Annotated in this window: 59 protein-coding genes (1 of these 59 cut by a window edge); 31 read left to right on the forward strand and 28 right to left on the reverse strand. The window is 57.1% G+C overall.

Annotation, left to right across the window (positions count from 1 at the left end):
* The 7 genes from ACESQ2_RS13925 to ACESQ2_RS13955 form a co-directional block, all read left to right on the forward strand.
* A partial coding sequence (locus ACESQ2_RS13925; protein ID WP_373170747.1) for a hypothetical protein occupies positions 1-426 on the forward strand: 426 nt, incomplete at its 5' end.
* Entirely contained in the window at positions 317-631 is a 315-nt protein-coding gene (locus ACESQ2_RS13930) for a BON domain-containing protein (RefSeq protein ID WP_004853477.1), read from the forward strand. The genes ACESQ2_RS13925 and ACESQ2_RS13930, both read left to right, overlap by 110 nt.
* A gap of 127 nt (positions 632-758) precedes the next feature.
* Entirely contained in the window at positions 759-1,325 is a 567-nt protein-coding gene (yqaB, locus tag ACESQ2_RS13935; protein ID WP_014226508.1) for a fructose-1-phosphate/6-phosphogluconate phosphatase, read from the forward strand.
* Positions 1,322-1,750 (forward strand): YqaA family protein, encoded by a 429-nt coding sequence (locus tag ACESQ2_RS13940; RefSeq protein ID WP_025107289.1) that lies wholly within the window; start codon positions 1,322-1,324, stop codon positions 1,748-1,750. The genes yqaB and ACESQ2_RS13940 overlap by 4 nt, the downstream gene beginning before the upstream one ends.
* 66 nt (positions 1,751-1,816) lie before the next feature.
* Complete coding sequence (gene gshA / locus ACESQ2_RS13945; RefSeq protein ID WP_046877641.1) at positions 1,817-3,373, forward strand: glutamate--cysteine ligase; 1,557 nt, start codon at positions 1,817-1,819, stop codon at positions 3,371-3,373.
* 165 nt (positions 3,374-3,538) lie between these two features.
* Entirely contained in the window at positions 3,539-4,054 is a 516-nt protein-coding gene (gene luxS / locus ACESQ2_RS13950) for an S-ribosylhomocysteine lyase (protein ID WP_004104795.1), read from the forward strand.
* Positions 4,055-4,108: 54 nt separating this feature from the next.
* Positions 4,109-4,876, forward strand: a complete 768-nt coding sequence (locus ACESQ2_RS13955) for a helix-turn-helix domain-containing protein (protein ID WP_014839297.1) — start codon at positions 4,109-4,111, stop codon at positions 4,874-4,876.
* Here the strand turns inward: ACESQ2_RS13955 and leuA are convergent.
* The 14 genes from leuA to ACESQ2_RS14025 form a co-directional block, all read right to left on the reverse strand.
* The gene (leuA, locus tag ACESQ2_RS13960) at positions 4,855-6,531 is read right to left on the reverse strand and encodes a 2-isopropylmalate synthase (RefSeq protein WP_025107291.1); all 1,677 of its coding nucleotides are present in this window, start codon (positions 6,529-6,531) and stop codon (positions 4,855-4,857) included. The two genes, ACESQ2_RS13955 and leuA, sit on opposite strands and share 22 nt — an antisense overlap.
* A gap of 144 nt (positions 6,532-6,675) precedes the next feature.
* Positions 6,676-8,214 carry a multidrug efflux MFS transporter permease subunit EmrB gene (emrB, locus tag ACESQ2_RS13965; protein WP_004123984.1) on the reverse strand — a complete coding sequence of 513 codons (1,539 nt, stop codon included), beginning with the start codon at positions 8,212-8,214 and terminating at the stop codon, positions 6,676-6,678.
* 18 nt (positions 8,215-8,232) lie between these two features.
* The gene (emrA, locus tag ACESQ2_RS13970) at positions 8,233-9,402 is read right to left on the reverse strand and encodes a multidrug efflux MFS transporter periplasmic adaptor subunit EmrA (RefSeq protein WP_373170709.1); all 1,170 of its coding nucleotides are present in this window, start codon (positions 9,400-9,402) and stop codon (positions 8,233-8,235) included.
* A 132-nt stretch (positions 9,403-9,534) separates the two neighbouring features.
* A complete protein-coding gene (mprA, locus tag ACESQ2_RS13975; protein WP_004104785.1) occupies positions 9,535-10,065 on the reverse strand; it encodes a transcriptional repressor MprA in 531 nt (176 codons plus the stop codon).
* Between the two features lie 91 nt (positions 10,066-10,156).
* Entirely contained in the window at positions 10,157-10,492 is a 336-nt protein-coding gene (gene ygaH / locus ACESQ2_RS13980; RefSeq protein WP_014226502.1) for an L-valine transporter subunit YgaH, read from the reverse strand.
* Positions 10,482-11,228, reverse strand: coding sequence for an AzlC family ABC transporter permease (locus tag ACESQ2_RS13985; protein WP_014226501.1), 747 nt, complete (start codon positions 11,226-11,228; stop codon positions 10,482-10,484). The genes ygaH and ACESQ2_RS13985 overlap by 11 nt, the downstream gene beginning before the upstream one ends.
* A 278-nt stretch (positions 11,229-11,506) precedes the next feature.
* A complete protein-coding gene (gene proX, locus ACESQ2_RS13990; protein WP_014226500.1) occupies positions 11,507-12,502 on the reverse strand; it encodes a glycine betaine/L-proline ABC transporter substrate-binding protein ProX in 996 nt (331 codons plus the stop codon).
* Positions 12,503-12,564: 62 nt separating this feature from the next.
* Positions 12,565-13,629: a glycine betaine/L-proline ABC transporter permease ProW gene (gene proW, locus ACESQ2_RS13995; RefSeq protein ID WP_004853456.1), complete on the reverse strand. Its 1,065-nt coding sequence runs from the start codon at positions 13,627-13,629 to the stop codon at positions 12,565-12,567.
* Positions 13,622-14,824 carry a glycine betaine/L-proline ABC transporter ATP-binding protein ProV gene (gene proV / locus ACESQ2_RS14000; RefSeq protein WP_373170712.1) on the reverse strand — a complete coding sequence of 401 codons (1,203 nt, stop codon included), beginning with the start codon at positions 14,822-14,824 and terminating at the stop codon, positions 13,622-13,624. The genes proW and proV overlap by 8 nt, the downstream gene beginning before the upstream one ends.
* A gap of 345 nt (positions 14,825-15,169) precedes the next feature.
* Positions 15,170-16,132, reverse strand: a complete 963-nt coding sequence (gene nrdF, locus ACESQ2_RS14005) for a class 1b ribonucleoside-diphosphate reductase subunit beta (RefSeq protein WP_014226498.1) — start codon at positions 16,130-16,132, stop codon at positions 15,170-15,172.
* A 10-nt stretch (positions 16,133-16,142) separates the two neighbouring features.
* Complete coding sequence (nrdE, locus tag ACESQ2_RS14010) at positions 16,143-18,287, reverse strand: class 1b ribonucleoside-diphosphate reductase subunit alpha (protein WP_373170713.1); 2,145 nt, start codon at positions 18,285-18,287, stop codon at positions 16,143-16,145.
* Positions 18,260-18,670, reverse strand: a complete 411-nt coding sequence (gene nrdI / locus ACESQ2_RS14015) for a class Ib ribonucleoside-diphosphate reductase assembly flavoprotein NrdI (RefSeq protein ID WP_004104769.1) — start codon at positions 18,668-18,670, stop codon at positions 18,260-18,262. The genes nrdE and nrdI overlap by 28 nt, the downstream gene beginning before the upstream one ends.
* A complete protein-coding gene (gene nrdH, locus ACESQ2_RS14020) occupies positions 18,667-18,912 on the reverse strand; it encodes a glutaredoxin-like protein NrdH (RefSeq protein WP_004853449.1) in 246 nt (81 codons plus the stop codon). Before nrdH ends, nrdI begins: the two co-directional genes overlap by 4 nt.
* Positions 18,913-19,095: 183 nt before the next feature.
* On the reverse strand, positions 19,096-19,527 hold the full coding sequence (locus ACESQ2_RS14025; protein ID WP_373170714.1) for a carboxymuconolactone decarboxylase family protein: 432 nt from the start codon (positions 19,525-19,527) through the stop codon (positions 19,096-19,098).
* A gap of 87 nt (positions 19,528-19,614) precedes the next feature.
* Between ACESQ2_RS14025 and ACESQ2_RS14030 the strand changes: the two genes are divergently transcribed.
* A complete protein-coding gene (locus ACESQ2_RS14030) occupies positions 19,615-20,973 on the forward strand; it encodes a PLP-dependent aminotransferase family protein (protein ID WP_373170745.1) in 1,359 nt (452 codons plus the stop codon).
* Positions 20,974-21,036: 63 nt separating this feature from the next.
* Here the strand turns inward: ACESQ2_RS14030 and ACESQ2_RS14035 are convergent, their stop codons facing one another.
* Positions 21,037-21,363, reverse strand: a complete 327-nt coding sequence (locus ACESQ2_RS14035) for a DUF883 family protein (protein ID WP_004123945.1) — start codon at positions 21,361-21,363, stop codon at positions 21,037-21,039.
* A 149-nt stretch (positions 21,364-21,512) separates the two neighbouring features.
* Here ACESQ2_RS14035 and ACESQ2_RS14040 point away from each other — a divergent pair, with 149 nt between their 5' ends.
* Positions 21,513-21,863 (forward strand): DUF2002 family protein, encoded by a 351-nt coding sequence (locus ACESQ2_RS14040; protein ID WP_004123942.1) that lies wholly within the window; start codon positions 21,513-21,515, stop codon positions 21,861-21,863.
* 41 nt (positions 21,864-21,904) lie between these two features.
* Here the strand turns inward: ACESQ2_RS14040 and alaE are convergent, their stop codons facing one another.
* Positions 21,905-22,354: an L-alanine exporter AlaE gene (alaE, locus tag ACESQ2_RS14045; protein ID WP_004853442.1), complete on the reverse strand. Its 450-nt coding sequence runs from the start codon at positions 22,352-22,354 to the stop codon at positions 21,905-21,907.
* 705 nt (positions 22,355-23,059) lie between these two features.
* On the opposite strand from alaE, the gene stpA reads away from it, so the two are divergent.
* Complete coding sequence (gene stpA, locus ACESQ2_RS14050) at positions 23,060-23,461, forward strand: DNA-binding protein StpA (protein WP_032750945.1); 402 nt, start codon at positions 23,060-23,062, stop codon at positions 23,459-23,461.
* Positions 23,462-23,507: 46 nt separating this feature from the next.
* Here the strand turns inward: stpA and ACESQ2_RS14055 are convergent, their stop codons facing one another.
* The 3 genes from ACESQ2_RS14055 to ACESQ2_RS14065 all read right to left on the reverse strand — a co-directional run bounded on the left by ACESQ2_RS14055 (position 23,508) and on the right by ACESQ2_RS14065 (position 24,609).
* Positions 23,508-23,687: a hypothetical protein gene (locus tag ACESQ2_RS14055; protein WP_014226493.1), complete on the reverse strand. Its 180-nt coding sequence runs from the start codon at positions 23,685-23,687 to the stop codon at positions 23,508-23,510.
* A gap of 91 nt (positions 23,688-23,778) precedes the next feature.
* Positions 23,779-24,300: a rhodanese family protein gene (locus tag ACESQ2_RS14060; RefSeq protein WP_046877648.1), complete on the reverse strand. Its 522-nt coding sequence runs from the start codon at positions 24,298-24,300 to the stop codon at positions 23,779-23,781.
* 9 nt (positions 24,301-24,309) lie between these two features.
* Entirely contained in the window at positions 24,310-24,609 is a 300-nt protein-coding gene (locus tag ACESQ2_RS14065) for a helix-turn-helix transcriptional regulator (RefSeq protein WP_014226491.1), read from the reverse strand.
* Positions 24,610-24,791: 182 nt separating this feature from the next.
* On the opposite strand from ACESQ2_RS14065, the gene ACESQ2_RS14070 reads away from it, so the two are divergent.
* On the forward strand, positions 24,792-25,388 hold the full coding sequence (locus tag ACESQ2_RS14070; protein WP_042927329.1) for a phosphatase PAP2 family protein: 597 nt from the start codon (positions 24,792-24,794) through the stop codon (positions 25,386-25,388).
* A gap of 13 nt (positions 25,389-25,401) precedes the next feature.
* Here the strand turns inward: ACESQ2_RS14070 and ACESQ2_RS14075 are convergent, their stop codons facing one another.
* On the reverse strand, positions 25,402-27,189 hold the full coding sequence (locus ACESQ2_RS14075; protein WP_025107296.1) for a sigma-54-dependent Fis family transcriptional regulator: 1,788 nt from the start codon (positions 27,187-27,189) through the stop codon (positions 25,402-25,404).
* Between the two features lie 249 nt (positions 27,190-27,438).
* Between ACESQ2_RS14075 and ACESQ2_RS14080 the strand changes: the two genes are divergently transcribed.
* The 7 genes from ACESQ2_RS14080 to ACESQ2_RS14110 all read left to right on the forward strand — a co-directional run bounded on the left by ACESQ2_RS14080 (position 27,439) and on the right by ACESQ2_RS14110 (position 36,455).
* Entirely contained in the window at positions 27,439-28,959 is a 1,521-nt protein-coding gene (locus tag ACESQ2_RS14080) for an aldehyde dehydrogenase family protein (protein WP_373170720.1), read from the forward strand.
* Positions 28,960-29,623: 664 nt separating this feature from the next.
* Positions 29,624-30,220, forward strand: coding sequence for a fimbrial protein (locus ACESQ2_RS14085; protein ID WP_373170722.1), 597 nt, complete (start codon positions 29,624-29,626; stop codon positions 30,218-30,220).
* A gap of 160 nt (positions 30,221-30,380) precedes the next feature.
* A complete protein-coding gene (locus tag ACESQ2_RS14090) occupies positions 30,381-31,040 on the forward strand; it encodes a molecular chaperone (RefSeq protein ID WP_103813796.1) in 660 nt (219 codons plus the stop codon).
* A gap of 28 nt (positions 31,041-31,068) precedes the next feature.
* Entirely contained in the window at positions 31,069-33,603 is a 2,535-nt protein-coding gene (locus tag ACESQ2_RS14095) for a fimbria/pilus outer membrane usher protein (RefSeq protein WP_046877649.1), read from the forward strand.
* Between the two features lie 48 nt (positions 33,604-33,651).
* Positions 33,652-34,716 carry a fimbrial protein gene (locus ACESQ2_RS14100; protein WP_049069001.1) on the forward strand — a complete coding sequence of 355 codons (1,065 nt, stop codon included), beginning with the start codon at positions 33,652-33,654 and terminating at the stop codon, positions 34,714-34,716.
* A 135-nt stretch (positions 34,717-34,851) separates the two neighbouring features.
* A complete protein-coding gene (locus tag ACESQ2_RS14105) occupies positions 34,852-35,646 on the forward strand; it encodes a CatB-related O-acetyltransferase (RefSeq protein ID WP_014226484.1) in 795 nt (264 codons plus the stop codon).
* A 35-nt stretch (positions 35,647-35,681) separates the two neighbouring features.
* Positions 35,682-36,455 (forward strand): transporter substrate-binding domain-containing protein, encoded by a 774-nt coding sequence (locus tag ACESQ2_RS14110; protein WP_046877651.1) that lies wholly within the window; start codon positions 35,682-35,684, stop codon positions 36,453-36,455.
* Positions 36,456-36,494: 39 nt separating this feature from the next.
* Here ACESQ2_RS14110 and ACESQ2_RS14115 read toward each other — a convergent pair whose 3' ends face one another.
* Positions 36,495-37,415, reverse strand: coding sequence for a LysR substrate-binding domain-containing protein (locus ACESQ2_RS14115; protein WP_224260702.1), 921 nt, complete (start codon positions 37,413-37,415; stop codon positions 36,495-36,497).
* Positions 37,416-37,560: 145 nt separating this feature from the next.
* Between ACESQ2_RS14115 and ACESQ2_RS14120 the strand changes: the two genes are divergently transcribed.
* The 11 genes from ACESQ2_RS14120 (at position 37,561) to ACESQ2_RS14170 (ending at position 47,753) form a co-directional block, all read left to right on the forward strand.
* A complete protein-coding gene (locus tag ACESQ2_RS14120) occupies positions 37,561-38,337 on the forward strand; it encodes an SDR family NAD(P)-dependent oxidoreductase (protein ID WP_025107304.1) in 777 nt (258 codons plus the stop codon).
* 63 nt (positions 38,338-38,400) lie between these two features.
* Complete coding sequence (locus tag ACESQ2_RS14125; protein ID WP_014226481.1) at positions 38,401-39,594, forward strand: MFS transporter; 1,194 nt, start codon at positions 38,401-38,403, stop codon at positions 39,592-39,594.
* A 405-nt stretch (positions 39,595-39,999) separates the two neighbouring features.
* Positions 40,000-41,394, forward strand: coding sequence for a cytochrome c peroxidase (locus tag ACESQ2_RS14130; RefSeq protein WP_014226480.1), 1,395 nt, complete (start codon positions 40,000-40,002; stop codon positions 41,392-41,394).
* Positions 41,395-41,401: 7 nt separating this feature from the next.
* Positions 41,402-42,043, forward strand: a complete 642-nt coding sequence (gene ccmA, locus ACESQ2_RS14135; protein ID WP_049083635.1) for a cytochrome c biogenesis heme-transporting ATPase CcmA — start codon at positions 41,402-41,404, stop codon at positions 42,041-42,043.
* Entirely contained in the window at positions 42,043-42,699 is a 657-nt protein-coding gene (ccmB, locus tag ACESQ2_RS14140) for a heme exporter protein CcmB (RefSeq protein ID WP_014226478.1), read from the forward strand. The genes ccmA and ccmB overlap by 1 nt, the downstream gene beginning before the upstream one ends.
* Positions 42,700-42,796: 97 nt before the next feature.
* On the forward strand, positions 42,797-43,534 hold the full coding sequence (locus tag ACESQ2_RS14145) for a heme ABC transporter permease (RefSeq protein ID WP_014226477.1): 738 nt from the start codon (positions 42,797-42,799) through the stop codon (positions 43,532-43,534).
* Complete coding sequence (gene ccmD, locus ACESQ2_RS14150; RefSeq protein WP_014226476.1) at positions 43,531-43,734, forward strand: heme exporter protein CcmD; 204 nt, start codon at positions 43,531-43,533, stop codon at positions 43,732-43,734. The genes ACESQ2_RS14145 and ccmD overlap by 4 nt, the downstream gene beginning before the upstream one ends.
* Positions 43,731-44,210, forward strand: coding sequence for a cytochrome c maturation protein CcmE (gene ccmE, locus ACESQ2_RS14155; protein WP_046877655.1), 480 nt, complete (start codon positions 43,731-43,733; stop codon positions 44,208-44,210). The genes ccmD and ccmE overlap by 4 nt, the downstream gene beginning before the upstream one ends.
* Positions 44,207-46,144 carry a heme lyase CcmF/NrfE family subunit gene (locus ACESQ2_RS14160; RefSeq protein ID WP_345911924.1) on the forward strand — a complete coding sequence of 646 codons (1,938 nt, stop codon included), beginning with the start codon at positions 44,207-44,209 and terminating at the stop codon, positions 46,142-46,144. Before ccmE ends, ACESQ2_RS14160 begins: the two co-directional genes overlap by 4 nt.
* Positions 46,141-46,698: a thiol:disulfide interchange protein DsbE gene (gene dsbE, locus ACESQ2_RS14165; protein ID WP_014226473.1), complete on the forward strand. Its 558-nt coding sequence runs from the start codon at positions 46,141-46,143 to the stop codon at positions 46,696-46,698. Before ACESQ2_RS14160 ends, dsbE begins: the two co-directional genes overlap by 4 nt.
* Positions 46,695-47,753, forward strand: a complete 1,059-nt coding sequence (locus ACESQ2_RS14170; protein WP_046877657.1) for a cytochrome c-type biogenesis protein CcmH — start codon at positions 46,695-46,697, stop codon at positions 47,751-47,753. The genes dsbE and ACESQ2_RS14170 overlap by 4 nt, the downstream gene beginning before the upstream one ends.
* Here the strand turns inward: ACESQ2_RS14170 and ACESQ2_RS14175 are convergent.
* Genes ACESQ2_RS14175 through speB form a run of 7 tightly spaced genes read right to left on the reverse strand, consistent with a single transcriptional unit; the run spans position 47,750 to position 54,673 of the window.
* Complete coding sequence (locus ACESQ2_RS14175; RefSeq protein ID WP_046877662.1) at positions 47,750-48,682, reverse strand: glyoxylate/hydroxypyruvate reductase A; 933 nt, start codon at positions 48,680-48,682, stop codon at positions 47,750-47,752. The genes ACESQ2_RS14170 and ACESQ2_RS14175 overlap by 4 nt on opposite strands.
* Before the next feature lie 5 nt (positions 48,683-48,687).
* Complete coding sequence (locus tag ACESQ2_RS14180; protein WP_004123879.1) at positions 48,688-49,416, reverse strand: class II aldolase/adducin family protein; 729 nt, start codon at positions 49,414-49,416, stop codon at positions 48,688-48,690.
* Positions 49,417-50,937 (reverse strand): amino acid ABC transporter permease/ATP-binding protein, encoded by a 1,521-nt coding sequence (locus ACESQ2_RS14185; protein WP_032750929.1) that lies wholly within the window; start codon positions 50,935-50,937, stop codon positions 49,417-49,419.
* A 24-nt stretch (positions 50,938-50,961) separates the two neighbouring features.
* Positions 50,962-51,765, reverse strand: a complete 804-nt coding sequence (locus ACESQ2_RS14190) for an ABC transporter substrate-binding protein (RefSeq protein WP_009652546.1) — start codon at positions 51,763-51,765, stop codon at positions 50,962-50,964.
* A 9-nt stretch (positions 51,766-51,774) separates the two neighbouring features.
* On the reverse strand, positions 51,775-52,851 hold the full coding sequence (locus tag ACESQ2_RS14195) for an isopenicillin N synthase family oxygenase (RefSeq protein WP_014226468.1): 1,077 nt from the start codon (positions 52,849-52,851) through the stop codon (positions 51,775-51,777).
* 12 nt (positions 52,852-52,863) lie between these two features.
* Complete coding sequence (locus tag ACESQ2_RS14200) at positions 52,864-53,712, reverse strand: sugar phosphate isomerase/epimerase (protein ID WP_046877658.1); 849 nt, start codon at positions 53,710-53,712, stop codon at positions 52,864-52,866.
* A 10-nt stretch (positions 53,713-53,722) separates the two neighbouring features.
* The gene (speB, locus tag ACESQ2_RS14205; RefSeq protein ID WP_046877659.1) at positions 53,723-54,673 is read right to left on the reverse strand and encodes an agmatinase; all 951 of its coding nucleotides are present in this window, start codon (positions 54,671-54,673) and stop codon (positions 53,723-53,725) included.
* A gap of 116 nt (positions 54,674-54,789) precedes the next feature.
* On the opposite strand from speB, the gene ACESQ2_RS14210 reads away from it, so the two are divergent.
* Together ACESQ2_RS14210 and ACESQ2_RS14215 are read left to right on the forward strand one after the other, a co-directional pair.
* Entirely contained in the window at positions 54,790-55,701 is a 912-nt protein-coding gene (locus tag ACESQ2_RS14210) for a LysR family transcriptional regulator (protein WP_004135102.1), read from the forward strand.
* A gap of 295 nt (positions 55,702-55,996) precedes the next feature.
* Positions 55,997-56,014, forward strand: partial view of a hypothetical protein gene (locus tag ACESQ2_RS14215; protein WP_014226465.1) — the 5' portion only. 387 nt of this gene lie beyond the right edge of the window; 18 of the gene's 405 nt are visible here — the first part of the coding sequence; the start codon lies at positions 55,997-55,999; its stop codon lies off the right edge, out of view.

Here is a 56,014-nt window from a genome sequence, read left to right on the forward strand (position 1 = left end):
ATTCTCCATACCTTCAGCAACGAAGGTGTGAATGAGGTGGCGGTATTAGCCGCAAGCACCAGGGAGGATAACGTTGCTTCAGCAACGGCCCGAAGGGCGAACCGAGTGAGTCATCCTCCCGGATGCACCATCTTCTCCGAGATAGCAGCCACGCTGTTGTTTCCGCCAGCCACTCTCCTTGCCTCAAAACCCCTTAAGCGCAATCATTCACCTTATTCTTCAGCACTTTTTTCATTGGCAACTCCCTCTTTCCACTATAATTTATTCCTGTATATCGATCTGATTTTGGGTGAGATAAGTGCAAGGAGAGAAATCCATGAAATGGTTCAAAGCAATATCTGCGTTTTGCGCGACGCTTCTGGTCGCCGTATCGCTGGCGGGCTGTGCAGGTTCGTCCACAAAGGAAAGTACTGGTGGGTACATTGACGATACCGTCGTGACCACCAAAGTCAAAACCGCGCTCTTCAATGATAAAGAGATTAAGTCTTCGGAAATTAGCGTTCAGACCTTTAAAGGTCGTGTACAGCTGAGCGGCTTTGTCTCATCCGCCGAAAGCGCTAAACGTGCGGTAGAAGTGACGCGAAAAGTGCAGGGCGTTCGCGTGGTGGAGAACGATTTAAGAATCAAATAAACGCATCAGATTGCATCTGTATCGACAAGGGCGCCTTCGAGCGCCCTTGTCGCATCTGCCGCTGGCAGCGACAAACCTGACCTTTTGCGTTACAGTAAGACCTCCTTAACCGGTTGGTGAGAAGACGATGTACGAACGTTATGCAGGACTGATTTTTGATATGGATGGCACGATCCTCGATACCGAGCCGACGCATCGTAAGGCATGGAACGAGGTTCTCGGACGTTACGGTATGCGTTTTGATATGCAGGCTATGGTCGCGCTTAACGGCTCTCCAACCTGGCGGATTGCTCAGGCCATTATCGAATTAAACCAGGCTGATTTAGATCCTCACCTTCTGGCGCGGGAAAAGACGGACGCGGTGAAAGCGATGCTGCTTGATAGCGTCCGTCCTCTGCCGCTGATTGAAGTGGTTAAAGAGTGGCACGGTCGTCGTCCGATGTCAGTCGGTACCGGCAGCGAGAGCGCCGTTGCTGAAGCGCTGCTGGCCCATCTGGGCCTGCGTCACTACTTCTCGGCGGTGGTTGCCGCCGATCATGTCGCCAACCATAAACCCGCTCCTGATACTTTCTTACTCTGCGCTGAGCGCATGGGCGTTGCGGCGGAAAAATGCGTGGTCTTTGAAGATGCGGACTTCGGTCTGCAGGCGGCGAAGCGCGCCGGAATGGATGCCGTGGACGTGCGATTGTTGTGAGCGACGCGCTGTCGCTGATATCGCTGTTTGCCAGCAGCTTTTTAAGCGCCACGCTGCTTCCCGGTAACTCGGAAGTGGTGTTGATCGCCATGCTCCTGGCGGGGGTGAGTCAGCCGTGGTTACTGGTTTTAATAGCAATAATCGGTAATAGCCTTGGAGGGGTAACTAACGTTATTCTGGGGCGCCTGTTTCCGCTGCGCAAAACATCGCGCTGGCAGGAGAAGGCGACCGGCTGGCTGAGGCGTTACGGCGCGGTCACGCTATTATTAAGCTGGGCGCCTGTTATAGGCGATTTGCTGTGTTTACTGGCGGGATGGATGCGCATTTCCTGGGGACCAGTGCTCTTTTTTTTATGCCTTGGCAAAGCATTACGCTATATCGTCATTGCGGCGATAACGCTTCAGGGCATGACGTGGTGGCACTAATTGGACTGACGGTTCAACCATTACAATTATGCTAATTCAAACGATTTCGACAGGCGGGAGGTCAAATTGATCCCGGACGTATCACAGGCGCTGGCCTGGCTGGAAAAAAATCCGCAGGCGCTGCAGGGTATTCAACGTGGTCTTGAACGCGAAACGCTGCGCGTCAACGCTGACGGCACGCTGGCCACTACCGGTCATCCGCAGGCACTGGGTTCAGCGCTGACTCATAAATGGATTACCACCGATTTTGCCGAAGCTTTGCTGGAATTTATTACGCCGGTTGATGGCGATATCCAGCATATGCTCACCCTCATGCGCGATGTTCATCGCTATACCGCACGCCATATTGGCGACGAGCGGATGTGGCCGCTGAGCATGCCTTGCTATATCGCGCCCGGCCAGGATATTGAACTGGCGCAGTACGGTACCTCTAATATCGGCCGCCTGAAAACGCTGTATCGCGAAGGGCTGAAAAATCGCTACGGCGCGCTGATGCAAACCATCTCCGGCGTGCACTATAACTTCTCGCTGCCGATGGCTTTCTGGCAGGCTAAGTGCGGCGTTGAGGATGCTGAAAGCGGTAAAGAGGCGATTTCCGCGGGCTATTTCCGCTCCATTCGCAACTATTACCGTTTTGGTTGGGTGATTCCATACCTGTTCGGCGCCTCTCCGGCGATCTGCTCATCGTTCCTGCAGGGCAAACCGACGGCGCTGCCGTTTGAGAAAGCCGGCAACGGCATGTACTACCTGCCGTATGCGACCTCGTTGCGTCTGAGCGATCTGGGCTATACCAATAAATCGCAAAGTAATCTCGGAATTACGTTTAACGATCTCTACGAGTATGTGGCAGGATTGAAGCGGGCGATTAAAACGCCTTCCGAAGAGTATGAAAATATCGGGCTGGAGAAAGACGGTAAGCGTCTGCAAATCAACAGCAACGTGCTGCAGATCGAAAACGAGCTGTACGCGCCGATTCGCCCGAAACGCGTGACCCGCAGCGGCGAAACGCCTTCCGACGCGCTGCTGCGCGGCGGTATTGAGTACATTGAAGTTCGCTCCCTGGATATCAATCCGTTCTCACCGATTGGCGTTGATGAGCAGCAGGTGCGTTTCCTCGATCTGTTTATGGTCTGGTGCGTGCTGGCCGATGCGCCGGAGATGAGCAGCGACGAGCTGCTGTGCACGCGCGCCAACTGGAATCGGGTGATTCTGGAAGGCCGTAAGCCGGGCCTGACGCTGGGTATTGGCTGCGAAACCGCTCAGTTCCCGCTGGCTCAGGTCGGCAAAGATCTGTTCCGCGATTTACGCCGCGTGGCGCAAACGCTGGATAGCATCCACGGATGCCAGGCCTATCAGCAGGTCTGCGATGAGCTGGTCGCCTGCTTCGATAACCCGGAATTAACCTTCTCGGCGCGCATTCTGCGTTCTATGCTTGAAGAGGGGATTGGCGGTACCGGCAGAGAGCTGGCCGATCGGTATCGGACGATGCTGCGCGAAGAGCCGCTGGAAATTTTAAGCGAAGCGGATTTTGTCGCCGAGCGTGAAGCATCGGTACAGCGTCAGAAGAAGGTGGAGGCGGCGGATAGCGAGCCGTTTGAAGCGCTGCTGACACGGCACGCGTAGTTTTACGAGCCGTAAAAAAGAAAACGGCCACATCACTGTGGCCAAACTTTCATCTCTGATTCAGGGATGATGATGATAATAAATGCGCGTCTTTCATATACTCAGACTCGCGGCCTCAAAAAGAGTTCATTTTATTTTAAAAAAAATCACTATCGGAGGTGAAGAATGCCGTTGTTAGATAGTTTCACAGTCGACCATACCCGAATGGAAGCGCCTGCGGTGCGTGTCGCGAAGAAAATGAACACGCCTCACGGCGATGAAATCACCGTTTTCGATCTGCGATTCTGCGTGCCAAACCAGGAAGTGATGCCGGAAAGAGGCATTCACACCCTTGAGCACCTGTTTGCCGGCTTCATGCGCGATCACCTGAACGGCAATGGTGTGGAAATTATCGACATCTCTCCGATGGGCTGCCGCACCGGGTTCTATATGAGCCTGATCGGTACGCCGGACGAGCAGCGCGTCGCGGATGCCTGGAAAGCGGCGATGGCCGACGTGCTGAAGGTTAAAGATCAGAATCAGATCCCGGAGCTGAACGTTTATCAGTGCGGAACCTACACCATGCACTCGCTGGAGGAAGCTCAGGAAATCGCTCGCCATATTATTGAGCGCGATGTCCGCGTCAACAGCAACGATGAGCTGGCGCTGCCGAAAGAAAAACTGCAAGAACTGCACATCTAGTGCTTCTGCCACGGCCCGGCGAACCGCGTCGGGCCGCTACTCCCTGACGCCGCGATGTCGACGACTTTAACCTTCAATTTTCAACACCGTTCGCTGGTGCCTTTTGCTCATGATTACGCCCATGGCGATAGCGAACCCTGGCATCAGCACGATTGCGCCCAGCTGCTGCATATCCTCAGCGGCGTGGTGCGGGTGGAAACCGCGCAGGGTTATTGGGTTGTGCCGCCGGGCCGTGGCGTCTGGCTGCCCGCCGGTACGCCGCATACCCTACGGGTGACCGGCGTCGCGGCCGCGCGAACCCTGTTTATCGATCCCCTTGCCCGGGCCGATCTCCCCTCATCCTGCCAGATAGTCCAGGTGACTCCGCTGCTGCGTGAACTGATCGTCGCGTCGCTGACGCTGGCGGAATCCTACGCGCCGGGCAGCCGCGATGAACGCATTTACGAACTGATCCTCGATGAAATTCGCGGCATGGCGGTGCTGCCGTTTGGCCTGCCGGAGCCGCAAAGCGAAGCGCTGCGCCGTTTATGCCAGAAGGTAAGAGAAGCGCCCGGCGAACCCTGGAGCAGCGCCGAGGCGGCGAAGGAGAGCAGCATGAGCGAGCGCACGCTGAATCGTCATTTTCAGCAGCAGACCTCGCTCACCTGGAGCGAGTGGGTGCGCCGGGCGAAGCTGATGGAAGCGCTGGTTCGCCTGGCACAGGGACATTCGGTACTGCGGGTGGCGCTGGATCTCGGCTACGGTAGCCATAGCGCTTTTAGCGCCATGTTTCGCCGGGTGATAGGCGTGGCCCCCAGCGACTACTTCCGCTCGCCGGCGTAATGGCCTGCGCTCATCGCATTGCACAACGCCTGCAGCGAGGCGCGCGCCACGTCGCTATCAATTCCTACCCCCCAGCGGCTGTCGCCATTCGGGAAGACGCAGCGAATATAGGCCACTGAACGGCTGTCGCTACGTTCGCCGAGGGTGTGTTCATGATAATCTTTAATCACGATGTGTTGGTTTAACAGGCCGCTCAGCCCGCTGGCGGCGGCGGACAGCAGGCCGTTGCCGCGGCTCTGCAGTCGTCGCGTTTCACCGGCGATGCGCAGGGTCGCCTGCAGAGAAAGCTGGCCGTCCTGCTGGCTATCGCTTTGGTAATCCAGCAGCGCAAGCGGCGGCTGGGGCAGAAGTCCGTAGCGGGCGCGAAACAGCTGCCACAGCGCGTTCTGGGTCATCTCTTTACCATGCGTATCGGTTTCGTGCTGAACGTGCAGGCTAAAATCCTGCTGCAGCGCGCGCGGCAGCTTCAGGCCATGATTCTGCTCAATCAGCCACGCGCTGCCGCTTTTACCGGACTGGCTGTTGACGCGGATCACCGCCTCGTAGCTACAGCCGATATCCTGCGGGTCGATGGGCAGATAGGGCATTTCCCAGCGATCGCCGGGCCGGCGGGCATCGAACCCTTTTTTGATCGCATCCTGATGCGAGCCGGAAAAGGCGGTATAGGCGAGGCTTCCCGCCCACGGGTGGCGCGGATGAACCGGGATCTGGTTGCAGCTTTCGACAATTTCGACCACCCGGTTCATCTCGGAGAAGCTGAGCCGGGGATCGACGCCCTGGCTGTAGAGATTCATCGCCAGCGTCACCAGACAGACGTTACCGGTGCGTTCGCCGTTGCCGAACAGGCAGCCTTCGACGCGGTCGGCGCCGGCCATCACCGCCAGCTCCGCGCTGGCGACGCCGGTTCCCCGGTCGTTATGCGGATGGACGCTGATGCACACATCGGCGCGGCGCGAGAAGTGACGACAAAAATACTCAATTTGATCGGCATAAACGTTAGGCGTGCTCACTTCTACCGTCGCGGGCAGATTGATAATCATCGGCCGTTCGGCGCAGGGCTGCCAGATTTCCGCCACCGCTTCGCAAATCTCCAGCGCGAATTCCGGCTCGGTGAAGCAGAAGGTTTCCGGGGAATACTCGTATTGCCAGCGGGTCTGCGGCTGCTGTTCGCACTGCTGGCGGATAAGCCGGGTGGCGCGGGTCGCCAGCTCGACCACCTGCGCTTTGTTCATTCCAAAAACCAGCTCGCGGAACAGCGGAGCGGTGGCGTTATAGAGGTGAACGGTGGCGCGGTGGGCATCGCGCAGCGATTCGAAGGTCCTGAGGATTAAATCTTCCCGCGCCTGGGTCAGCACCTGAATCGTCACATCCTGCGGGATACGCCGTTCTTCAATCAGTTGACGCACAAAGTTGAAATCGGTTTGCGAAGCCGAGGGAAATGCCACCTCGATCTCTTTAAATCCGCACTCCAGCAGCAAGTCCCAGAACTGCAGCTTGCGCGCGCTGTCCATCGGCTCGGCCAGCGCCTGGTTGCCGTCGCGCAGGTCGGTGGAGAGCCAGCGGGGGGCGCGGGCTATTTTTTGCTCCGGCCAGCGGCGGTCGGGCAGGGCAATCGGCGGATAGGGACGGTATTTTTCACCGGGTTGAGTCAGCATGATTTTCTCCTTCTTAGCGGATCTTCATCGTGCACGACAGAGCGAAAAGGCATCTCCAGCGAACTGGACATCAACTAGCGTAAACCGGACAACCTGCGTTTTGGGCAATAAAAAAGGGATCCGCAGATCCCTTCAGGTCAAACCTTAGTGCGCGCCGCCGCCGCCGCCCCCGGCGCTAAACGGCGGCCTGGCAAACCATACCAGCCCGAGCAGTAGGATAAATATCGCCGCCGAGAACCAGAAAATTTCGTTGGCGGAGATAATCAGCCCCTGGTTGGTTATCTGCTGCGCTATCCAGCCGGACGCCTGCTGTTGCGTCATCCCTAATCCCTGCAGCTGATCGTACATCTGCTGGGCGTTGGGATTATACGGCGTCACCGATTCGGTAAGCTGAGCATGGTGCAGCGCCTCGCGGTTCGTCCACATGGTGGTGGTAATCGAGGTGCCGATGGAGCCCGCCAGGGTACGCGTGAAGTTCGACAGGCTCGATGCCGCCGCCAGCCGTTCCGGCGGCAGGCCGGACAGCGTAATGGTTGTCAGCGGCATAAAGAAGCAGGCCACCGCGAAGCCCTGGATAAACTGCGGCCACGCCGAGGCGCCGAAGTCCATACCCGGTTCGAAGGTCCACGCGCGCCAGTAGAAACAGACCGCGTACATAATAAAGCTGAAGGTGACCAGCCGACGCATATCCAGCTTATGCGCGAAGCGGCCGATAATCGGCGACAGGATTACCGGGATCACCCCGACCGGGGCCGAGGCCAGACCGGCCCAGGTGGCGGTATAGCCGTATACCTCCTGCAGTAGCTGCGGCAACAGCACGATAGCGCCGAAGTAGAGCATATAGGCGAGGCTGATACACAGGCAGCCGATGGTGAAGTTTCGCGACTTAAAGAGCGACAGGTCGACTATCGGGTTGTCGTCGGTTAGCTCCCAGACGATCAGGAAGCTTATCGCCACCACTGCGACAATGGTCAGGATGATGATCTCGTTTGAGGCGAACCAGTCCAGCTCTTTACCTCGGTCGAGCATCACCTGCAGGCTACCGATACCAATAATCAGCAGCGCCAGGCCAACGCCGTCAATCCGCCGCTGCTCGGTGCGGGTTTCGCGGTTGCGCAGGGTCTGTAGCGTCATGACCACCACGGCGATGCCAATCGGCACGTTGATAAAGAAGATCCAACCCCAGTGGTAGTTGTCGCTGATATAGCCGCCGAGGATGGGGCCGCAAATCGGCGCGACGATCACCGTCATTGACCACAGCGCCAGGGCGATAGAGCGCTTGGCGGGCGGATAGTTGCTGAGCAGCAGACTTTGCGACAGCGGGATCAGCGGACCGGCGACGATCCCCTGAATCACGCGGAAGAAAATCAGCATCGTCAGGCTGTTTGACATGCCGCAGGCCCAGGAGGCGATGGCGAACGCCACCGTCGACCAGAGGAACAGCTTCACTTCACCTACGCGCTTTGCCAGCCAGCCGGTAATCGGAATGGAGATAGCGTTCGCCACCCCAAACGAGGTGATAACCCAGGTCCCCTGGCTCAACGATGAGCCAAGGTTACCGGCGATGGTGGGGATGGCCACGTTGGCGATGGTGGAGTCCAGCACCTGCATAAAGGTCGCGAGCGACAGCGCAATGGTCATAATGACCAGCTGCGCGCCTTCCAGCGGTTTTTGCTGTTGCATTACGCTCACCCCGAATTATCAGGCGTTGGCCTGGATGATGTCGTTTATCAGCTTATTGACCGGCTCAAGGCCGATTTCGCGGGCATTACTTTCGTAAACCGGAGAGCTGCGCACCTGGCTTGCCAGCATCTCGCCGCCGCGGTCGGTGGTGTTCACCTCAACCAGGGTCGAAAGGCCGATGCGCAGCGGGTGCTCTGCCAGCTGTTTTTCATCCAGCTCGATACGTACCGGCAGGCGCTGAACCACTTTGATCCAGTTGCCGGTGGCGTTCTGCGCGGGCAGCAGCGAGAAGGCGCTACCGGTGCCCATATCGAGGCCGACCACTTTACCGGTGTATTTCACATCGTCACCGTAAATATCGCTGATCACGGTGGCCGGTTGACCGATACGCATGTGCGCCAGCTGGGTTTCTTTAAAGTTGGCGTCAATCCACAGGTTGGTCGCCGGCACGACGGCCATCAGCGGGGTGGTGGTGCTGATTTGCGCGCCGGGCTGTACGGAGCGACGAGAAACGTAGCCGCTAATCGGGCTGACGATTTTCGTCCGCTGCAGGGCCAGCCAGGCGTTACGCACTTCGGTGGCCGCTTGCAGTACCGCAGGCTGCTGTTCCAGCTTCGTGCCCAGAACGATCGCCTGATTGGCGTTATATTGCTGAATCGCCACGTCCAGTTCGGCCTGCGCGCTGGCAACCGTGTCGCGCGCGTGCTGCAGCTCTTCGCGGCCAATCAGGTTGGCGGCCCCCAGCGGAATACGACGGTTAAGGTCGGTCTGCGCCTGGGAAAGCGCGGTTTTTTTCACGTCGATGCTGGCCTGCAGCTGCTTGCTGTTGATCATCTGCTGGCGCGTTTGACGTACGCTGGCGGCCAGCTGGGTTTGCGCTTTTTCAAACGCCTGCTGGGCATCGGTCTGGTCGAGGGTGACCAGCGGATCGCCTTTTTGCACGTAGTCGGTGTTGTCGGCCCAGACTTTCGTCACGCTGCCGGACACCTGCGCCATAATTTGTACCTGATTCCCTGCCACGTACGCGTCGTCGGTCTCTTCGAAGTGACGCAGTACCAAAAACCAATAAATCCCGTATGCCACGGCAACAATAATAAAGAGCAAGGTCAGCAGCAGGAGGGCGCCTTTACGTTTCCCTTTTTTGTTGCCCGGTTGCTGCGGGGTTTGGCTCTCCGCATTTGCGCTCATGTTATTCTCCACGATCTTATTATTTCACATCGGCTGAGCCGACCTGTTTATCAGAAAGGCCAGCAGAAGATCTGCTGGCCTGTCCGTTTTCCTTGTCAATCCAGAAAAATTGTTGAGCGGTTGGTTCCGCGCTTAGCGCAGAGACTCCGCAAGCACGCCATCCTCTTCCATTTGGTCAAGGCGACCAAGCAGCTTACGGGTGATGTGCTCGAGCTGATCTTTTTCGCTGGTGCTTAAAGAAGACCAGAGTTGATGCAGGCAGTTGTGCTGCGGGGGTAACACTTCGCGCAGGAACTGATGCCCCTTTTCGGTAAGCTGTAAATGCAGGCAGCGACGATCGTTATCGCTTTCGCGGCGCTCAATCCAGCCGCGTTTTTCCAGCTCGTCGGCAATGCGCGTGGCGTTGGTACGCGAAGAGCCCAGCGCGCAGCTCAGCTCGGAAGGCTGAATGCTGTGGTTTTCCTGAGACTCGAGCGTGATCAGCGCCATAAACAATGTCTCGTTAATCCCTTGCGCTTTCAGCATCTTGTTGCGGTTTTCCAGCAATTTTCCCTGCATATGCATGCAAAGACGGGTGAGCAGAATCTCCTGAAAAGGAAAGTCTTCGTGACGGCTGGCGCGGAACTTGAGCATTTGCTCAATGGGAGTAAACGAACTATCCATTTTGGTTATGACCTCATTAATTACAGTCGATATAATAACTATTGTGACAAATAAATCAAATGAATTATTGACAGAAATTGATACTTTAAGCTTATAGCCATGTGCCGATTTTCCAGACAACACCGTAGGTTAGGGCGCTTAATAGTGTAGGCAAAATAATGCTGCGCGTTTTCCAGAAAGCCAGGCCCAGCACGGCGAAGCCAGCCAGCGTGGGGAGCAGGCGGCGGGCATCGTGGAGAATTTCCGGTACGCTGGAGACCACCAGCAGCGCGCAAATAGAGGCGATGCCGATGGTGTCCAGCAGCACGCTGACCGGCCCGCGACGCGTCGGACGCGCGTTCCCGGCGCGCAGGCGCAGCGGCAGATAGCGGAACAGATAATTTACGCAGCCGACCACGAGGCCGATAATTAAAACATCACTGTTCATCGGGCATCCCCTCAATGCTGGCCTGCACCAGCGCGGTCAGACAGCCGCAGACGATCCCGGCAAGGATGGCGGCGGGAATGGAAAACAGGATGATCCCCCCCAGCGCCCCTGCCAGCGCGGCGGTTACGCTAAGCGACTGCTTGCGCTGGAAAGAAGCCAGCAAAAAGCTCATAAACAGCGCGGGAAGCATAAAGCCCAGCGCCGCTTCCACCGCCGGAAAGTCGGTCAGCAGGCCGCTGCCCGAATAAGCGCCGATCAGCGTACCGAAGACCCATGACGCCCAGGACATCAAAGCGATACCGATCATCCAGTTTTCGCTCCAGCGTCGATTGTCGCGTACCAGTTTAGCAGTGGCGGCGGCAAAGACCTCATCGGTCAGGCCGAATGCCCATACCGCGGTTTTTTTCTTGCTCAGCGCGCGCTGGATGCGGCTGCGCAGGGAAGGGCCGTAGAGAACGTGGCGAACGTCCATCGCCATGACGGTGAGCGCGGCGACCCACAGCGAGCTTCCCGCCGCCAGCATCGCGGTGATCACGAACTGGCTGGCGCCCGCGTAAATAATGCAGGAGAAGAACAGACTTTCCAGCGGAGTGAAGCCGAGCTTAGTGGCGTTGAGGCCGAAGGCGAAGGCCACGGGGATATAGCTGATGACGATCGGCAGGCTGTCTTTCAGGCCTTCAGCCAGCGTGGCCGCGTCAGCGGGAGGAGAGTGCGTCAATGCGTCAGGATTTTCCATAGGAATTGCTTATTAATAACTCACGTGAAAATCACATGATTAAACAGGTGGATTTACCTTAGCAGAGAGCGGTGCGGCTTAACAGTAACGAAAACGTTGATGGCTAAAGTTATGCAGTTTATTTGCATATCAATCCATCATTTAGAACAGGAGATGTCGTGTTGTGCAGGATGCGGTCTTCCCCGGGGGCGGCGCAAAGCGCCTTGCCCGGGCTACGGCTTTTGTAGCCCGGGCAGATGCGTAGCATCGCCTCCGGGAATTGGCTATAAAGTGGGAGACTATTTCTGCGCGGCCAGCGCTTCGTTCACCCAGCCGTCAAACTGCTGCTGGTGGGCTTTGATCCAGCCGTCGACGTGGCCTTGGATATCTGCTTCTGAACCATGTCCCTCGTGCATCATGGCATTCTCGGCGTTGATGTCGGCAATCGGCAGCTTCATGATGCTAAACAGCTTCGCCGCCGCCGGGTTTTTCTCGGCCCAGGCCTTATTGGCGACGATATGCATGGTGCTGACCGGGAAGCCGTAGTTGGCGCCATTAGAGAGCTTCGTGTCGATGTTTTTTTGCACACCCGGCAGGGAGGAGAATGGCACCTGCAGCCAGACGACGTCTTTACCCGGCTTCAGCACATCGCTGACCCAGTAAGGTGTCCAGGTGTAGTAGATGACCGGCTTGCCCTCTTTATAACGGGCAATGGTGTCGGCCATCATGGCGGCATAGTTACCCTGATTGTGGGTGACGGTATTATTCAGGCCATAGGCATCAAGCTGATGGTTGATCACCGCTTCACAGCCCCAGCCCGGGGTGCAGCCGGTCAGGTCGGCTTTACCGTCGCCGTTGGTGTCAAACAGTTTGGCGATTTTCGGGTCTTTTAACTGATCGATAGATTTAATGTGGTACTGCTCGGCCGTTTTCTTATCAATCAGATAGCCCTGCGCCGCACCGTTCACAAACACGCCTTCGCGGTAGAACTTTTTATCCCCGCCGGCGGCAGCGTACATATCGTCGTGCAGGGGCTGCCAGTTGACGGCGGTAAAAGTGGCGTCGCCGGAGGCGAGCGAAGTATAGCCAACGTTGTAATCCACTTCGCTCGGCTTATCGACGGTATAACCGAGTTTCTCCAGCGCGCGGCTGACCAGCAGGGTCTGGAAGGTCTCTTCCGAAATGGTGCTCTGAATCGGCTTAACGGTAATGCCTTTGCCAGGCAGATCCGCCGCGAAGGCGGTGGTGGAAATGAGGGCGGTTAACGCTGTGGCAAGGATCGCTGTATGTCGCATCGTTGTTCCTTTTACTTATCAGAAGGGAAGTCTATCCCCCCGGCTGTCGGGGGGATGGGCTCTTATTTACAGAAAGGGCGAGTTATCAGCCCCAGTGGGCCGGTTGCATACCAGCGGCGGTTGCCGCGGCTGCGTGAGTCCCGTCCTACGGCCTGAGTCAGACGGTCAAGAATAATGGCGAGGATAACAATCCCGACGCCGCCAACGGTGGCCAGGCCCATATCAAGGCGACCGATGCCGCGCAGTACCATCTGGCCGAGACCGCCAACGGCAATCATTGAGGCGATGACCACCATCGACAGGGCCAGCATCAGCGTCTGGTTGACCCCGGCCATAATCGTCGGCATGGCCAGCGGTAGCTGAACCTTAAACAACAGCTGACGCGGGCTGGCGCCGAAGGAGCGCGACGCTTCAATCAGATCCGCCGGCACCTGGTTAATCCCCAGAATGGTCAGACGAACAATCGGCGGCAGGGCGAAGATAATGGTGACCACCACGCCCGGAACGTTGCCGATACCGAACAGCATCACAATGGGCACCAGATAGACAAACGCCGGCGTGGTCTGCATCGCGTCGAGCAGCGGACGGATAATTTTCGCCGCCCGCGGGCTCCGCGCCAGCCATATCCCAAGCGGCAGGCCGATCAGCATACAAAACAGCAGCGCGGTCAGCACCAGCGCCAGGGTCACCATCGCCTGCGACCAGGCGCCGATAGCGCCGATAGCGATCAGCGAAATCAGCGTCGCCGCGCCCATGCCGACGCTGGAAATCTGCCAGGCAATCAGCGAGAAAATAATAATCGCCACCGGCGCCGGCATACCCAGCAGCAGCTGCTGGAAGGCGCTCAGGATGTAATCCACCGGTACGCGTATTCCCTGGAATACCGGACGAAAATGCATCACGACCCAGTCGATACCGTGCGTGACCCAGCTGTCGAGTGGGATCAGCGTTTTATGGAACGGGTCCATAATATTGAAGTGTTCCGGCTGCGGCGCGGGCGCGCTGCTCAGCCAGTCGGCACCTCCGCCATCGGTCGGCGCCGGCGTAGAGGTGCCCCAGGCATCGGCGGATTGCGCTGCGCTATCCGCCGCCGGTGCGGTGTCCCACGGGTTAGATTGATCAGCCATTGTTTGCCCCCTCGCGATCTAAAGCCTGCAGCAGCATCCGTTTGGAAATGATGCCGATGTACTGGTGCCCCTCGTCGACAACCGGCACCGCGCACGGTGCATGGCCGACGTGAGAGAGCAGCTCGCTGAGCGGCGTTTGCGCATCCACCGCCTGCGGTGAGTCGATTAACGCCGCATCAATTCCCTGACCTTCGCTTAGCGCGGCTTTCAGGGAATCAATGGAGACAATGCCAACAAACTTATTCCCGCGTTCAATGACGTAGCCATATTCGCGGTCTTCATCCTGCAGCAATTTCAGCGCGGAACGCGGGCCAAAGCCGGGCGTTTTGCGAATCAGCCCCACCGGGCTACGGCGGGCAATATCTTTGGCGCTGAACACCTGGCTAATATCGACGCCGCGGAAGAAGGTTCGGACATAATCATTGGCCGGATTATTGAGTATTTCATCCGGCGTGCCGACCTGAACCACTTCACCATTTTGCATAATGGCAATCCGATCGCCAATACGCATGGCTTCATCAAGATCGTGGGAAATAAAGACCACGGTACGCTGATGTCTGGCCTGTAATTTAGTGAGCTCATCCTGCATCTCGGTACGAATTAACGGGTCGAGCGCGGAGAAGGCTTCATCCATTAACAGAATATCGGGATTAATCGCCAGCGCGCGGGCGAGACCAACGCGCTGGCGCATGCCGCCGGAGAGTTCGTCCGGGTAGGCATGAGCGTAGTTTTCCAGGCCGACCTGGCGCAGCGCCTCCAGCGCTTTCTCCTGGCGTTCCTGAGTCTGCACGCCGGCCAGCTCCATGCCGAAAGCGGCGTTGTCGAGCACGGTCATATGCGGCATAAGCGCAAAGGATTGAAAAACCATCGCAATTTTTTTTCTGCGCACCTCGCGGAGCTCGGCGTCAGAGATTTTAGCGATATCGACGCCGTCGATCAGGACCTGGCCGCGGGTGGGTTCAATCAGGCGATTGAGAAGGCGAACCATGGTAGATTTCCCCGATCCGGAGAGCCCCATGATGACGAATATCTCGCCTTCTTCAATGGTCAGACTGGCGTTCTTTACGCCAAGCGATAACCCCGTCTTTTCCAGTATTTGTTCTTTCGATAGTCCTTTATCGATATATTTGAAAGCCCGCTGCGGGTGCTCGCCAAATATCTTATAGAGATTCTTGATTTCTAATTTAATTGCCATGCAATAGAGTGTTTCCTGTTATTTATTAATATCGATACGGTACCCGGTGGTGATAATTGCTTTTTTACACCCTAACATACTGAGAATCTGTGACAACCCTTTATGTGGCGTTGCCAGGGAAATGCGCAAGGGAGAATTCCGGTGCATCCCCCGTGATATAAGGGCTGAGCGCGAATGACTTATGGTCGATATTTTTTAGTTATGTTGCGTTAATTCAGGCGAAAATCGAGGGCATGCTGTTGAATATGACACGGTGATGACCGAAAGATATTGAGTGAGGCGAAAACAAATAATGTGAAATAAATCACCAGGAAATATGCTGATATATTCCTGGTGAAAGTAAGGCTAAAAGTCCCAATCGCCGTCGACGGTTTCTTCCGCTTTTCCCATCACATACGATGAACCTGAACCGGAAAAGAAGTCGTGGTTTTCGTCGGCATTCGGCGAAAGCGCGGCGAGGATCGCCGGATTGACGGCGGCCATTTCCGCCGGGAACAGCGCCTCGTAGCCGAGGTTCATCAGCGCCTTATTGGCGTTGTAGCAGAGAAAGGCGTTGACCTCCTCAATCCAGCCGCTATCGGCGTACAGTTCGCGGGTGTAGGCCAGTTCGTTGTCATACAGATCCATCAACAGGTCGAGGGCGAAGTTTTTCATCTCCTCGCGCTTCTCGGCGCTGACTATTTCCAGCCCTTTCTGGAATTTGTAGCCAATGTAATAACCGTGTACCGCTTCATCGCGGATGATCAGGCGAATCAGATCGGCGGTGTTGGTCATCTTCCCCCGGCTGGAGAAGTACATCGGCAGCCAGAAGCCGGAGTAGAAGAGGAACGATTCGAGAAAGACGCTGGCGATTTTTTTCTTCAGCGGTTCATCTGCCTGATAGTACTCCAGCATCAGCTGCGCTTTGCGCTGCAGCGGCGCGTTTTGTTCGCTCCAGGCATAGGCGGCATCGACGTCTTTGGTCTGGCAGAGCGTCGAGAAAATGGAGCTGTAGGAGCGGGCGTGCACCGCCTCCATAAAGCTGACGTTCGACAGCACCGCTTCCTCATGCGGGGTGAGGGCGTCGGCCATCAGCGCCGGGGCGCCAACGGTATTCTGGATGGTATCGAGCAGCGTCAGGCCGGTGAAGACGCGAATCGTTAGCTGCTGTTCCGCCGGCGTGAGCGTTTGCCAGGCGGGGATATCGTTAGACAGCGGCACCTTCTCCGGCAACCAGAAGTTGCTGGTCAGCCGATTCCAGACCTCCAGATCCTTATCATCTTCAATTTTGTTCCAGTTGATGGCGCTGATGCGCGATAAATGGGTCATCCTGTTCTCCTTACAGCGCGCAGGACACGCAGCCTTCGATTTCGGTACCTTCCAGCGCCAGCTGGCGCAGACGGATGTAATAGAGCGTTTTGATGCCTTTCTTCCACGCATAGATTTGCGCTTTATTGATATCGCGCGTGGTGGCGGTATCGGGGAAGAACAGGGTCAGCGACAGCCCCTGATCGACATGGCGCGTCGCCTCGGCGTAGGTGTCGATGATCTTCTGCGGGCCGATTTCGTAAGCGTCCTGATACAGCGCCAGGTTGTCGTTGGTCATAAACGGCGCCGGATAGTAAACGCGTCCGGTTTTCCCCTCCTTGCGGATCTCTATCTTCGACACGATCGGATGGATGCTGGAGGTCGCGTGGTTGATGTACGAAATAGAGCCCGTCGGCGGCACCGCCTGCAGGTTGCGGTTATAAATGCCGTAGCGCATCACGTCATCGCGCAGCTGCCGCCACATATCGCGGTCGGGCAGGACAATACCGGCACGGGCAAACAGCGCGCGGACTTTCGCCGTTTTCGGCTGCCAGTCGCCTTCCAGGTAGGGGCGGAAATAATCACCGCTGGCGTACCGCGACTGCTCGAATCCGGCAAAACGCGTGCCTTTTTCCCGCGCTATCAGCATCGAGGTACGCAGCGCGTGCCAGGTGATGGTATAGAAATAGAAATTGGTGAAATCCAGCCCCGCTTCGCTGCCGTAGGCAATACCTTCGCGCGCCAGATAGCCGTGCAGATTCATCTGCCCAAGGCCGATGGCGTGCGAGGCGGCATTGCCCGCCGCGACCGACGGTACCGAACGGATATCGCTCATTTCGGACACCGCGGTCAGACCGCGCACCGCGACCTCGACCGTGCGGGCGAAATCAGGAGAGTCCATGGTATGGGCGATATTCAGCGAGCCGAGGTTACAGGAGATATCCTGGCCGATGCTGGCGTAATCCAGGTTTTCGTCAAAGGTAGAAGGCGCGTTAACCTGCAGGATCTCCGAGCACAGGTTGCTCATATTGATGCGCCCGGCAATCGGGTTCGCGCGATTAACCGTGTCTTCAAACATGATGTACGGATAGCCGGATTCAAACTGAATTTCCGCCAGCCGCTGGAACAGATCGCGGGCGCGGATCCAGCGCTTGCTGACCCGCGCGTCGGCCACCAGTTGTGCATACATTTCGCTTACCGCGATATCGCCGAACGGTTTACCGTACAGGCGCTCGACGTCGTAGGGTGAGAACAGCGCCATCTGCGCATCTTCTTTCGCTAGCTGAAAGGTGATATCCGGAATCACCACCCCGAGCGAGAGCGTTTTAATGCGGATTTTTTCATCGGCGTTCTCGCGTTTGGTATCAAGGAAACGCAGGATATCGGGATGATGGGCGTGCAGATAGACCGCGCCGGCCCCCTGACGCGCGCCGAGCTGGTTGGCGTAGGAGAAGGCGTCTTCCAGCATTTTCATCACCGGCACCACGCCGGAGGACTGATTCTCGATGCGCTTGATTGGCGCCCCGGCTTCGCGAAGATTGGAGAGCAGAAACGCCACGCCGCCGCCGCGCTTGGATAGCTGCAGCGCCGAGTTCACCGCCCGGCCAATGGATTCCATATTGTCTTCGATGCGCAGCAGAAAGCAGGAGACCAGCTCGCCGCGCTGCTGTTTACCCGCGTTGAGGAACGTCGGCGTGGCGGGCTGAAAGCGTCCGGAGAGGATCTCATCGGTTAGCTGCCGGGCAAGCGCCTCGTTACCCTGCGCCAGGGCCAGGGCCACCATGCATGTGCGGTCTGCAAAGCCTTCAAGGTAGCGCTTACCATCGAAGGTTTTCAGCGCGTAGCTGGTATAGAACTTCCATGCGCCGAGAAACGTCTGGAAGCGAAAACCGTAGCCCTGAGCGTACGCGAACAGCGCAAGAATAAACGAGCGATCGTAGCGGGCCAGCACCCTGGCGTCGTAATAGCCTTCGGCGACCAGCCACGTCAGCCTGTCGTCCTGGCTGGTAAAGGGCACGGTATTCGGCTCAACGTGGTTGGCCATAAACGCCGCTACCGCCTGATGGTCTTTGTCAAACGGGATGCGGCCGTTGCTGTCGTAGAGATTCAGCATCGCGTTGAGGGCGTGGAAATCCGGCGCCTCGGTGGTTATACGTTCTGCGGTTGTCGTTGCCAAAATTCGCTTACTCCTTTACGCACGTTGTCGACATCTTGCGGGGTGCCCATCAGCTCAAAGCGATAGAGATACGGTACGCCGCATTTCTGCTTGATGACGTCGCCTGCCCGGCCGTAGGCCTCGCCAAAATTACGATTGCCCGCGGCGATGACGCCGCGAATGAGCTGGCGGTTATGCGGATCGTTGAGGAAACGGATCGCCTGCCGGGGGACCGCGCCCGCCGTGCCGCCGCCGCCATAGCTGGGGACGATAAGAATGTAGGGTTCGTCTACCTGGATGCGCTCGCGTTCGTTAAGCGGTATACGCACGGCGGGCAGCCCCAGACGCTGGACGAACCGGTGCGTATTTTCGGAACTGCTGGAGAAGTAGACGATCAGGCTCATACGCTGGCCGCTGACGCTGTCGGGCGCAGGCGATTGATCATATCGGGACGGAAGCCGGACCAGCGGGTCTCTCCGGCAATCACCACCGGCAGCTGACGGAAACCCTGCTCGCGCAGCATATCGACGGCTTCAGGGTGGTGGTCGATGTTGATCATGTCGAATTCAAACCCGCGGGTTTCCATGGCCCGTTTAGTGGCATGGCATTGCACGCAGTCGTTTTTAGTGTAAATAGTAATGCGCATGATTCGTATTTCCATTTAAGATAACAGTACGACGTAAAAATTGACGTCGCGTGCTATGGGTTATCGTTGAAGGAAATACTAGATGTAGTTATTTAAAAGTTCAACAACTCAATATATATGGTTTTTGTAAAGGTTAGCCCCCGCGGGAGGATCCGGCGGGGGGCGGGATTTCTTGCCGTGAAATTACAGGCGCATACTCACCGCCAGACGATTAAAGGCGTTCATCAGGCTGATGGCGAAGGTCAGATCGCTGATCTGGCGGGCGCTGAAATGGTCCAGCAGCGGCTGATAAACGGCGTCTTCCGCATGACTTTCGGCGATATGGGTCACCGATTCCGCCCACGCCAGCGCCGCGCGTTCCGCATCGTTGAAATGGGCGCTCACCCGCCAGCCTGCCAGCGCGTCCAGCTTGTTTTGCGCGACGCCGGATTTACGCAGGGCTTTGCTGTGCATCTCCAGACAGAAGGCGCAGCCGTTGATTTGCGATACCCGCAAATACACCAGCTCGATCAGCGCGCCATCCAGCTCGCTTTTTTCCAGCGCAATTTTAGCCTGAACCAGGGCGTTATAGACTTCCGGGCTCAGTTCATTGTACGGCTGACGTAGTGTGTTCATTTTACTCTCCTCATTAAGACGCGAGGAAAATAGCACTATAATGGACTGCATAAGATAGCCATATTGCGATGAAAAAAGCAGACCATGATGGACGGTAAAAAAATTCCGCACTACCAGCGCATTGCCCGACAGCTTAAGCAGGCGATTGAGCGCGGCGAGCTGGCTCCGGGCAGCAGGCTGCCTGCAAGTCGGGTCTATGCTCAGGAGCTTGGCGTGTCGCGGGCGACGATTGAGAACGCCTGGGGAGATCTGGTGGCGCAGGGATGGCTGGAGCGGCGCGGACAGGCGGGGACCTTTGTCAGCGATCGGCTGCTGCCGCAGCAAAACGCGCCCGTTCAGCCCGTCGAGGGCGATGAACCCGCGGCGCCGCTGCCGTTTCAGCTGGGGCTGCCCGCGCTGGATCTGTTTCCACGCGGCCTGTGGGCGCGCGTGATGGGTCGGCGTCTGCGTACGCAAACGCGTTTTGACCTCGCGCCAGGCGATCCCTGCGGTGAACCGACGCTTCGCCGGGCGATCGTCGATTATTTGCGTCTGTCGCGCAGCATTGAGTGTCGGCCTGAGCAGGTCTTGATCACCGGTTGCTACGCGGCCTCGATGCGCCTTATTTTGCGCACGCTGGCGCGGCCTGGCCAGCAAATGTGGATGGAAGATCCGGGGTTTCCGCTGATCCGGCCGGTAGTGAACGACGAGGGGGTGGCGATCAATCCCGTTCCGGTCGACGACGACGGGATGGATATTCCCTGGGCGCAGCGGCATTACCCGAGCGCCCATTTCGCGCTGCTGACCCCGGCTCATCAAAGCCCGCTCGGCGTGGCGCTATCGCTGGCCAGGCGCAGACAGCTCCTGCTATGGGCGGCGCAGAATAACGCGTGGATTATCGAAGATGATTACGATAGCGAATTCCGCTATCACGGTAAGCCGCTGCCGCCGCTGAAAAGCCTCGACGCCCCGCAGCGGGTCATCTATGCCGGGGCGTTCAGCAAGTCTTTGTTCCCGGCATTACGCGCCGCCTGGCTGGTAGTGCCTGAGCCGCTGGTGGCGCAGTTTCGTGAACGGGCCGCGCTGATGTGCTGTAGCGTGCCGACGCTGTGGCAGCAGACGCTGGCGGATTTTATTCGCGAAGGCCACTTCTGGCGGCATCTGAAGAAAATGCGCGCCAGCTATGCCCAGCGCCGACTGTGGCTTGAGTCGGCGCTGCGGGCGCAGGGATTCACCGTCGTGCCTCAGGCGGGCGGGATCCAGATGGTGGTCAGGGTCGCCGGAGACGATCGGCCTCTGGCGCAGCGCGCCAGACGGGCCGGGTTGGCCGTACAGGCGCTGAGCGACTGGCGGATGGAGACTCGGGGAGAAGGGGGGCTGATAATGAGCTTCACCAACCTGACGTCGGCAGAAATGGCGAACCAGGCTGTGCGTAAGCTTTATGTCGTGCTTTACCCGCAGAGATAACAAAAACCCCTGCAGTGCAGGGGTAGACGCGTATTTGTTATCTTCATGGGTCTGGCTGTTTTATTATCGACGTAAATTCAGCAATACGCCAATAAATACCCCAACGGCAGCTGCGGCGCCGACGCTTTGCCACGGTTTATCGCGCACATAGCTGTCAGCGCAGCCCATGGCATCGCACGCCGCCTGCTGAACGCGGTTATTGCCGTTAAGCCGCGCGCGGGTCTCTTTCAGCAGCGCCTGCGCTTTTTTACGCGCGGCCTCCGCTTCGTCCTTGGCGTCGCTGCCCCATGATTTCAGCACCTCTTCCAGCGTATCCGCTAATTGGCTGACATCATTATGGATATCTTCAGCGCTCTCTTCTACGTTGTTGCGGTTTGCTCGGTTGGCCATTGGTTTCTCCCTTTATTCCATTGAGTCTATAAGTGTAGGACAAGATTTTGAATTATGCTGTAAATAGCCCTTTATGGAATATTCCGAAAGCGTTGCCTTTAATGAATAAGGTAAGGTTAACGTGCGGTAAAAGATAATGAGGAATGAGTATGTATTTAAGACCCGATGAGGTGGCGCGTGTTCTTGAAAAAGCCGGCTTCACCATGGATGTTGTGACGCAAAAAGCGTACGGCTATCGCCGTGGCGATAATTATGTTTATGTGAACCGTGAAGCTCGTATGGGGCGTACCGCGTTAATTATTCATCCGGCTTTAAAAGAGCGCAGCACAACGCTTGCGGAGCCCGCGTCGGATATCAAAACCTGCGATCACTACGAGCAGTTCCCGCTCTATTTAGCGGGCGATGCTCAGCAGCATTATGGTATTCCACACGGGTTCAGTTCGCGCATGGCGCTTGAGCGTTTTCTGAGTGGCCTGTTTGGCGAAACGCAGTATAGCTGACAAAAAGCGGCTGGCTGAACCAGTCGCTTTTTTGTATCAACTCAGGCTTTGGCCTGCTGATAGGGGCTGACGCGAAACAGGCGGCGGCAGTAGTCGAGGAAATAGCCGTACGCTGCGCCCATCATCATCGATACCACGATGTTGGAACTTACCGCCGCGGCGATCTGATGCCAGTCGGCGCCGACAACCAGCAGAATCGCGACGTATACCGGCGACTGGAACGTCACATAGGCCACCACATCCGCAATATTCTTCATCCAGCCGGATGCGCTAATGCGGCGCGCCTGGCGCATCGCGAAATCTCGATAAAAACCGTAAGGCACGGCAATAATAATGTTCACCGGAATCGCCACCAGTCTCGAAGATAACGACTGCTGGAAGGTCATTCCGGAGAGAAAAATTTCGATCATCATGTTCACAACGGTGCAGTACACCACCATCGCAAAGGTGTCTGCTACCGCATGACGCAAGCGGGACTGCGCAGAGAACATTGGTATGCTCCTCGAAAATGAAGTCGATAATGCCAAAAGATTCGCGGTTATTCAGCGTTTTTGGGTGCCTGTTTTGATGCGCGTAGATTATATCTCTGCATTAAAAGAGGCAACTAGCTATAAATTTTTATTTAAAGGCTTTTGGTCGATAAAATACTCTGCGTCAGGCTATTTTTTGTTCGTTACGCTACTTTTGTTCTCTTTGTTTATTTTTTTATTGTTTTTCAATTGGTTGTAAAATAAATACGTCATATAGATGAGAGCCAATCCGGGTTGTGAGGGGGGATTTCGCGACAGAATCGCGTAGCGGTGTGAGTTGTGTCACTTTTGGCGTTTTTTACACGTATAAAAGAGGAATGGTAGCATTATATGCTGATTTGTCTGCTGGGTGGACATTCGGATTTTTTGCATGACTATTCTATAAACGCCCGTAGCGCCCTGCGAGGCGCAACCGTAAATATACGGATAACCTGCTGAGCATACAGGTAATAAGATAAAGACGTTGCCTGGCGAATAGTATTATTTGCAAAAGAATTTATTCAGTGTTGATAATTTCGCTTTTATCGATTTGTTTTCCTTATTAATTGCTAAACATTTCTGGTGCTATATCAGGAATTAGTGAAAGGCTGGAAATACATTATCATATCAATTAAACTAGCGCCGTAATCTTTGTTTTATTTGCTATTTGGGAATTTTTTGAATTATATGTCATTACTATTAGAGAAATTGAATAATATCCGTTCACTTCGCGCCATGTCCCGTGAATTCTCCATTGACGTGCTTGAAGATATGCTGGCAAAGCTAAGGACCGTCACTGAAGAAAAACGCGCTGAGGAGCAGGCGGCTCAGGCGCTGCGCGCAGAACATCAGGAAAAAATAAATACCTGGCTGGAATTAATGATGGCTGACGGCATTACCCCTGAACAATTAGCGGGCTACAATAGCGCTTCCCCGAAAGGGAGCAAAAAGCGCCAGCCGCGTCCGGCTAAATATCGTTTTACCGACCATACCGGCGCCGAGAAAACCTGGACCGGGCAGGGACGTATGCCGAAGCCGCTGGCTAAAGCGGTGGCTGAGGGAAAATCCCTCAATAGTTTCCTGATCTAATATTGAAAACGGTGGGGAGACCCACCGTTATCGTTAGCCGGCTTAATCAGCACACGCCAAAATCGCCGTCTTCTTTATAAGCCGTCACATCGGCGGCCTTCAGCGTATATTTCTCACCCTGCTCGTTGCTTGCCTGAACGGCAATAATGCGATCGTCCTGGACTTCAACGACTTTAAGTTTTGGCCCACCCGCGCGCGGTTGTACCAGGTCACCGACTGAAAACATACTGCTTCTCCTGTGTGCTGATAAATCTTTCGCTGACAATAACCATAGCTCAGCAAAAGCGTTCCTAACAGCTGACCAAAAGAGGTAGAGGTTAGCGACGGTTCCAGGGCATCAAAGCCAAAAGACGCGCCATACCGCAAAACCCGGTAATACCGGCAAAGGTTAAGCCGGCGCCGACGAAGGCGCTAAGCAGAAAAAAGCCGCTGCTGAAAGCGTAACCTAAAGCGACGCCAAGCAAAATCAGGGCGCCGGCGGCGATCTGTACCTGACGCATAAGCGGCAGCGGCTGTGATTTATCCTCTTTCACCGGCAGACCGGCCGCTTTCCACGCCTGAATTCCGCCAGCCAGCAGCTTTACCTGCGCCGGTGCGGCGGCCTGCGCCAGACGGGCTGCGTTATTTTGGGTGCGCGATCCCGCCTGACAGTGAAAAATAATCGTCTCTTCGGGACTGACGTGCAGCGCTGTGCCATTCGTCAGCGTCGCCAGCGGCACGAGCTCCGCGCCGGGAATATGCTCGCGGGCGTATTCATCGGCATCGCGGATATCGATCAGCCGGCCGCCCCGGGCGACGAGCGCCTGGGCTTCGGCAGGCGAAAGAGTGGCAATAGGCATAAAGGCTCCTTAAGGACAATAGATTGACTTCAGCGCGGCGACGATTTGCTGAACCGCTGGCCGGGTAATGAAGTAGTGAATGCGCTGCGCCTGACGTTCGCAGCCGATCAGGCCTTCATCACGCATCCGCGCCAGATGCTGGGAAGTTGCGGAGGGGCTCAGCCCGGTTATCCGCGCCAGTTCGCCGGCGCTGGTGCCCGGCGCATCGCATAGCATGCACAGAATCAATAGCCTGCTGGGATGGCTCATGGCTTTCAGCAGCGCGGCGGCTTCGCCGGCGCTGGCCTGTAGCTGTTCGGGTGTATTCATTTATTTTAGTCTTTTCTAAATTTAGTAAATTCTAAAATAAAAAAGGGTATTACGCCAGCAATGGATGCCGCTGTGGCTAAACAGCGTGGCCAAAACCAGGACGATTCTTGAGCGCCGGGTTAAGCGTAACTTAAGCCAGGGGGGCGATAATGACGGAAATATGACTGTCGCGAGCTACCGCCATGAACGTACTGGAAACCCTTAATCAAAGCGCCTTTTTAGCGCTGAACGCATCGCCCGGCACGCCGGAGGCGATCCTGGCATTGGCGCGTTTTTCAGCGAGCGGGATCATCTTTGTGGTTCCGGCCATTCTGCTCTGGCTGTGGTTTTCCGGCGGGCGGCAGGGTCATCGGCAGGCGCTGTTTTGTACCTTGAGTATTCTGATCGCGCTGGGATTGGGATCGATCTGCGGAATGCTGCTGTTTCATCCGCGGCCGTTTATGATCCCGCTCGGCCATACCTGGATAAATCATCCGGCGGACAACTCTTTCCCGAGCGACCACGGCACGGTGATGTTTAGCGCCGCGTTTGCACTGCTCTCGCTGCGTTCACGCGCCGCGGGGCTCTTTCTGCTGCTGGCGGCGCTGCCCGTGGCCTGGTCGCGGATCTTTCTTGGGGTTCACTTTCCGCTGGACATGGTGGGGGCGGCGTTGGTTTCAGCCTGCGGCGTCTGCGTCGCGAAGCTTATCTGGTCGGGCATTGGGCACCGCTTAACCTCCCTGTGTGAAGCGATAAGCAGACGCCTGTTCGCCTGGCTACCGCCGCGCTTCACGCCCTGAGCGAATCAGAAGGCTATGCGCTATGGCTTCCGCGACGGGCCGCACGGCGATACAGCGTGCTGCGCGCGACGCCTAAAGCCTGCGCGGCCTTACTGATGTTGCCGTTATAGCTTGCCAGCGTGTCGGCAATCAGCTGCGCATCGTGCTGCTGAAGCCCGCGCAGCGGGCGGGCGGCGGGCGGGCTTCGATACTCCTGGGGCAAATCATCTATCCCCAGCGTTTCACCCTCTTCGGCGAGGGCCAGCAGTACCCTCAACACACTTTGCAGCTGGCGGACGTTGCCCGGCCAGGGATGAGACGTCAGGTGTTGCACAACTTCCGGGGCCAGCGCGATGCGACGCTTTTCTCCGCCCAGCTCGCGCCACAATCGTTGGATAAACCCGGATAGTTCAGGCCATTCGCGCAAGGGCGGCAGCGTTAAAGCAAACTCACGCAGGCGGTAGAGCAGGTCTTCGCGGAAGGTCCCTTCCGCGACGCGCTGCGCCAGATTGCGGTGGGTGGCGCAAATCACCGCGAAATTAACCGGCGAGCTCTGGCTGGCGCCAAGCGGCGTGACCTCTTTCTCCTGTAAGATCCTCAGCAGCCGGGTCTGAAGCGTTAACGGCATATCGCCAATCTCATCAAGAAACAGTACGCCGCCGTCGGCTTCGCGAATCTTGCCGATGTAGCCGTTTTTGTTTGCGCCGGTAAACGCCCCGGGCTGGTAGCCAAACAGCTCGGATTCAATCAGTGATTCCGGCAGCGCGGCGCAGTTGATGGCGACGAATTTGCCGCCGCTCCAGCGGCTGTGCCGATGCAGGGTACGGCTGACGTACTCTTTGCCGCAGCCGGTTTCGCCTTCGATACACAACCCAATCCCGGCGTTAAGCAGGCGCAGCAGCTTTTCGCCTTCGCGCTGGCTGGAGAAAGGCAGCTCGAGGGTGGGGCGCGCGGTCACCGCCACGCCAGCGGTCACGGGAGCGCGTAGACGGTAATAGTAGTTTCGATCTCCGGCGACGAGCGGCAGCGGTACGCTGACGGCGGTTTGCCGCAGCTGCGGAAAAAGCTGCTGGAACGTGAGGTGGCCGAACCGATCTGCGTTAAGTGAGAACTCGCGCATCGCCAGCCGGTTAGCCGCCATCAGCACATTGTCGGTAAAGACCAGCAGACATTCGTCGACGCCGTCGAGCTTTTCCAGCTGAGGATGCAGGCTCATCAGCCACTGTTGCGGATGCAGACTCTGTTTAACCCACAGATATTCTATCTGCTTCGCGGCGCCTTTTACCCACGCCAGCGTGCGGGCGTGCGGGTACCGGGCCGGGCCGGAGATATCCAGCACCCCGGCTATTTTGCCATCGGGACTTTGCAGCGGCACGGCGGCGCAATAAAGACCCTGGTTACTGGTCAGAAAATGCTGGCGGCCATCGATTTCGCAGCTGTCGTCAATCGCCAGCGCGGTGCCAATGGCGTTGGTTCCGCGTCCGCTTTCGCTCCACAGGTTGCCCGGCGCTAAAGCGAAGCGCTGCGCTTTCTGCATGGCGTGCGTATCGCCAAAGGTTTGCAAAACCAGACCGCTGGCGTCAGAGAGAACCACGACGGATTGCAGAGCGTTGACTTTGCGGGATAGCTCATTAACGACCGGCTGGGCCAGCGTTTGCAGGCGGCTGTGTCTGGCGAGCCTGTCGGCCAGTTCGCTGGCGTGCAGGCGAGGGAAGTCATCCGTGGCGGGGTCGAGGCCATAGCGCTGGCTACGGCACCAGGAGTCGCTGAGCAGCGGGTTCGCTTCGATCTCTGGCGTCAGGGCAAACGGATTTCCTGGCACGGGACACCTCGTCGTTTAATTTGTGTTGCAATATTGTAGCTATATGGTTTTCGTGGTGTTGCGATTTGCGACACATAAGAGAGATTCTGTGCGACAGAAAGTGACGTGACCTATCTAATTTATTGAAAATTAATTTCTTTTTTAAAATATAAAAAATGGCATAACCCCTGCAATAGACGAGATACGCAGCGAGCCGCCGTACAAAACTAATATGCCGCTGCCCTCAACCCTACATGAAGGAGATTCGCGATGCGTTATGCTCATCCTGGCACACCGGGCGCTTTGGTTTCACTGAAGTCAGCCTACGGTAACTTTATTGACGGTAAATTTGTTGAACCCATCGGTGGAGAATTCTTTATGAATACCTCCCCGGTTGACGGTAGCAACATCGGGCAGTTTCCGCGTTCTGATGCCAAAGATATCGACTTCGCCCTTGATGCGGCGCACCGGGCCGCCGACGCCTGGGGCAAAACGTCGGCTCAGCACCGCGCTAATCTGCTGCTGCAGGTTGCCGACCGTATTGAGACCAACCTGGAATATCTGGCGGTAGCGGAGAGCTGGGATAACGGTAAGCCGATCCGCGAAACCCTCAACGCCGACCTGCCGCTGGCGGTCGATCACTTCCGCTATTTCGCCGGCTGCCTGCGCGCGCAGGAGGGAAGCACGGCGGAGATTGATGAAACGACGGTGGCTTATCACTTCCATGAGCCTCTCGGCGTGGTCGGACAAATTATTCCGTGGAACTTCCCGCTGCTGATGGCCGCCTGGAAGCTCGCTCCGGCGCTGGCTGCGGGCAACTGCGTGGTGCTGAAACCGGCAGAGCAGACGCCGCTCAGCATTACATTGCTGCTGGAGATTATTGGCGATCTGTTCCCGGCGGGCGTCCTTAACGTGGTTCAGGGATTTGGCAAAGAGGCGGGCGAAGCGCTGGCAACCAGTAAACGCATCGCCAAAATCGCCTTTACCGGCTCAACGCCGGTAGGCCGCCATATCATGGCCTGCGCGGCGGAAAACATTATCCCCTGCACCGTTGAGCTGGGCGGTAAATCGCCGAACATCTACTTTGCCGACGTGATGGAAGGCGAAGAAGAGTATATCGAGAAGGCGGTTGAAGGCCTGGTTCTGGGCTTCTTTAATCAGGGTGAGGTCTGCACCTGCCCGTCCCGCGCGCTGATTCAGGAGTCTATTTACGAGCCCTTTATGGCGCGGGTCATGGAGAAGGTGGCGCAAATTCGCCGCGGCGACCCCTTTGATACCGATACGATGATCGGCGCGCAGGCGTCGCGTCAGCAGTTCGATAAGATCCTTTCCTATATTAAGATCGCTCGCGATGAAGGCGGAAAGATCCTGACCGGCGGCGAACGCGCCAGCATCTCTGTCGAACTGGATAACGGTTTCTATATTCAGCCGACGCTGATTCAGGGCCGCAACGATATGCGCAGCTTCCAGGAGGAGATCTTTGGCCCGGTTATCGGCGTCACCACCTTTAAAGATGAAGCCGAGGCGCTGGCTATTGCAAACCAAACCCAGTTTGGCCTTGGGGCCGGGGTGTGGACGCGGGATACCAACCTGGCTTATCGCATGGGGCGCGGCATTAAGGCCGGTCGGGTGTGGACCAACTGCTATCACATCTACCCTGCGCACGCCGCGTTCGGCGGCTACAAACAGTCCGGCGTAGGGCGCGAAACCCATAAGATGGCGCTCAATGCCTATCAGCAGACGAAGAACCTGCTGGTGAGCTACGGTACCGCGCCGCTGGGCCTGTTCTGATCGTCCCTGTCAGCTATTTATTTTAGGATAACCCGCAATCTTCAGCATCGATTGCGGGTTTATTATTCCACAAAGAAAATGTTGTTATTCATCTTTCCTCTCCGGCTTTCAGATGAAATACACTTGTCATCAATATCTCCTGCTTATAATGACTCGCGTGATTATTGTTTATTCGATAACGAAAATAAGATAAAAGCCAGCCTAAGATTTATCCTAATATTCTGTAAACACCCAGTCTGCTCACAGAATTATTGCCGAAAAACCGCGGTGAAATTAGAAGTGATTGTTAAATTACGCCGCCTGATGTTGCTTTTTGATGTTATTGCATCGTGATTTTTGGTTGCATTAATTAACAATGCGCATAATGTTTTTAATATTATCTTTAGATGTAAAATAAAACAGCATTTCATTAACATAACAAAATATTGCGATTTGTAATCGGTAGGGATAGTATTTATTTGTTACCTTAATAAAGGGTTTATCAATTTCGCCGAAGAACTTCTTTTTATCAAAATAGCCAATTAAGCAGCTTATTTTTGCTGCCTGATGTCCTGCGGACGGAACGCGAATATTATTAACATGGAGGATCTGCACGCAGATTTGCCCGGGGCTTAATCCCTCGCGCGCAATCTGTCGAAAATATAAGTTAGAGATGAGATGAATAATGAAAACGCAATTTCGTATTATGGCAATGTTTGTCGGTGCTCTGGTGTCCGCTAGCGCATTATCCTCGCCTTCACAACCCGCCAGATCGGCAATGACCGTTAACCCCGGTTCTAATGCGGGCACGCAGGGGACGGGTGGGCAGGTAGAATTTACCGGATCGATTACCGATTCCTCCTGTAATGTTGATAGCACCAGCGCAAATCAGAGCGTCGATCTGGGGAAATGGGCGAGCAGCTATTTTACCGGCGCAGGTTCTGAAACGACCAAAACCGCCTTCCATATCAAAGTGAAAGATTGTCCTTCTACCGTTACCACCGTCTCGGTGCTGTTTGACGGTACCCGCGATACCAACAATAGCGATCTGCTGGCGATTAACGGTACCGCAAGTGGGGTAGCGATAAAGCTGTATGAAGATGATAAGTCGACGCCGGTTGATCTCGGCGCCGTCTCACGGGGCCACAGCGTTACCGCTGGCGCGATCGGCCCGGCAACGGGTACCGCCGATCTGGAATTCTTTGCTGACTATGTCTCAACCAGCGCGGTTTCCGCCGGTTCTGCCAACGGTACGGCCAACTTCAATATGGTTTACAACTAATACCCTGGAAGCGGGTAAAGCTGCGGTTATTCATGGCTTCCCACGCCGGGTAAGCCGCCAGCCGCCGCCCGGCTGAAATAGGGTCGGCATAATTAATGCAGATTATTTATCAGCTTCAGGCAGTGATACCCGCTTTTATTATTCCCGGACGGTAGTCATTATGAAACGAACGATCGCCGCGATAGCCTTTTTATTGCTATCAACTGCGGCACAGGCCGGTATTGTCATGGGAGGAACCCGTGTTGTTTATCAGGAAGGGAAACGTGAAGCCGCAATATCGGTCACCAACGCTGATACTCATTCACCTTATCTGGTGCAATCGTGGGTGGAAAACTATGCGGAAAACAATAAAAGCCGGGTGCCTTTTATTGTGACGCCGCCGCTTTTCCGTCTCGATCCTGAACAGCAGAACGTATTGCGTATTAACTATATTGGTGGAACGCTGCCCACCGATCGCGAATCCGTTTTTTGGCTCAATGTGAAAAGTATTGCTCCAACGAAACAAGATGAAGTGAACAAGCTTCAGGTCAATATTAAATCAAAGTTTAAGATCTTCTATCGCCCGAATGGTCTGGCGGGCGAGCCTGACGATGCATGGCGCAAGCTGACGTTTAACATTGAAGGTTCCAGGCTGGTTGCCCAAAACCCGACGCCCTATTTTGTCTCCTTTTTTGTTATTTCGGTTGGCGCTACAGATATTCCGCAACCCGGCATGATTGGCCCCTTTGATCATAAAGCGTGGCCGATTACTCATTCCGGGGTAGTTAAATGGCGCGCCATTAATGACTTCGGTGGTATTACGGATTACGCGCAACAGTAATTAATTTGCTTCGCCTGGTCAGGATATTGTGAAAAATAACACTTCGGATATGACTTCCGTTTATTCGGCGATCGCGGCGCCAACCGGCGGGATTTTATTATTGCCGACGGCGCTTTTTCTGCTGTACCAAAGCGGTATCGCGCGGGCGGAGGACTACTTTGATCCGGCGGCATTAGAATTTACCAATCCGCAGCAAAAGACCGCTGATTTACACTATTTTGCTAAAGCAGGCGGCCAGCAGCCCGGGACATACCCGGTCAGCATTTGGGTGAATAACCAGGAGATAGCCCAGGGTGAGGTGACATTTGTCGACAGCAACGGCGAACTGCGGCCGCAGTTAACCCCGGCGCAGCTGGCGGAATATGGCGTCAACGTCAGCGCTTTCCCGGCGTTTAATACCCTGCATGAGGGAGAAACGTTTACTCGCATCGAGCGCTACATCCCCGATGCCAGCAGCCGTTTTGATTTCGCCACTCAGCGTCTGAACTTAAGTATTCCCCAGGCGGCCATGAACGCCCAAAGCCGCGGATACGTGGATCCGGCGCGCTGGGATGATGGTATCCCGGCGGCGTTTGTTAACTATAACCTGACCGGGTCGCAAACCCGGCAGACGGATGACAGCAGCCGCTCCAGCTACCTGAATCTACGCAGCGGGGTTAACCTCGGCGCCTGGCGCCTGCGTAACGTCTCGTCGATGGAGTATGACCGGACCCGGCGCTGGAATTCACAGAGTACCTGGCTACAGCGCGACCTGAAGTCACTCAAAAGCCTGCTGCGGATGGGCGATACCTTTACGACCGGCGACGTTTTCGACAGCGTGCAGTTTCGCGGCGTTCAGCTGATGACCGATGATGAAATGCTGCCGGATAGCCAGCGCGGCTTCGCCCCGACGATCCGCGGAATGGCGCACAGCAACGCCAAAGTCACCATCTCCCAGCATGGCTACGTTATCTATGAAACGTTCGTCTCGCCGGGGGCGTTTGCGATAAACGACCTCTATCCAACGGCGCAAAGCGGCGATCTCGAGGTGCAGGTAAAAGAGAGCGATGGTTCGGTGCGGACCTTTACCCAGCCCTTTTCAGCCGTCCCGTTTATGCTGCGGGAAGGACGCGTGAAATTCAGCCTGAGCGCCGGACGCTACCATTCGGAGCAGAGCCAGGCGCGCTCGCCGACGTTTTTGCAGGGTACGCTCTTTTATGGGCTACCGGCTGAATTCACGCTCTACGGCGGTAGCCAGCTGGCGCAGGATTACCAGTCGTGGGCGCTCGGCGTCGGGCGCGGTTTTGGCGAGCTCGGATCGCTTGGAGGCGATGCGACATGGGCGAACACCACGACGCCGTCGGGAAAGCGCTCGGCCGGCCATTCGGTACGGGTGCAGTACCAGAAGGATTTTGCCGGCACCGGCACCTCATTTAGCCTCGCCAGCTATCGCTACTCCTCAGGCGGTTATTACGACTTCAGCGAAGCCAGCGCGCTTGAGAGCCGCAATGGCCTGCTGGATAACAAGCGCAGCCGCGAAGAGGTCTCCCTTTCTCAGGCGTTTGGCGGTATGAGCAGCCTGGCGATTTCCGCCTGGTCGCAGGAGTACTGGCACCGCCAGAGCCGCGATGAAACGATCCATCTCGGTTTTTACAGCGCCTGGCGAGGCGTTTCGTGGGGCGTGGGTTATTACTACACCCAGTCATCCGATCGCCAAAAAGACGATCGCTCGTGGTCCTTGAACCTGAGCATTCCGCTTGGCGGCCCGCTGTCCGAGAGCGCGGTTAGCTACAGCACCACCTCCGACAATAACGGACGCACCTCGCAGCAGGCGTCGCTGTACGGTTCGCTTCCGCGCAATCCCAATCTCTACTACTCCCTTCAGCAGGGCTACGTTAACGGCGGCCAGGGCAGCAACAGCAGCGCATCGCTCGATTACCACGGCGGCTATGGAACCGCGCAGCTCGGCTATCGCCGCGATAGCGCAAGCCATCAGCTGACCTGGGGCGCATCGGGGTCCATCGTCGCCCATCCTCATGGCGTGACGCTGGGTCAGACCGTCGGCGAAAGCTTTGCCATCGTACGCGCGCCGGGTGCCGCCGACGTGGCGATTCAGAACGGCAGCAACGTGCATACCGACTGGCGGGGCTATGCGGTGGTGCCCTCGCTGACGGCGTATCGCAAAAACACCATTACGCTCGATACCGAATCGCTGGCCGACGATGCCGATGTTGAACTTGAAGGACAGACGGTGATCCCCGGCGGCGGGGCGGTGGTGCAGGCAAACTATCAGACCCACATCGGCAGCCGCGTGCTGTTTACCCTTCGCGATAGCCACGGCCCGCTGCCGTTCGGCGCCAGCGTTCGCTTGCGTAAAGCAGAAGACGATCGGGGCGCGGCGCCGGGCGGCATGGTGGCGGATGGCGGGCAGGTCTATCTGAGCGGTATTCCGCAAGAAGGGACGCTCGATGCCGCCTGGAACGCCGACAATCTCTCACGGAGATGCGCGCTGCATTTCCATCTTACCGATACCGTACAGCAGGGGCAGAGTCCGGTTAAAACCGTCTCTGGCCTCTGCCAGTAGGTCTGCACAGAGGTGATTTTGCGCATAGTATCGTTTTTATTCCTGCTGATGGCGGGGATTTATAGCCACAGCGGCTGGGCGGAAACCTGCAGAGGAGATATCGGCCAGATGACCGTGAACGTCCAGAATATCAAGTACCTGCCCACGCTGCCGTTGAATACCCAGATGACCGACATGATGGCGGATAACGGCAGCGGGATTCATTTCTCCTGCGATCTTCAGGTGCCGAAAGCGGCGGCAAAGCGTCTGGTTTATCGGCAGCTAAAAACGGCCTCAACGCCGCTGTCAATCGGCGGTCAGCACGTGTTCCCCTCAGCGCTGGACGGCATAGGATACTCGCTGGGCTTCCAGTGCAGCGGCGGCGCCGTTCGCTTTATTGATGGCAGCCATGCGGCCGGTAATGGGGAATCCGTGACGGTTTGCGACAGCAATGAGATGGCTAATCTGCTGAACCAGCAGCAGATTGTGGTGAAAGTCTTTGTGACGTTTTATAAGACCGGTAATGTCGCCCTGGTCAGCGGCAACCACGCAAACGTTCCGGCGCAGCCGCAGATTGGCGAACTCACTATCCAGCAGCAGGCCGACAGCCGCAGCGGTTTTGTCGCCAGCTCGCCGGTCACGCTCGATATGGCGGCGCTGAATGTCGATATCGGCAGCAGCGGCAGCTGTCAGGTTTCAACCGCGAATATTCACGTTAGCCTCGGCACGGTAAATAAAGCGGAGTTTAAGGGCAAAAACACCACCGGCGGCGTCGCGAAGCGCTTCTCCATACCGGTCTTCTGCTCCACGCCAACCGATATCCGCATCGGCTTTTTTGGCGTCACCTCGCCATCCGGGGGGACGGATACACTGGCGCTAAGTAAAGCAAACGCCTCCGCGAGCGGTGTGGGCGTCAGGCTCACCTACGGCAATAACAGTGCCCCAGCGCCCGCCGCCGGAACCGGCGTCAAAATCAATGAGGCCAGTAACTTACCTGTACTCAAGCGGATTACCGCCAGCAGCGCGGGGGCGGCGGAAAATATCAACTTTAACGCCCAGTACGTACAGACGGATGACGCGGTAACCGCCGGTACCGCCAATAGCATGGTGACGTTTGCGCTGGAGTATAACTGACCGTCGCTTTCGCGCTGTCGCTCACAAAAAAGAGAAGTCATAACGATTTTTCGCACGGCGAGCGGATCGGTACGCTATCAATGATCGAGAGATTAAGCGGCTGTCCGGGAATACTTTTGTGCGGGAAAATCGATAATGAAAATCGCCTTTGGGGAGCTTAAGCCACTATTGCAGGCGCAGCGGATTTTTGTCGGCGGGCAGACGCTGGCCTGTAGCCACGCCTTTTACCGTGACGACCTGTCGATTGAGATACCGGAAAACTTAGCCACCGAGGCCTATACCACCTACTGGGGGCGCTGCGGCGAACGGCTGGCCTCGCTGGGCGCCTTTAGCTATACGCGAACCCTGCTGCCGGCGCTGATTAACGTGGGGCGCTACACGTCGATTGCCGATCGGTTACAGGTGCTCGGCGACCGACATCCCCTGGAGTGGGCCAGCGCCAGCCCGGTGTTTTATGCCCATCATTCCGGCGTGATGGCGACGCTGGCTGCCGATAGCGGCAGGACCAACCAGTTTTATCCTTTTGCAAAAACCCCCCGGCCGATAACCATCGGCAACGATGTGTGGATTGGCCAGAATGTCACCCTGGCGCAGGGGATTACTATTGGCGATGGGGCCGTCATTGCCGCCAACGCGCTGGTGGTCAAAGACGTCGCACCGTACGCCATCGTCGGCGGTAATCCCGCGAAGATCATCCGCATGCGCTTCAGCGAGGCGATTATTGAGCAGCTGATGGCGCTACGATGGTGGCGTTACTCCGCCCAGGATATTGCCGGGTATCCGGTTAATCAGGTTGAGCGCTTTTGCGAGCAGCTCGCCGGGCGGGTGGCCGAAGGAACGATGCCGCCTTTCTCGCCGCCGGTATTGACGGTATCCATGATTAAAGATTTTATAAACAATAAACAGCATCCGCTGCGCAGCGCGGTGTAATCATAAACGGTTCACATTTGAACAAGGATATAACGATGAAGTTGAAGTCAGGTCTTGTTTTCGTCATCGCTGCCGTCGCCTTTGGCGCCCAGGCGCGCGATATGAACAGCATTCAACAAAGCGGCGAACTGAAAGTCGGCGTCCCGGGGGATTACGCGCCGCTGGCGTTTCATAATAAAGCCGGGGAGCTGGTGGGCTACGATGTTGATATGGCGAAAGATCTCGGCAAGCGGCTTGGGCTAAAGGTGAGCTTTGTGACGACCAGCTGGCCCACGCTCTCCGCCGACCTGAAGGCCGATAAGTTTGATATCGCCATGGGCGGGGTGACGGAAACCGCAGCGCGGACGAAGGATTTCGCGTTAAGCCAGCCGGTGGTGCCGAACGGCAAGATTGCGCTGGCTAACTGCGCGGCGGCGCCGGCGCTCGGTAGCCTGGAAAAAATCGACCAGCCAAACGTGAAGGTGGTGGTGAATCCGGGCGGCACCAACCAAAGCTTTGTCGATGAACATATCAAGCAGGCGCAGATTATTCGGGTGAAAAACAATATCGATAACCTTGAAGCGCTGCGGCAGAAAACGGCGGATATGATGGTGACCGACCTGATTGAGGGCGTCTATTACCAGAGCAATGAGCCGGGCGTGTTTTGCGTGGCCAATGAGCAGCCGTTCCCGGGCACCGCCAGCTTCAAAGTCTATATGATGAATAAAGATAACCCGCAGCTGCTGGACAAGGTTAACCAGTGGCTGGCCAGCCAGGACAAAAACGTGCTGAAACAGAAGTGGCGCATTCATGACCAGCTAAGACCATAAAGCAATAAAGGTTTTCTATGCAGGTGTGGCGGAAGATATTCAGCGTATCGGGTTTTCCGCCAGCACATCGTGAAGCAGCCAGTCATAAAACACCTTCACTTCCGGGCGCATGACCGCATGCTGGGGCGTCACAATATAGTAGGACCAGGTGAGCGGCCAGCGGCGGGCCGGGTGTAGCTGAACGAGCTGGCCGGTGGCGAGGAGCTGTTGTACCAGCGCCCGGCGAACAATAGCGACGCCGCGCCCGCTGAGCGCGGCCAGGATGACCGCCGACGTTGAGTTAATGTGCAACCCGCTATCGCGCGCCGTTGGCGCCTGAGCGGCCTCCAGCACTTCCGCCCATGATGGAAAGCTGGCGCCGGGATAGGGCGTATCATCATGAATCAGCTTTTGCGCCGCCAGCCACTCGCCGCAGGCGGTTTTGTCTGCCGGGACGATTAGCGGGCTGCACACCAGCACCGCTTCTTCATCCATCAGCCAGGTTTTATTGACCCCGGGCCAGTCGCCGCGACCGCAGCGTACCGCCAAATCCGCTTCGCCGTGGGCCACGTCCATCAGCTTTTCCGTAACGTTGAGACGCAGGTCGATATTATCATGGACTTCAGAGAAGCGGTTTAAGCGCTCCATCAGCCAGTTCATCATCAGCACCTGCGAGGCGGTAATCACCACCACGGAACGCGCCCGGCGGCCGCGAAGCTTATTCAGTCCGCTCTCCAGCTTATCCAGTCCCTGAGTAATATCCTGCAGCGCCGCCTGCGCCTCGCTCACCAGGGTGAGACGCTCTTTACCGCTACGGGTACGGTGCAGCAGCGGATGGCCGACCCACACTTCCAGCGCCCTGACCAGCTGCCCGACGGCGGCGGGCGTCACGCCCAGCTCGCGCGCCGCGCCGGTAAAGCTGCCGTGGCGGGCGGTGGCTTCAAATGCGTGAAGCCATTTCAGTCGGTTAAGCGAACGCATGGTGAATATCCCTCAGTGAATTTGCGTCTCAGTATAGGTCATCAAGATAGATTTTCTTTGTCGTTGGGCTATTTCTTCTCATTCGTCAGCGCGCTGCAGGAAAGGCATGCTTAGGCCACACAAATCAAGCGTGAAGAGGTGAATGATGAATACGGCGTTTATGGGGAAAAAACTGTTAGTGGTTGGCGGGACCAGCGGTATGGGGCTGGCGACGGCCAAACGGGTGGTGGAGAATGGCGGCAGCGTGGTGCTGGTGGGCAATCGTCGGCAGAAAGCCGAACAGGCGCGTCAGGCGCTGGCGGCAGCGGGGAAGGTGGATGTTATCGTCGCTGATCTGACGAGCGAAAGCGGTATGCAGCAGGTTATGGCCGCTATTAACGCGGAACATCAGGATATCAGCCTGCTGGTCAACGCCGCCGGCGTTTTCTTCCCGAAGCCGTTTATCGAACATGAAATGGCTGACTACGATCGGTATATGCATCTCAACCGCGCGACGTTTTTTATCACCCGTGAGGTGGTGCGCAATATGCTGGCTAATGGCATCAAAGGTTCGATTGTGAATATCGGCTCGATGTGGGCGCAGCAGGCCATCGGCGCAACGCCGTCGTCAGCCTACTCCATGGCGAAAGCGGGTCTGCATGCGCTGACCAAAAATCTGGCGATTGAGCTGGGCGGCAGCGGGATTCGGGTCAATGCGGTATCGCCGGCGGTGGTGCATACGCCGATATATGAAGGGTTTATCCCTAAAGAGGATGTGAAGGATGTGATGAACAGCTTTGACGGCTTCCATCCCATTGGCCGCGTCGGCACGCCTGATGATATCGCGCAAACCGTGGCGTTTCTGCTCAGCGATAGCACCCGCTGGGTGACCGGCGCGGTTTGGGATATTGATGGCGGCGTGATGGCTGGTCGTCATGCCTGATTACGTTCATTATGTCAGTCAGGGTATTGGCATAACGCAAACGAATTCAGGATAACGAGAGTCATGAGCGCTGAGATAACGCTGCCCGTCGGACAGCAAAACCAAAATATTGTTCGCCTGGCGACGGCGCAGGCGCTCGCAGGGGCAAACTCGGTGGTGTTTTACGCCACCGGGGCGATTGTGGGCAACGCCATCGCGCCCTCGCCGACGCTGGCCACGCTGCCCATCACCATTTTTGTGCTGGGGATGGCGGCCTGTATTTTGCCGTTTGGCGCGCTGGCCAGAAGACGCGGGCGCAAAACGGTCTTTATGGTCGGTACCGGCGCCGGCGTGTTGACGGGAGCGCTGGCGGCGCTGGCGGTCGCGATCGGTTCGTTCGGGCTGTTCTGTCTCGCGGCCTTTTTCGGCGGCGCCTATGCGGCGGTGGCGGTGTCCTTCCGCTTTGCCGCTACCGACGGCGTCAGCGGCGAGCGGCGCGCGCGGGCGCTCTCGCTGGTTATGGGCGGCGGCGTGGCGGCGGGGATCATCGGCCCGATGCTGGTGACCGCGACCATGAATTTGTGGCCGCCGCACACCTTTGCGATGACCTTTATCGCTCAGGGGCTGGTGGCGGCGGTATCCGCGCTGGTCTTGCTGGGAGTAAAAACTCCCGAGCCGGCGGCGCAGGCCAAATCGGGCGGGCGCCCGCTGGGCGAAATCGTGCGCCAGCCGGGGTTTTCCCGGACGGTTTTTAGCGGCGCTATATCCTATATGGTGATGAACTTCCTGATGACCGCGGCGCCGCTTTCCATGCATATGCACGGGATCTCCCAGCAGGCGTCGAATCTGGGCATTCAGTGGCACGTGATCGCCATGTACGGTCCCGGATTTTTTACCGGCAAGCTGATTAATCGCTTCGGCGCCCGGCGTATTAACGCGGCCGGTTTAGTTCTGCTGCTGCTGTCGGTGATGGTTGGCCTCGCCGGTATCGACGTGATGCACTACTGGCTGTCGCTGATCCTGCTGGGTATCGGCTGGAACTTCGGTTTTACCGGCGCGTCGGCGCAGATTATGGATTTCCACCGGCCGGAAGAGAAAACTCAGGTGCAATCGCTGAATGATTTTATTGTCTTCGGCGTCATGATGATTGGCTCATTTTCCTCGGGCGCGTTGATGAACCTCTTCGGCTGGAATGCCGTGCTGTGGGGATCGCTGGTGCCGGTTGCGGTTGCGCTGATCGCATTGTTGGCAGGACGACGCCCAACGCTAAGGGGTTAATCCTCTTAGCTTTTCAAACGCAGGCGGAATTATTTTTCCGCTTTTTATTTCTGCCGCGAGAGCAAATTTAAAATATGAATTGGTAAGGTGAGATAAAATTCATCTCTCTTTTTTACTGCTTAATGGAAACACGCTAATGTGAACCCTCTCATTAATGTTTTACCCGCTTGTATAATAAGAGTGAATACATGGAGGATTGAGCAAGGGAGTGAGGTTTTTCGCCGCCGCGTGCTGCGCAGAATAATATAGTGATGATAGGGGGTGGTTATTATATCTATAGGCCCTGCCTGTCATCGGCTTTGACGTTAATCAATATCCACGGCACCGTCGTCGCTATGATGTTACGCGAAACTATAAATATAAAACGTCATTATCTCAGCTGCAATGCCTCAAAGGAATGATCTTATGAAGAAAATTGCGACCATTACAGCCTCGGTCATTACCGCAGGCGTGTTATGTTATTTAGGGTTGTCAGGCTATATCTGGTATTACGACAGTCAGCGTATTAAAAAAAACGACGTCCGGCTCTCGGCGGTTGCCGAGAATAATAAAGTCCTCTCTTTTTTTAGTGAAAAAGGTTGCGACTATTGCCATACGCCCTCGGCGGAGTTGCCCTTTTACGCCGCTTTTCCCGTTGCCAAACAGCTGATGGATTATGACGTACAGCTGGGATACAAATCCTTTAACCTTCAATCCGTGCGTACGTCACTGATTGACGATAAACCCGTTTCACAAAGTGAATTAAACAAGATTGAGTGGGTTATGCAGCATCAAACGATGCCGCCTACGCGATACGTCGCGCTGCACTGGGCCGGCGGCGTTAGCGACAGCGAACGTATTGAGATACTCAACTGGATTAAGCACCAGCGCGAGCGCTACTACGCCAGCGCTGATACCGCCGCGCAGCATCGCAATGAACCTCTCCAGCCGATCCCTAAAAAGCTGCCCGTTGATGAGCGGAAAGCTGCGCTGGGTTTTCGTCTTTATCACGACGCGCGAATGTCCGGGGATAGCACTATTTCTTGCGCACACTGTCATGCGTTAAACGCGGGCGGGGTCGATGGCAGAAAAACGTCTATCGGCGTGGGGGGCGCTGTTGGGCCAATTAACGCGCCAACGGTATTTAACTCCGTCTTTAATATTGAGCAATTCTGGGACGGACGGGCATCAACGCTGCAAGAACAGGCCGGTGGCCCGCCGTTAAACCCCATTGAGATGGCATCAAAATCCTGGGGAGACATTATTAATAAACTGGATAAAGATCCCGTATTGAAAAAGGATTTTTTAGCCGTTTATCCGCAAGGTTTTAGCGGTGAGCGCATCACTGACGCTATCGCTGAATTTGAAAAAACATTAATTACCCCCGACGCGCCATTTGATAATTGGCTGCGCGGTGATGAAGACGCGCTGACCGCGCAACAAAAACATGGCTATCAGCTATTTAAAGATAATAAATGTGCTACCTGTCACGGCGGTATTATTCTCGGCGGCCGCTCTTTTGAACCGCTGGGGCTGAAGCGTGATTTTAATTTTGGTGAAATCACGGCTGCTGATATTGGCCGAATGAATGTGACGAAAGAGGTACGGGATAAATTACGCCAAAAAGTGCCGGGGCTACGCAACGTGGCGCTCACCGCGCCCTATTTTCATCGCGGTGATGTTCCGACGCTTGATGGCGCAGTAAAACTGATGCTGCGCTATCAGGTCGGTACGGATTTAGCGCAAAAAGATATCGATGATATTGTCGCTTTTCTGCATAGCCTGACCGGTGTTTATACGCCGTATCAGCCGGGGCAATAACGGGATGATGAGCGAAAGTTCCCGGAGCTGGCTCAGGGCCATTAAACTGCACTGCGAACGCGATGGTCGGACGCTGCTGAAAGATTTTTCATTCAGCGTTTCGGCGGGCGATTGGGTGCAGATAGCCGGAGGCAACGGTGCGGGGAAAACCACTCTCCTGCGCCTGCTTACCGGGCTGGCCCGCGCTGATGCCGGAGAAATCTACTGGCAGGGCCGCCCTCTGCATCGCGTGCGCGATAGCTACCAGCAAAACCTGCTGTGGATTGGCCATAAGCCGGGAATCAAAGCCAGGCTGACCGCCATGGAAAACCTGCGTTTTCTCCATCAACACGATGATATCGCCCAGTGCCGGGAGGCCCTTAAGAAGGCCGGGCTTGCCGGCTTCGACGATATTCCTGTTAACCAGCTCTCCGCCGGTCAGCAGCAGCGCGTGGCGCTGTCGCGCCTCTGGCTGACCCGCGCCCGCCTGTGGATCCTCGACGAACCTTTTACCGCCGTCGATACGGAGGGCGTCGAACGCCTGATTCAGCGCATGGCGCAGCACACGGAGCAAGGCGGCATCGTCATTTTCACTGCCCATCAATCAATTAGCGCGGCATCCGACAGGATTCGACGCATTGCGCTGTGCGGCGAGAGGGCGGAACCGTGATGTGGCGGATTTTTTGCCTTGAACTGCGGGTCGCGTTTCGCCATCGCGCGGAAATCGCCAATCCGCTGTGGTTTTTTCTGATTGTCATTACGCTGTTTCCGCTTGCCGTTGGTCCGGAGCCGCAGCTGCTGGCGCGGCTGACGCCCGGCATTATTTGGGTCGCTGCGCTGCTCTCCTCGCTGCTGGCGCTCGAGCGCTTGTTTCGCGACGACTTACAGGACGGCAGCCTTGAACAGCTGATGCTGCTGCCTTTGCCGCTGCCGGCGGTGGTCGTGGCTAAAGTGATGGCTCACTGGGTGGTCACCGGTGTGCCCCTGCTGATCCTGTCGCCGCTGGTGGCTCTGCTGCTGGGCATGGACGTCTATGGCTGGAAAATTATGGCGCTGACCCTGCTGTTAGGGACGCCGACGCTGGGGTTCCTCGGCGCGCCGGGCGTGGGGCTCACCGTCGGACTTAAGCGCGGCGGCACGCTGTTAAGCATTCTGGTTCTGCCGCTGACTATTCCCTTACTTATTTTTGCTACCGCCGCGATGGATGCGGCCTCCATGCATCTGCCCGTGACGGGGTATATGGCGATACTGGGCGCGCTGCTGGCGGGCAGCGCAACGTTAAGCCCCTTTGCGACGGCGGCGGCGCTACGCGTCAGTCTGCACTAGCGCGGTTTTTGATGGATGGCGCTTATCAGGTTTGCGGCGCCGGGGATTCAGGCCCGGGCTTATCAATGGATTTATCTTTATTTCTGGTGACTGAAATATGAGAAAAACAGGGATTCAACTGACGAATCCGCCGCGGCTTTATCAGCTCTGCGGCAGGGTCGCTCCGTGGCTGGGCGGCGCCAGCGCGTTGGTACTGATCGCGGGCTGGGCCTGGGGATTTGGCTTTGCGCCCGCGGACTATCAGCAGGGCGAGAGCTATCGCATTATCTATCTGCATGTTCCGGCGGCAATGTGGTCTATGGGCATTTATGCCCTGATGGCGGCCGCGGCGTTCATCGGCGTGGTCTGGCAGATGAAAATGGCCAATCTGGCGCTGGCGGCGATGGCGCCCGTGGGGGCGGTGTTTACTTTTGTGGCGCTGGTGACCGGTTCCGCGTGGGGTAAGCCAATGTGGGGAACATGGTGGGTTTGGGATGCCAGATTAACCTCTGAGCTGGTGCTGCTGTTTCTCTACGTCGGCGCGATAGCGCTGTGGCACGCTTTTGACGATCGCCGTCTGGCCGGGCGCGCGGCGGCTATTCTGGTGCTGATTGGCGTGGTGAATTTACCGATCGTTCACTACTCGGTGGAGTGGTGGAACACCCTGCATCAGGGCTCAACGAATATGCAGCAAAGCATCGCCCCGGCGATGCGCGCGCCGCTGCGGCTGGCGATTATCGGCTACCTGCTGCTGTTTATCACGCTGGCGCTAATGCGCATGCGGAATCTGATTTTGCTCATGGAAAAACGTCGCCCGTGGGTCAGTGAACTGATTTTAAAAAGAGGTCGTCGATGAGCAGCGCATTTACAAGCTGGAGTGATTTCCTGGCCATGGGCGGCTATGCCTTTTATGTCTGGCTGGCGGTGGCGCTGACCGTTCTTCCGCTGGCGGCGCTGGTCGCGCACAGCGCGATCCTGCATCGTGTCATTCTGCGCGATATCGCCCGGCAGCGCGCCCGTGAAGCCCGCAGGCGCGCGGCGCGGGAGGCGACATGAATATTCGCCGCAAAAACCGCCTGTGGGTCGCCCTCGCGGTACTCGCCGGGCTAACGCTGACCACCGCGCTGGTGCTCTATGCGCTGCGTTCCAGTATCGACCTGTTCTATACGCCTGGCGAAATCCTCTACGGCAAGCGCGAAACGCAGCAGCGGCCCGAGCGGGGTCAGCGTCTGCGCGTCGGCGGGATGGTTACGCCCGGCAGCGTGAAGCGGGATGCGAATTCGCTGCAGGTGAGTTTTAGCATCTATGACGCCGAAGGTTCGGTGGACGTCAGCTACGAAGGCATTCTGCCGGACCTGTTCCGCGAAGGGCAGGGCGTGGTGGTTCAGGGCGAGCTTGATGCGCACAACCGGATACAGGCGAAAGAAGTGCTCGCCAAACACGATGAGAACTACACTCCGCCAGACGTGGAAAAAGCGATGGAGAGCAACCATCGTCGCCCGGATAGCGCCTACAGGGACACATCCTTATGATGCCTGAAGTCGGCAACGGGCTGCTGTGCCTGGCGCTCGGCGTCGCGCTACTGCTTTCCGTCTATCCGCTGTGGGGCGCGGCGCGGGGGGACAGGCGAATGATGGCCTCTTCCCGGGTATTTGCCGTTCTGCTGTTCATCCTTATTATGGGCGCCTTTATGGTGCTGATTAACGCCTTCATTACCAACGATTTTACGTTGAGCTACGTGGTCAGTAACGCCAACACTCAGCTGCCGGTCCGGTACCGCGTGGCCGCAGCCTGGGGCGCACATGAAGGTTCGCTGCTGCTATGGGTGCTGCTGATGAGCGGCTGGACAGTGGCGGTAGCGCTGCGCAGCAGGCGAATGCCGCTTGATATTGTCGCCCGGGTGCTGGCGGTGATGGGAACGATCAGCGTTGGCTTTCTGCTGTTTATTCTGTTCACCTCCAACCCGTTTGCCCGTACGCTGCCGGAATTTGCCATTGAAGGGCGCGACCTGAACCCGCTGTTGCAGGACCCCGGGCTCATCTTCCATCCGCCGCTGCTGTATATGGGCTATGTGGGCTTCTCGGTGAGTTTTGCCCTGGCGATAGCCGCGCTGTTGAGCGGGCGGCTGGATAGCACCTTCGCGCGCTTCTCTCGCCCGTGGACGCTGGCGGCGTGGGCCTTCCTGACGCTCGGTATTGTGCTGGGCTCCGCGTGGGCTTACTACGAGCTGGGATGGGGAGGCTGGTGGTTCTGGGATCCGGTGGAAAACGCGTCGCTGATGCCATGGCTGGCCGGCACCGCGCTGCTGCATTCGCTGGCGGTCACTGAACAGCGCGCCAGCTTCAAGGCGTGGACGCTTCTGCTCGCTATCTGCGCATTTTCTCTCTGTCTGCTGGGGACCTTTCTGGTGCGTTCCGGCGTGCTGGTCTCGGTTCACGCTTTTACCTCCGACCCGGCGCGCGGCATGTTTATTCTTGCCTTTATGGTGCTGGTCATTGGCGGCTCTTTACTGCTGTTCGCCATGCGTGGCTATAAAGTCCGCTCTCGGGTAAATAATGCGCTCTGGTCGCGCGAGTCGCTGCTGCTCGGTAACAACGTTCTGCTGATTGCCGCTATGCTCACGGTGCTGCTGGGTACGCTGCTGCCGCTGGTGCATAAACAGCTGGGCCTCGGCAGTATTTCGATTGGCGAGCCGTTCTTTAATACGATGTTTAGCTGGCTGATGGCGCCGTTTGCGCTCCTGATGGGCATCGGCCCGCTGGTGCGCTGGGGGCGCGATCGCCCGCGTAAGCTCAGGGGGCTGCTGGTTATCGCCTGCGTAAGCACGCTGGCGCTGTCGCTTCTGTTGCCGTGGTGGTTGGGCGATAAGATTGTCGCCATGACGGTGGTCGGGCTGGCGATGGCCTGTTGGGTCTTTGTGCTGGCGGGAGTAGAGATCGCTTTGCGGGTTTCACGCGGCGCCAGGATGACCCTCAGCTACTGGGGAATGGTCGCAGGCCACCTCGGGCTGGCGGTCACCATCGTGGGTATCGCCTTTAGTCAAAATTACAGCGTGGAGCGCGACGTGCGCATGCGGGTGGGCGACAGCGTCGATGTCCATGAATATCGTTTTTCTTTCCGTGAGGTCAAAGAGGCGATCGGCCCAAACTATCGCTCCGCCGTCGCGGTGATTGGCGTCATGCGACGCGGCGAACCGCAGGCGATACTGAATGCGGAAAAGCGCTTTTACCACAGCAGCAGCGCCATGATGACCGAAGCGGCGGTTGACGGCGGATTTACCCGCGATCTCTATGCCGCGCTGGGCGAAGAGCTGGGCAACGGCGCCTGGGCCGTACGCCTTTATTATAAACCGTTCGTACGCTGGATTTGGGCCGGCGGAGTGCTGATGGCGCTGGGCGGGCTGTTGTGCCTGTGCGATCCGCGCTATCGCCCGCGCCGCGGATATCCTGGCGCGGAGGCCAAATGAAGCGCTGTACGTTGTTGATGCCGCTGGTCATTTTTATGGCTATCGCGATGCTGCTGCTGTGGCAGCTGGCGCGTAATGTGGAAGGGGACGATCCCAATAGCCTGGAGTCGGCGCTGATCGGAAAACCGGTACCGATTTTCCGTCTTGAGGCGCTGGAAGATCCCGGGCAGTATTTTCAGTCGGATGCGCTGGCCCAGGGCAAACCGCTGCTGCTTAACGTCTGGGCGACCTGGTGCCCGACCTGTCGCGCAGAGCATCAGTATTTGAATCAGCTTTCCGCGCGGGGGATCCGCGTGGTGGGTCTGAACTACAAAGACGATCGGCAGAAAGCGATTGGCTGGCTGAACACGCTGGGCAATCCCTACGCGCTGAGCCTGTTTGACGGCGACGGGATGCTCGGGCTGGATCTCGGAGTCTACGGCGCGCCGGAGACGTTTTTGATCGATGGACAGGGGATCATTCGCTACCGCCATGCGGGGGATCTTAACGATCGGGTGTGGGAGCGCGAATTCAGGCCGCTGTGGGAGAAGTTTAGCCGGGAGGCTGCGCCATGAGATTATTACTGAGCGCGCTGATGCTGCTGCTTTGCGCAAACGCGCTGGCCGCTATTGATGTCATGCCGTTTAAGGACGAGGAGCAGGAACAGCGGTTTCGCCTGCTCACGGAGCAGCTTCGGTGCCCGAAATGCCAGAACAATAGCATTGCGGATTCCAGTTCCGCGATCGCGGCCGACCTGCGGCAGAAAGTTTTTACGCTCATGCAGGAAGGAAAAAGCGACAGCGATATTGTGGACTACATGGTGGCGCGCTACGGCAACTTCGTTACCTACGATCCGCCATTAACCCCGCTGACGATGCTGCTGTGGGTCGTGCCGGCCGCTGCGATCGCCATGGGCGGTTGGGCTATAGTGGCCCGCTCCAGCCGCCGCGTCAGGCCAGGGCAGGAGACGTTTTCTGACGGCCGGGCGCCGGAGGATAAATCCGCCGGGCCGTGGATTTTTATACCTGGCGCGGTGCTTGCGCTGGCGGTAGGCGCGGTCAGCTATGGCCAGACCGGCCACTATCAGCAGGTGCAACGCTGGCAGCAGGCGGTGGCTCAGACGCCGGCTCTGTTGGCGCGGGTGCAGGATCCAAAGGCGCAGCCGCTTGATGAAGACGAGCTGCGGCGTCTGGCCCTCGGGCTACGCACGACGCTGTGGCAAAATCCGGACGCTTCTATTGAGGACTGGCTTATGCTCGGGCGTCTCGGCAGGGTCCTGGACAACGCCGCTATGGCGACTCAGGCCTATGCTCGCGCTTACGCGCTGGCTCCGGATAACGATCGTGCGGCATTTGGCTATGCGGAGGCGCTGCTGCGGGTATCGGACCCGCGGGGCGATGCGCTGGTGCGCCAGCTGATGGAGAGCCAGCGCGTTAACGACCGCCTGCTTAATCTCTACGCGCTCAGTGCATCAGAGCAGGCGCATTTCAGCGAGGCGCTGACGGCGTGGCGGTTGCTGCTAAAACGATTACCGCCGGACGATACGCGCCGGGCGGTCATTGAGCATCATATCAACCAGACGGAGCAACGGTTAACCCACGAACATCCCGCCGTTGACGCGCAAGGTTAATAACCGCTCCGTTTGTTCACCAGGTTTCTCAGCGGCAGCGCCTGCTGCTGCCGCCGGATGTTGTCCAGCAGCTGGCGGGCAATCACCTCCGTCTGCGCGATGGAGGCCATATGCGGCGTGATCGCCACCTGCGGGTGTTGCCACAGCGGGTCCTCCTGGGGTAGGGGCTCGACGGGGAAGACGTCCAGCACCGCGCCGGACAGCTTGCCGCTATCCAGCGCCTCGAGCACGTCCTGATTCACCATATGCTCGCCGCGGCCGCAGTTAATCAGCGACGCGCCATCGGGCAGCTGCTGCAGTAAAGGATGGGCGAGGATACCTCGCGTCTGCCCGGTTAACGGCAGGACGTTGATCAGCGCATCCAGCTGGCCAAGGAATTCGCCAGCCTGCGCCTCTCCGTGGTAGCAGCGCACGCCGGCAAGGGATTTTTCGCTACGCGCCCAGCCGGAAACCCGATACCCCAGCGCGGCCAGCTGCGAGGCGATATAGCCGCCAATTTCGCCGAGGCCCATGACGCCAACGTGATAATCGGCCGCCGCTCGCTGCGGATACATCTTCCAGACGCGCTCGCGCTGGTGGGCCAGCGCCCGGTCAAAGCGACGCTGAAACCACAGTACGCCCCACAGCGCGTATTCAAACATACCGTGACGAAAATCTTCATCCACCACCCGGCAGAGCGGAACGTCGCTGGCGAAAACGCTGGCGGGCAAATGGTCTACGCCGGCAGACGCGGCCTGGATCAGCTTCAGCTGAGGCGAGCGCGCCAGCAGCTGCGGGTCGGGAAACCAGCAGCAGGCGTATTGCGCCTCGCGGGCGGCGGGGTCCTCGGGCAGAACCGCTTTCACTTCCGGGAATAGCGCGAACGCGGCGCAAATCTCCCGGGTGTACTGAGGATCGTTACAATCCACGACGATGGTGAACTGAGTCATAGGCATTAGCTCTTATAAGAAGTATCAAGACGGTCGAGGCGCCGCAGCCACGCCTGCCACACCAGCTGGCGTTCATGTTCAACCCCCATCAGCTGCTCACAGGCGTGCCGGCTCAGCGGTTCAGGTATCGTATGGATGGGGCCGAGCGGCGCCAACTGCGCGGCGGCCATCTGGATCTCGCAGGCGCGGTTCAGGTAGTACATGATATAAAACGCATCGGCGACGGTGCGCCCGACCGATAGCAGCCCGTGGCTTTGCAGGATCATAGCGATGTTCTCGCCGAGCGAGCGCTGGATCCGCACGCGTTCATCGAGATCGAATGCGACGCCTTCATAAGGATGGTAGCCGACGCGTTGATAAAATTCGGTGCTGATTTGGTTAAGCTGCAGCAGCCCGTCTGCGCAGGCGGCAACGGCCATCCCCGGCAGCGTGTGGGTGTGGATCACGCAGTGGGCGTCTTCCCGGGCCATATGGACCGCGCTATGAATGGTAAATCCCGCCGAGTTTGCCGGGGCGCTGCCCTCGACGACCTTGCCCTGCATATCGACCACGATTAAGTTGCTGGCGGTGACTTCGTCAAACATCATGCCAAAGGGGTTAATCAAAAACCGCGGCTCGCCGTCACCGGGCAGGCGCACGGAGAAGTGGGTATACAGCGTGTCTTCCCAGCCGAAGAGCGCCGCCAGACGATAGGCGGCGGCCAGCTGCTGGCGTAGTTCCCGTTCAGTTGCCATTTATTGCACTCCCATAAATTCACGAATGCGGGTGAGGGACGGATCGGCGGCATCGCTGCGAATGCGCTGCGGCGGCATATCGCTCTGCACGACGCCGTTTTCCATCATCACCACCCGGTCAGAAATTGATAAGGCGAAGTCCATCTCGTGGGTCACGATAATCATCGTCATGCCTTCGCGGGCGAGGGACTGAATGACCTTCAGCACTTCTCCAACCAGTTCAGGGTCCAGCGCCGACGTGGGTTCATCAAACAGCATGATGTCCGGTTTCAGCGCCAGGGCGCGGGCGATGGCCACGCGCTGCTGCTGGCCGCCGGAGAGCTGGTACGGGTACTTTTCGGCGTGCGCCAGCAGACCGACGCGATCCAGCAGCCACAGCGCCTGCTCTCTGGCGGCGGCGCGGTCGAGCAGCTTGTGATAGAGCGGGGCGAGCATCACGTTATCCAGCACCGTGCGGTGGGGAAACAGGTTGAAGCCCTGGAACACCATGCCGATGCGGCGTACGCCCGCGCGCATTTGCTGTTTATCAACAACGGAGGCGCCCTTCAGGTAATCCTCGCCGTAAAGAATGATCTCGCCGCCGTCGATGCTTTCAAGGGCGTTAATGGTGCGGATCAGGGTGGTCTTGCCGGAGCCGGACGGGCCGATGATGCTGATTACCTCGCCGTTTTCCACTTTCAGGTCGATGCCTTTCAGTACGTGGTGCTGGCCCCAGGATTTTTCGATGGCGTGCAGATCCAGCGCCGGCGGGTTGCCGCTGGCGGCCTGCGCTTTTTGCGTCTGTACCGGCGGCTTCAGGTTCTGGCGCAGGGTTTCGCATTCACGCTCGTTGAGCGTTTGCGGGCGCTTACGCTGAATATCCAGCAGGTTTTCCAGCGCCCGGAACAGCCAGCTAAACACCGTGACGACCATAACGTAGTAAATGGCGACCGCCAGCAGCGTCTCCATGACGAGAAAATTCTGCGCGTACAGGCGCTGGCCGGTCAGCAGCAGCTCCGGCAGCGAAATAACCGACAGAATCGAGCTGAGCTTGATGATGGTGATGTATTCGTTAATCAGCGTGGGCAGGGAAATACGAAACGCCTGCGGGATAATAATTAAGCGCTGAATCCCGATAAAGCTAAAGCTTAAGGCATGCCCGGCTTCGCTTTGCCCCCTGGCGACCGAAAGCAGGCCGCCGCGATGGATTTCCGCCATGTAGGCCGCTTCGGTCACCGTCATCGAGACCAACCCGGCAATAAACGGAACGCCGAGCAGCGGTTGGGTGGCCGGAAACAGCTGCGGCAGGTTATAGACAAAGACCAGCAGGACCATCAGCGGTACGCTGCGGAAAAACCAAATATAGAGTTCGACGGGAACCTTCAGCCAGCGCGGGCCGGAGAGCTTCGCGCAGGCTAAAAGAAAACCTAATATCAGGCCAATAAACCAGGACAATGAACTGACGACAACCACGGTGACACACGCCTGCCAGAATGCCCCAACGCTAAATAATGAAAAAAAGTATCCCCAATCGAACTCCATACCGACTCCCGTTTAATTATTGTATTAATTGATGCTTTCTAAGTTGTATTTCTTGATGATGGCGTCATATTTGCCGTTGGCTTTAAGGGTGGCTAACGTTGATTTAATGGCCTCGGCCAGCTCGGTGTTGCCTTTGGCGACGTAAATTCCCAGCGGCAGCGGATAGACCAGACGGTTCGAGCTAATGGCCAGGCGGCCGCGGCTTTTCTCGACGATAATTTGCGCCGCCGGGGCGATTTCTAACTGGGCGTTGATATTTTTCGACAGCAGGGCCTGGGAGGCTTCTGGCGCGGTCGGGAATTCCTGAATACTAATGGCCGGTTTGCCGTTTTTCAGGCAGTACTCGTCGGAGTGCGTTTTCAGGCTGGAAACCCAGGCGGTACCCGCCTGCAGACCTACCTTCACGCCGCACAGTTCGTCTTCCGTTTTTGGCTGAATGGCGCTGCTTTTCAGCGCAATAATGGACGCGCCGGACAGGGCGTAAGGGATGGCGTCCGCCTGCTTTTGGCGCTCGGGCGTCACGTACATCCCGGAGATCACCGCATCGTATTTTTTACCGATACCTAAGATCAGGCTGGTGAATTTCGTGTCGATAAGCTGCGGTTTTGCCTTCAGCTGTTCGGCGATCAGCGCCGCGAACTCCGGGTCGATGCCGACAATATTGTTATTGCTGTCATAGGATTCAAAAGGCGGATAGGTCACCTCCATCCCGACTTTAAAGACGCCCTCGGTCAGCAGCTCAGCGGCCTGAGCCAGCGGTGAAAAACAAGCGGTGACGGCGATGGATAAAGCCACACGGCGCGAGAGTTTTTTTAGCGTTTTGTTCATCATTTATCCTCACGGGTTATTTACGGTTTTTTGCTGTGCTTGTTTTTTCAGATGGCCAAAGGTGTTAGTGCCGCGGGCGCGTTCGGGGAGCTGGAGCTCGCCTCGGGTGACTTTCTCGCGCAGGTAGCGATAGGTCTGTAACGCCTGGCTCCACATATGCTCACCAATGCTCAGTTCTTGATATTCGCTGGCTTCGCCTGCCTCAAGGAAGCCCGGCAGCGGGCGAATCAGCGTGTGGTAGTCGCAGGCGAAAAACAGCGGGAAGGAGTAGCGTTCCTGCGGCACCTTGCGTACGCGGTGTGCGGTTGCAACAAATGTGCCAGCGCTCAGGACTTCCAGCATGTCGCCGATATTAATCACGAAAGCCTCTTCTCCGGCCGCGTTCTTCAGCGGCGGGGCGTCGATCCAGTCGCTATCTTCATTCAGCACTTCAAGACCCGGCTGGTCGGCGAGCAGCAGGGTGAAGCATTCATAGTCGGTGTGTGCACCAATACCGGGAACATCTTCGGCGCTGGCGTCAAAGGGGTAGTGGATCAGACGCAGCTTTGACGGCGGGCAGGTAACCATCGACCTGAAATAGCCCTCCGGCAGGCCAAGGGCGAGAGCGAAGGCGTCAAACAGGCGATGCCCAAGGGCGAAGACCGCGTCATAGTAGGCCAGCACGCGGGATTGAAATTCCGGCACGTCCGGCCACTCGTTGGCGCCAATCAGCGGCGTTTTCGCCACGACGAACGGGTGGTCGTCGGCGGCCTGAAAGCCGATATCAAACGCCTCTTTGTGATCCGGCTTGCCGGAGCCGTAAATCTCTTCCCCTTCGGGAACGTAGCCCTTATGGCTTTTCGACTGTCCGATGTAGTACGCCATCTTGCGCTCCATCGGCAGGGCGAAAATCTCTTTGGCCGCCGCGCGGATCCCGGCAATCAGTTCGGGCGCGATGCCGTGGCCGGTAACGTAGAAAAAGCCGACTTCGCGGGCCGCCTGGCCGATGGCGTCGGCCACCGCCTGGCGTCGGACGAGATCGTCGCAGGCCAGGTCGCTGATATCGATGGTCGGTAATTCAGTAAACGAACTTTTTGCAGCGGTCATTTATTCCGTTCCTTATTCAGTTTGCGAGGTGAATTCAACAAAATGCTGCTGTTCACGCTGGGCCATCCAGGCGTTCAGCGACCACAGGTCGGCGACCGGAACGTTGGTAAACGGCAGGTGATGCAGGTAGCCATCGGGGCCAAATTCCGGCGTAAGCGTGGTGTGCTGGTAGCCGCGCCGGCGCTGCGATTGCCAGATCTGTTCCCAGAAGCGCTGCTGAAACCGCAGGGCCGCCCGATATTCCGGCGCGGCGGGGTGCGGCACCTGCGGCCCCTGGTCGTACCCGGCGCGGGCCTGAATATGGTGGACCCGTTCGATAAAGGCGCTGAAGTCATCGCAGGGGTCATCCAGCAGGCGTTCGCTTACCACGATCCAGTGGCTGATATCGGCGGTAAAGCGCAGCTGCGGCAGCTGTTGAATTATCTCCAGCGTCAGCCACGGGCTATACAGCGACGTGGCGCGATGGGTTTCAAAGCTGCAGAACAGCTCATATTCGGCGGCGAGCTCATGCGCTCTGCCGAGAAAATCCACCTGCTGCGCCAGCGGCCAGCGGTCGTTACCGGCCAGCAGATTGACGAAGCGCGGATTAAGCGCTTTTGCCGCCGCAAAACGTTCTTTTAAGCGCTCCAGATGCTGCGCGGGCGTCTCGGCCTGGGCCGGAATAACGCCGCCGCCGCTGAACACAATGGCGATATACTCAAGCGCGGACGCTTCGATGCGTTGGGCCAGCGTCCGCTGCTCTTCAGGCGTCAGCGGAACCCGCGCTTCAATGCCGCAGCAGCCGACGCTCCGGAGTTCGCTGACCGTTTGCTGCCACGGGGTGGTGACGCCCCACAGCGTGCGAAAGACGTTAAGCTGCATGGTTTTTCCTCTATGGATATTTCACGCCCGGGAGAACGCAGAGCATTTCATACAGCAGGTTGGCGGCCAGCTGGGACGTGTTGCCGCTGACGTCATAGGGGGGCGAGACCTCGACCAGGTCGCAGCCAATCAGGTTCAGGCCGCGGCAGCCGCGCACGATTTCCAGCGCCTGAATCGATGTCAGTCCGCCCACTTCCGGGGTTCCGGTGCCGGGGGCCCAGATCGGGTCGAGGCTATCAATATCGAAGCTGAGATAAACCGGGCCAGCCCCCATTTGCTGGCGCACTTCGGCCATTAGCGGGGTCAAAGATTTGTGCCAGCACTGCTCGGCCTGAACCAGACGAAAACCGCGATCGACGCCCCACTGGAAGTCACCGGCGGCGTAGCCCTGCGCGCGCTGGCCAATCTGCACGACGCGTTTAAGATCCAGCAGCCCCTCTTCGACGGCGCGGCGGAAGGTGGTGCCGTGGGCAATCTTTTCGCCGAACATCTCATCGTTGGTATCGGTGTGGGCATCGACGTGAATCAGCCCAACCGGACCGTGCTTTTTGGTCAGCGCGCGCAGGATCGGCAGGGTAATGGTGTGATCGCCCCCCAGCGTCAGGGGGATAAGCGGAAAACTATTTAAACCGGTGTAGTAATCCTCGATAATCTGCACCGATTTGAGCAGGTTGTAGGTATTGATAGGTACATCACCGATATCTGCCACCGACAGTGAATCAAAAGGCGTGGCGCCGGTGGCCATGTTGTACGGGCGGATCATTACCGATTCGGTACGAATATAGCGCGGTCCGTAGCGCGTTCCGGAACGCTGTGAGGTTCCGATATCCAGCGGGATGCCGACAAACGCTGCATCAAGTCCCTGTAAATCTTCGATAAATGGCAGGCGCATCATCGTGGCGCGGCCACCAAAACGCGGCATCTCGTTGCCACCCTGCGGTTGATGAAAGACGTTATCCATTTCAGCTCCTGAATCTGACAAACAAAACTCAACAGCAGGGATAGTGCGAAAGATGTGCTGGACTTTAAATCGTCTGCCGCAAATACTTAGTTCATTTATTAGTGAACTAAGACGCTATGCTTAACGACGCGACGCTTAACATTCGACAGCTCCAGGTTTTTGAGGCGGTGGCCCGTCTTGAGAGCTATGGCCGGGCCCAGCAGGAGCTGGGGATTTCCGTTTCCGCGATCAGCAATGCGATGTCGCAGCTGGAAGGCCAGCTTGGCTTTAGCCTATGTCAGCGCGGGCGCGGCGGCTTTGCGTTGACCGAAAAAGGGCAGCATTTTTTACAGCAGGCGATCCGCGTGCTGAGCGAACTGAATGAACTGGAGCGCCAGTCGGCGCTGCTGAAAGGCGAGCATAGCGGCACGATTTGTATCTCAACGCTTGATTCCATCGAGACGGAAACCGCGCTGTCGCTGCCGGTCGTGCTGCGCAGCTTTAGCGATAAGTTTCCTAATGTGCATATCAAGCTGATTATCCGTACCCCGGCGGAACAGCTTAACGGCGTATTGAATAACCATATCGATCTCGCCATCGGCAGCTACAACTCGCGGGTGCATAACATCATCAGCGAACCGCTCTATCGCGAGCAGCACTGGCTCTACTGCAGCGACCTGCATCCCATGTTCTTCAGTCGACAGCTCGATAAAGAGCTGATCAGCCAGTGTCCGCTGGTGACGCGCAGCTACTGGAATACCAGCGATCTGCGGCGGCGCGGGTTCAGCAAGGGCAGCGCGACCGTTGAAACCGTCGATGCGCAGCTGCTGCTCATCCTCTCCGGGAAATATATCGGCTACCTTCCCGAGCACTACGCCTGGCCGTGGATTAAGGAGAATCGCCTGCGCGTACTGCTGCCCAATGAGTTTGGCTTTCAATCTCCCTTCTCGGCGATATGCAAGCGCGGGCGCAGCAACGAACCCTATCTGAAGGAGTTTCGCAATCTACTCAAGAAGAATACGGTGGCCAGACCGAAGTGGAGCGAATGAGATTCGTATTGAATGAGTAACAGCTTATGCCTGATTAGAATTGTAAAAAGACCGCTCAATATCAGGCATATAAAAGGTAATGTGCCATTAATCATATGTGGCTAAGAAAAAGCTTAGATAAAAATATCGTCCTGCACCTGGATAATTCCCATTCCTGATCTGGTTAAAGAATGACCTTTTTGTGTGTTTTTTCTGAATTAATGTTAAATCCAACGCCTGACGTTGTTTGTTAAAATTTTTTCTGCTGCAATCGACAAATATATTTTTGACGTATTTTTTTCTAATGGATGGGAAGATGATAAGAAATAGCTTA

It is taken from the genome of Klebsiella sp. Q11 (assembly GCF_964241505.1).
GTDB lineage: Bacteria > Pseudomonadota > Gammaproteobacteria > Enterobacterales > Enterobacteriaceae > Klebsiella > Klebsiella michiganensis.

Bases quoted from the DNA above. Each gene is read 5' to 3' on its own strand.
- luxS (WP_004104795.1), top strand. From the start codon at position 3,539: ATGCCGTTGTTAGATAGTTTCACAGTCGACCATACCCGAATGGAAGCG.
- ACESQ2_RS14145 (WP_014226477.1), top strand. From the start codon at position 42,797: ATGAGAAAAACAGGGATTCAACTGACGAATCCGCCGCGGCTTTATCAG.
- ACESQ2_RS14065 (WP_014226491.1), bottom strand. From the start codon at position 24,609: ATGAATACACCCGAACAGCTACAGGCCAGCGCCGGCGAAGCCGCCGCG.
- ccmA (WP_049083635.1), top strand. From the start codon at position 41,402: ATGAGCGAAAGTTCCCGGAGCTGGCTCAGGGCCATTAAACTGCACTGC.
- proX (WP_014226500.1), bottom strand. From the start codon at position 12,502: ATGCGACATACAGCGATCCTTGCCACAGCGTTAACCGCCCTCATTTCC.
- ACESQ2_RS14130 (WP_014226480.1), top strand. From the start codon at position 40,000: ATGAAGAAAATTGCGACCATTACAGCCTCGGTCATTACCGCAGGCGTG.
- nrdI (WP_004104769.1), bottom strand. From the start codon at position 18,670: ATGAGCCTGATCGTCTACTTCTCCAGCAGTTCCGAAAATACGCACCGG.
- mprA (WP_004104785.1), bottom strand. From the start codon at position 10,065: ATGGATAGTTCGTTTACTCCCATTGAGCAAATGCTCAAGTTCCGCGCC.
- proW (WP_004853456.1), bottom strand. From the start codon at position 13,629: ATGGCTGATCAATCTAACCCGTGGGACACCGCACCGGCGGCGGATAGC.
- yqaB (WP_014226508.1), top strand. From the start codon at position 759: ATGTACGAACGTTATGCAGGACTGATTTTTGATATGGATGGCACGATC.
- ccmD (WP_014226476.1), top strand. From the start codon at position 43,531: ATGAGCAGCGCATTTACAAGCTGGAGTGATTTCCTGGCCATGGGCGGC.
- ACESQ2_RS13930 (WP_004853477.1), top strand. From the start codon at position 317: ATGAAATGGTTCAAAGCAATATCTGCGTTTTGCGCGACGCTTCTGGTC.
- ACESQ2_RS14190 (WP_009652546.1), bottom strand. From the start codon at position 51,765: ATGAACAAAACGCTAAAAAAACTCTCGCGCCGTGTGGCTTTATCCATC.
- ACESQ2_RS14125 (WP_014226481.1), top strand. From the start codon at position 38,401: ATGAGCGCTGAGATAACGCTGCCCGTCGGACAGCAAAACCAAAATATT.
- ACESQ2_RS14105 (WP_014226484.1), top strand. From the start codon at position 34,852: ATGAAAATCGCCTTTGGGGAGCTTAAGCCACTATTGCAGGCGCAGCGG.
- ACESQ2_RS14080 (WP_373170720.1), top strand. From the start codon at position 27,439: ATGCGTTATGCTCATCCTGGCACACCGGGCGCTTTGGTTTCACTGAAG.
- ACESQ2_RS14055 (WP_014226493.1), bottom strand. From the start codon at position 23,687: ATGTTTTCAGTCGGTGACCTGGTACAACCGCGCGCGGGTGGGCCAAAA.
- ACESQ2_RS14185 (WP_032750929.1), bottom strand. From the start codon at position 50,937: ATGGAGTTCGATTGGGGATACTTTTTTTCATTATTTAGCGTTGGGGCA.
- ACESQ2_RS14085 (WP_373170722.1), top strand. From the start codon at position 29,624: ATGAAAACGCAATTTCGTATTATGGCAATGTTTGTCGGTGCTCTGGTG.
- ACESQ2_RS14200 (WP_046877658.1), bottom strand. From the start codon at position 53,712: ATGCAGCTTAACGTCTTTCGCACGCTGTGGGGCGTCACCACCCCGTGG.
- nrdH (WP_004853449.1), bottom strand. From the start codon at position 18,912: ATGCGCATTACTATTTACACTAAAAACGACTGCGTGCAATGCCATGCC.
- ACESQ2_RS13985 (WP_014226501.1), bottom strand. From the start codon at position 11,228: ATGGAAAATCCTGACGCATTGACGCACTCTCCTCCCGCTGACGCGGCC.
- ACESQ2_RS14120 (WP_025107304.1), top strand. From the start codon at position 37,561: ATGAATACGGCGTTTATGGGGAAAAAACTGTTAGTGGTTGGCGGGACC.
- ACESQ2_RS14040 (WP_004123942.1), top strand. From the start codon at position 21,513: ATGTATTTAAGACCCGATGAGGTGGCGCGTGTTCTTGAAAAAGCCGGC.
- proV (WP_373170712.1), bottom strand. From the start codon at position 14,824: ATGGCAATTAAATTAGAAATCAAGAATCTCTATAAGATATTTGGCGAG.
- alaE (WP_004853442.1), bottom strand. From the start codon at position 22,354: ATGTTCTCTGCGCAGTCCCGCTTGCGTCATGCGGTAGCAGACACCTTT.
- nrdF (WP_014226498.1), bottom strand. From the start codon at position 16,132: ATGACCCATTTATCGCGCATCAGCGCCATCAACTGGAACAAAATTGAA.
- stpA (WP_032750945.1), top strand. From the start codon at position 23,060: ATGTCATTACTATTAGAGAAATTGAATAATATCCGTTCACTTCGCGCC.
- ACESQ2_RS14090 (WP_103813796.1), top strand. From the start codon at position 30,381: ATGAAACGAACGATCGCCGCGATAGCCTTTTTATTGCTATCAACTGCG.
- ACESQ2_RS14070 (WP_042927329.1), top strand. From the start codon at position 24,792: ATGAACGTACTGGAAACCCTTAATCAAAGCGCCTTTTTAGCGCTGAAC.
- emrA (WP_373170709.1), bottom strand. From the start codon at position 9,402: ATGAGCGCAAATGCGGAGAGCCAAACCCCGCAGCAACCGGGCAACAAA.
- ACESQ2_RS14030 (WP_373170745.1), top strand. From the start codon at position 19,615: ATGGACGGTAAAAAAATTCCGCACTACCAGCGCATTGCCCGACAGCTT.
- ccmB (WP_014226478.1), top strand. From the start codon at position 42,043: ATGTGGCGGATTTTTTGCCTTGAACTGCGGGTCGCGTTTCGCCATCGC.
- ACESQ2_RS14160 (WP_345911924.1), top strand. From the start codon at position 44,207: ATGATGCCTGAAGTCGGCAACGGGCTGCTGTGCCTGGCGCTCGGCGTC.
- ACESQ2_RS14110 (WP_046877651.1), top strand. From the start codon at position 35,682: ATGAAGTTGAAGTCAGGTCTTGTTTTCGTCATCGCTGCCGTCGCCTTT.
- ACESQ2_RS14115 (WP_224260702.1), bottom strand. From the start codon at position 37,415: ATGCGTTCGCTTAACCGACTGAAATGGCTTCACGCATTTGAAGCCACC.
- ACESQ2_RS14170 (WP_046877657.1), top strand. From the start codon at position 46,695: ATGAGATTATTACTGAGCGCGCTGATGCTGCTGCTTTGCGCAAACGCG.
- ccmE (WP_046877655.1), top strand. From the start codon at position 43,731: ATGAATATTCGCCGCAAAAACCGCCTGTGGGTCGCCCTCGCGGTACTC.
- leuA (WP_025107291.1), bottom strand. From the start codon at position 6,531: ATGCTGACTCAACCCGGTGAAAAATACCGTCCCTATCCGCCGATTGCC.
- ACESQ2_RS14060 (WP_046877648.1), bottom strand. From the start codon at position 24,300: ATGCCTATTGCCACTCTTTCGCCTGCCGAAGCCCAGGCGCTCGTCGCC.
- dsbE (WP_014226473.1), top strand. From the start codon at position 46,141: ATGAAGCGCTGTACGTTGTTGATGCCGCTGGTCATTTTTATGGCTATC.
- ACESQ2_RS14195 (WP_014226468.1), bottom strand. From the start codon at position 52,851: ATGACCGCTGCAAAAAGTTCGTTTACTGAATTACCGACCATCGATATC.
- ACESQ2_RS14035 (WP_004123945.1), bottom strand. From the start codon at position 21,363: ATGGCCAACCGAGCAAACCGCAACAACGTAGAAGAGAGCGCTGAAGAT.
- speB (WP_046877659.1), bottom strand. From the start codon at position 54,673: ATGGATAACGTCTTTCATCAACCGCAGGGTGGCAACGAGATGCCGCGT.
- ACESQ2_RS14180 (WP_004123879.1), bottom strand. From the start codon at position 49,416: ATGGCAACTGAACGGGAACTACGCCAGCAGCTGGCCGCCGCCTATCGT.
- ACESQ2_RS14210 (WP_004135102.1), top strand. From the start codon at position 54,790: ATGCTTAACGACGCGACGCTTAACATTCGACAGCTCCAGGTTTTTGAG.
- ACESQ2_RS14175 (WP_046877662.1), bottom strand. From the start codon at position 48,682: ATGACTCAGTTCACCATCGTCGTGGATTGTAACGATCCTCAGTACACC.
- ACESQ2_RS14025 (WP_373170714.1), bottom strand. From the start codon at position 19,527: ATGAACACACTACGTCAGCCGTACAATGAACTGAGCCCGGAAGTCTAT.
- ygaH (WP_014226502.1), bottom strand. From the start codon at position 10,492: ATGAACAGTGATGTTTTAATTATCGGCCTCGTGGTCGGCTGCGTAAAT.
- ACESQ2_RS13955 (WP_014839297.1), top strand. From the start codon at position 4,109: ATGTCGACGACTTTAACCTTCAATTTTCAACACCGTTCGCTGGTGCCT.
- ACESQ2_RS14100 (WP_049069001.1), top strand. From the start codon at position 33,652: ATGGCGGGGATTTATAGCCACAGCGGCTGGGCGGAAACCTGCAGAGGA.
- emrB (WP_004123984.1), bottom strand. From the start codon at position 8,214: ATGCAACAGCAAAAACCGCTGGAAGGCGCGCAGCTGGTCATTATGACC.